Origin of the sequence: Streptomyces sp. NPDC000151 (genome assembly GCF_040301705.1) — a bacterium.
Lineage (GTDB): Bacteria > Actinomycetota > Actinomycetes > Streptomycetales > Streptomycetaceae > Streptomyces.
Genome location: NZ_JBEPFC010000016.1, coordinates 1 through 56,824 on the forward strand (window position 1 = coordinate 1; position 56,824 = coordinate 56,824).

A 56,824-nucleotide genomic window follows, 5' to 3' on the forward strand; every position below is an offset into this window, starting at 1 on the left:
GTCCGACGACGCGGGCCGCCGCGCCGCCGGCATGGCCGTCCGCCGCGCCGTCCTGAGCGACGCCCACGTGGACCGCGCCGAGGCCAGGAAGACCGCCTTCACCTCCCGCTTCCAGGACTTCATCACCCGCTACGCCTGGGGCGAGATCTGGACCGGCGACACTCTGGACCGCCGCACCCGCAGCTGCATCACACTGACCGCGCTGGTCGCCCACGGCCACCACGCCGAACTGGCCATGCACGTAAAGGCCGCGGTACGCAACGGCCTCACCCCCGACGAGATCGGCGAGGTCCTCCTCCAGAGCGCCGTCTACTGCGGCGTCCCGGCCGCCAACGCCGCCTTCGGCATCGCCCAGGAGGCGCTCGCCGAACTGGAGTGACCCGCGCGGCGGGAGGGGTGATGTCCCCGGTCCGGAATGATCTGTTGCGCGTTTCACGTTGTTGCCATGCGTGCATCACACCGGTGCGGCAGAGTGGTCGCCGCACCGGTCGATCATCGACGAGCGCTGGGGGCAGCAGGCATGACGGACATCGGCAGACGGCGGCTGTTGGCGGCCGGCGGCGGCATCGCGCTCACCGGCGCACTGGCGGCATGCGGCTCCAATACCGGCCGGGGCGGCGGGAGTTCGGGACCGGCGCTGAGCCAGTGGTACCACCAGTACGGCGAGGCCGGCACCGAGCAGGCCGTGCAGCGGTACGCCGCCGCGTACGACAGGGCGAAGGTCACCGTCCAGTGGCGCCCCGGCGACTACGACCGGCAGACCGCCGCCGCCCTGCTGACCGACTCGGGCCCTGACGTCTTCGAGGTCAACGGGCCGACGCTGGACCAGATCCGCGGCGGCCAGGTCGCCGATCTGACGTCCGCGGTCGAGCCCGTCAAGGACGACTTCAACCAGGCGGTCCTCGCGCCGAAGATCTGGCAGGACAAGATCTGGTCGATCCCCCAGGTCATCGACATGCAGCTGCTCTTCTACCGCAAGAGCATGCTGGTGCAGGCCGGGGTGAAACCGCCCCGCACCCTCGACGAACTGGTCGACGCGGCACGGGAGTTGACTGCCAAGGGCAGGAAGGACAAGGTCAAGGGGCTGTTCCTGGGGAACGACGGGGGCGCGGGCGCGCTCGGCGGCACCCCGCTGCACGCCGCCGGGCTCTCCATCGTCACCGACGACGGCAAGGTCGGCTTCGACGACCCGGCAGCCGCCCGCACGCTCGGGAAGCTCCACGAGCTGTACGCGGACAAGTCCCTGCTGCTCGGCGCGCCCGCCGACTGGTCCGACCCGGCCGCGTTCACGCAGGGGCTGACCGCGATGCAGTGGTCGGGGCTGTGGGCACTGCCGCAGGTGAAGAAGGCGCTGGGGAGCGACTTCGGGGTGCTGCCGTTCCCGAAGGACGGCTCCGGCGGCAAGGACGCCGTGCCGGTCGGCGCGTACGGCTCGGCGGTCAGCGCGCGCAGCAAGCACAAGAAGGAGGCGGTGGCCTTCGCGAAGTGGCTGTGGATCGACCGCACGGACTACCAGCGCGACTTCGCGCTCTCCTACGGCTTCCACATCCCGGCCCGGATCTCCCTGGCGAAGAAGGCGAAGGAGCTGCGCTCGGGCGCGGCCGCCGACGCCGTCACGTACGCCACCGACCTCGGGTACGCCGAGCCGCTGCTGTGGACCACCGCCGCCAAGACCGCCTACCAGGACGCGGTGAGCCGCATCATCAAGGACGGCGCGAACCCGGAGTCGGAGCTGAAGTCGGTCGTGCGGAAGACCCAGGCGGAACTCCAGCGGGTCAAGAAGAAGTGATCCGCAGGCTGCTGGGGCCCCAGAACCGCAATCTGTGGTTCTGGGTGTTCGTCGGTCCGTTCGCGGTCGGGCTGGCCCTGTTCACGTACGTACCGCTGCTGTGGAGTGTCTGGCTCAGCTTCTTCGACGCGCACAACACCGTGACGCCGACGAAGTTCGTCGGGCTGGACAACTATGTGTCGATGCTGGGCGACGACGCGTTCCTCCGCAGCCTGGGCACGTTCCTGCTGTTCTCGGTGTTCATCGTGCCGGCGACGTATGCGCTCTCGCTCGGGCTGGCGCTGATGGTCAACAGGGTGCGGGTGGCGCAGGCGTTCTTCCGGTCGGTCTTCTTCCTGCCCACCGCGTGCAGTTACGTGGTCGCCTCGCTGGTGTGGAAGCTGTCGGTGTTCAACGGCGTGCGGTTCGGGCTGGCCAACACGGTGCTGGGGTGGTTCGGCGCGGACCAGACGGCGTGGCTGTCGACGACGCATCCGCCCTGGTACTGGCTGGTGATCGTGACCGTACGGCTGTGGCTGCAGGCCGGCTTCTACATGATCCTCTTCCTGGCCGGGCTGCAGCGGATCTCGCCGCGGCTGTACGAGGCGGCCGCGGTGGACGGCGCGAAGCCCGGCTGGCAGACCTTCCGGCACATCACCTTCCCGCAGCTGCGGGCCACCTCCGTGGCGGTGGTGCTGCTGCTCGTCATCAACGCCTTCCAGGCGTTCGACGAGTTCTACAACCTGCTCTCCGACGCCCGCGGCTATCCGCCCTACGCCCGGCCGCCGCTGGTCTACCTGTACTACATCGCGCTCGGCCGGGAGCAGAATCTCGGGCTCGGCAGCGCGGGCGCGGTGATCCTCGCGCTGATCATCGCGGTGGCGACCATCGTCCAGGCCCGCTGGTTCGGGCTGGGCCGCAAGGAGGACTGACCGGTGGACCAGGCACTCATCCGGGCGGGCCGGGCCCTGCGGCTGGTCCTGCTGATCGTCCTCGCGCTGCTCTTCCTGATCCCGTTCTACCTGCTGCTGCGCAACGGGCTGGCGACCGAGGCGGACATCACCGCGCCGGACTGGACGTTCTTCCCGCGCTCGCTGCGGTGGGGCAACCTGGCCGAGCTGTTCGCGGACCCGAATCTGCCGATGGCGCGGGCGCTGCTGAACTCCACGGTGATCGCGGTGGCCACGACGCTGGGCACGCTGCTGCTGGCCTCGCTGGCCGGTTACGGCCTGGCCCGCATCCCGTACCGGCACGCGAACGCGGTCTTCTACGTGATCCTCGGCACGCTCATGGTCCCGGCCGCGGTCACCTTCGTACCCAGCTTCGTACTGGTCTCCTCCCTCGGCTGGATCTCGACCCTGCGCGGGCTGATCATCCCCACCCTTTTCTCCGCTTTCGCGTGCTTCATCTTCCGGCAGTACTTCCTCGGCTTCCCGCGGGAGCTGGAGGACGCGGCGCGGGTGGACGGGCTGGGGTACTGGCGGACGTACTGGCGGGTGGTGGTGCCGAACTCCCGGCCGGTGTTCGCGGCGGTCGGCACGATCGTCTTCATCGGCGCGTGGAACGCCTTCCTGTGGCCGCTGGTGATCGGCCAGGACCGCGAGGCGTGGACGGTGCAGGTGGCGCTGTCGACGTTCACCACCGCGCAGAACGTCAATCTGCACGAGCTGTTCATCGCGGCCGCGGTCTCCATCGCGCCGCTGATCCTGGTCTTCTTCCTGCTGCAGCGGTACATCGTCGCCGGGGTGGAGCGGACAGGCATCGACGATTGATGTACGGTGCCAACATGATGGCGCGACCGACCTCCCGTGAGCAGGAGCCGCAGTTCTGCGGCCCCCGCGGTGAGTGCGCGCCCCGCGGTCTCAGCTTCCTGAGCCGCCGTGGCCGAGTGGGTTCGCCCCCGGCCGCCTGTTCCTCGCGCCGCTGAGCCTGCCCGCTCCCGGCGCCTTCTCCCTCCCCCCCCTTTTCCGTTTTCCCCTTTTTGCGGGCTTCCGCACGTTCCGCAGCCTTTGGTCTCTCCAGGAGGATCAGATGACGGCCATCGCCGTACCCACCGCCCCTGCCCTGCGCGACCACCGCATCCCCGCCGACGGCCTCTACGAAGGCGTACGCGTCCTGAACCGGCTCCCCGAGGGCTGGGAGACCCAGCCGTACGAGCGCTTCGAGGTCGTGCCGCAGGGCCGCACCATCGGCGCCGAGATCCGCGGCGTCGACCTGTCCCGGCCGCTGGACGACGCGCTGCGCGCCGAGCTGAACCGGGCGCTGCTGGAGTGGAAGGTGCTCTTCTTCCGCGGCGCGCACCTGACCTCCGCCGCGCAGGCCGACTTCGCCCGCAACTGGGGCGCGCTGGAGACCAATCCGCTGCTGGCGCGCGGGGACAGCGAGGAGGTGGTGCGGTTCGACAAGAAGGACCCCACGGCGCCCACCTTCGAGAACGTCTGGCACACGGACGTGACCTTCCGGGAGCGGCCGGCGCTGGGCGCGGTGCTCCAGCTGCGCGAGGTGCCGCCGTTCGGCGGGGACACGATGTGGGCCGACATGGCGGCCGCGTACGACAACCTGCCGCAGGAGGTGAAGGACCGTATCGACGGCGCCCGCGCCGTGCACGACTTCATCCCCGGCTTCTCTCGCTTCTACCCGGCCGAGCGACTCGTCCCGCTCCAGGAGCAGTTCCCGCCGGTCGAGCACCCGGTGGTGCGCCGCCACCCGGAGACCGGCCGCAAGATGCTGTTCGTCAACACCTCCTTCACCACCCGCATCGTGGGCTGGGACCGCGCGGAGAGCGACCGGATGCTGCGGCTGCTGTTCCAGCAGGCCCATGTGCCGGAGTACCAGGTGCGGTTCCGCTGGCAGGCGGGCGACGTGGCGTTCTGGGACAACCGGGCGACGCAGCACTACGCGGTGGCCGACTACGCCCCGCACGGGCGGGTCGCCGAGCGGGTCGCGATCGCGGGCGACCGCCCGGAGTAGCCCGTCAGGTCGTACCCGGCGGCGCCCGCGTCCTCCGCGGCGCCGCCGCCCCGTATGAGGGCCGCGCCCAGCGGAGTGAGGGTGTGCAGGACCGCGTTGCCCTGGCGCAGCGTGACCAGCAGCCCGGCCTCCCGCAGCACGGTCGCGTGCTGGCTCGCGGAGGCGAGCGACACCTCGGCGCGCCGGGCCAGTTCGCTGGTGGTGCAGCCGCCGCCGATGCCCCGCAGGATCGCGGAGCGGGTGCGGCCGACGAGCTTGCCGAGCGAACGGCCGGGCGCCGCGGGGGCCGTGGGCCGCGGTGCCTGGTGCTCGACGGGGTAGACCAGGACGGGCGTGAGCTCCGGGTCGTACAGGGTGACCGGGGTGCGGCGGCAGAAGAACGACGGGACCAGCAGCAGCCCGCGCCCGTCCAGGCGCAGGTCGCGGTCGACCGGGTAGTCGGCCTCCAGGACGGGCGGCCGCCAGCGCATCATGGGCGGCAGCGAGCCGAGCAGCCGGTCGGCGCCGCCGTCCAGCAGGGCCCGGCCGCGGGTCGCCCGGTCCGCCTCGATACGGGCCTGGAGGTGCGGCCAGTACGGTGCGATGGCCGCGTCGTGGTAGTGCCGCAGGACGCCGGCCAGCCGGTGCAGCGGCCGGGTGTCGCCCTGGGCGAGGTCGCGCAGCCACGGCTGGGGCGGGCGGCCCTCGGTCAGCCGGGTGAGGTCCCGGTGCAATCGCGGGGCCGGAGTCGCCTTCAGCGCGGCGAGTGCGTCATCGATTCCCAGCAGTCCCTCGGGGGGCGTCAGGAAATCGGGAAAATATCCCTTGGTAGGGATGAGCGGGGCGAGATAACGTGTTTCACCATTCAACCGGGAGCGGGTTTCCGTACGCCATTCGTTCAGCGTCGTACCACCCTGCCGGTCGCGAAGTCGGTGGAAACTTAAAACGGTCTCCCAGAGCACATCAGGGCGTGCGGCGATCCGCACGCGGGCCAGATCCGGTCCACTGAAATGGACGCGCAGCACCGAAACCCCACCATCGCCATTCGTTGTCGGCCCCCGAGCCCCGAGTATGCACTCGGCCACGTGGGGTCACCACGCCCTTTTGGCCAGTCTTGAAAAGGGTCGCGTCGGGAGCGAACTCCCGGAATGCTGTTGCTCAATTCGGTGGCGATACGGATGGCACGGATTGCTCGGACCCGTGGGGGGTGACGAGTCATCACCGGCCGTCCCGCTACCCACCGAAGGCCGCCGCCCGGGCCGAGCTGGCGGCGGCAGCTCCCGAGGGGGGAGTCCGGAAAAGGCGAGGGCGGCACCTCCGCACAGGTGCCGCCCTCGTTTCGCGGAACCGGAGCCACCTACCAGGGTGAGGGTCGGGTACACCAGCTGATGGCTCCGGTCGTACTGCAGGCCGCCGGAGCGGCCGTTGGGACGCCTGTCTGCCGGCGCCCGACGCCGACAGACAGGCGGGTTCGCGGGGTCAGCGGCTGTCGCTGCCCTTGGACTCCGCCGCCGCGCGGCCCGCCTCCAGGCGCGCCACGGGGATGCGGAACGGCGAGCAGGACACGTAGTCCAGGCCCACCTCGTGGAAGAAGTGCACCGACTCCGGGTCGCCGCCGTGCTCGCCGCACACGCCGAGCTTGAGGTCGGGGCGGGTGGCCCGCCCGGCCTCCGCGGCGTTCCGTACGAGCGAGCCCACGCCGTCCTTGTCGATCGTCTCGAACGGGCTGACGCCGAAGATGCCCTTCTCCAGGTACGCGGTGAAGAAGCTGGCCTCCACGTCGTCCCGGGAGAAGCCCCACACGGTCTGCGTGAGGTCGTTCGTACCGAAGGAGAAGAAGTCGGCGGACTCGGCGATCTGCCCGGCCGTGAGGGCGGCACGGGGCAGCTCGATCATCGTGCCGAGGGTGAGCCCCAGATCCACACCGTGGGCGCGCTCGACCTCGGCGATGACCTGCTCGGCCTCCTCGCGGACGATCTCCAGCTCCTGGACGGTGCCGACCAGCGGGATCATGATCTCCGCACGCGGGTCGCCCTTGGCGGCCCGGCGCGCGGCCGCGGCCTCCGCGATCGCCCGTACCTGCATGGCGAACAGGCCGGGGATGACCAGGCCGAGGCGGACGCCGCGCAGGCCCAGCATCGGGTTCTGCTCGTGCAGCCGGTGCACGGCCTGGAGCAGGCGCAGATCGTTCTCGTTGGAGTCCTTGCGGGACTCGGCGAGCGCGACGCGCACCGACAGCTCGGTGATGTCAGGCAGGAACTCGTGCAGCGGCGGGTCCAGCAGCCGCACCGTCACCGGCAGCCCGTCCATCGACTCGAAGAGCTCGACGAAGTCGCCCTTCTGGAGCGGCAGCAGCTCCGAGAGCGCGGCCTCGCGCTCCTCACCGGTGTCGGCGAGGATCAGCCGCTCGACCATCTCGCGCCGCTCACCGAGGAACATGTGCTCGGTGCGGCACAGGCCGATGCCCTGCGCGCCGAACCGGCGGGCGCGCGCCGCGTCCTCGGCGTTGTCGGCGTTGGCGCGTACCCGCAGCCGGCGCACCCGGTCCGCGTACGCCATGACCCGGTGCACGGCCTTGACCAGCTCGTCGGCGTCGTCGGCGCCCGCGTGCATGCGGCCCTCGAAGTACTCGACGACCGGGGACGGGACGACCGGCACCTCACCGAGGTAGACCTTGCCGGTCGAGCCGTCGATGGAGACGACGTCGCCCTCCTCGATGACCACGCCGCCGGGCGCGGTCAGGCAGCGCCGCTTGGTGTCGACCTCCAGCTCCTCGGCGCCGCAGACACAGGTCTTGCCCATGCCGCGGGCGACGACGGCGGCGTGCGAGGTCTTGCCGCCGCGCGAGGTGAGGATGCCCTCGGCGGAGATCATGCCGTTGAGGTCGTCGGGGTTGGTCTCGCGGCGGATCAGGATGACCTTCTCGCCCGAACGCGACCACTTCACGGCGGTGTACGAGTCGAAGACGGCCTTGCCGACGGCCGCGCCCGGCGAGGCGGCGATGCCGCGGCCCAGCAGCTCGGCCCTCCCACCCTTTGGACGCAGCGCCTTCTCGTCGAAGCGGGGGAACATCAGCTGCGCGAGCTGCGCGCCGTTGACCCGCTGCAGCGCCTCGGCCTCGTCGATCAGGCCCTGGTCGACGAGCTGCGTGGCGATGCGGAAGGCCGCGCCCGCGGTGCGCTTGCCGACGCGGGTCTGCAGCATCCACAGCTTGCCGCGCTCGATGGTGAACTCGATGTCGCACAGGTCCTTGTAGTGCGTCTCGAGCGTCTCCATGATCTGCATCAGCTGGTCGTACGACGTCTTGTCGATCGACTCCAGGTCCGCGAGCGGGACCGTGTTGCGGATGCCGGCCACGACGTCCTCGCCCTGCGCGTTCTGCAGGTAGTCGCCGTACACGCCCTGGTGGCCGCTGGCCGGGTCGCGGGTGAAGGCGACGCCGGTACCGGAGTCCGGGCCGAGGTTGCCGAAGACCATCGAGCAGACGTTGACCGCCGTGCCGAGGTCGCCGGGGATGCGCTCCTGGCGCCGGTACAGCTTCGCCCGGTCGGTGTTCCACGAGTCGAAGACCGCGCGCACCGCGAGGTCCATCTGCTCGCGCGGGTCCTGCGGGAAGTCCCGCTTCGTCTCGGTGGAGACGATCTCCTTGAACTGCCCGACCAGTTTCTTCATGTCGGCCGCGTCCAGCTCGACGTCAACCTTCACGCCCTTGGCCTTCTTGGCGTCCTCCAGCGCCTCTTCGAAGAGGTCGCCGTCCACGCCGAGCACGGTCTTGCCGAACATCTGGATGAGGCGGCGGTACGAGTCCCACGCGAAGCGCTCGGAACCGGCCTGCTGCGCGAGGCCGTTCACCGACTCGTCCGAGAGCCCGATGTTCAGCACGGTGTCCATCATGCCGGGCATGGAGAACTTCGCACCGGAACGCACCGATACGAGCAGCGGGTTGTCCGCCTGCCCGAGCTTCTTGCCCATCTGGCGCTCAAGGGCGTCCAGATGCGCGGAGACCTCGGCACGCAGTGCCGCCGGTTCCTCGCCGCTCTCCAGGTACTCCTTGCACGCCTCGGTCGTGATGGTGAAACCGGGCGGGACGGGAAGTCCCAGATTGGTCATCTCGGCGAGGTTCGCACCTTTCCCGCCGAGCAGATCCTTCAGGTCCTTGTTGCCCTCGGTGAAGTCGTAGACGAACTTCACCGCGTCGGCGGACGGGGATACGTGGGGATCTTGTGTTTCCGACACGGGACTGACTCCTCGCGGACGGGCTGCCCTGACGGCCAGGAACATACCCAGATCGAAGGCGCATGGGTACGTCCACTCGGTCGACATACGCCCGTAACCCGGCGTCAGCCAACAGATCGAAAGTTGCCGGTCCTGGCTGTATGCATACACCTTCTGAAGGCATGACTCCGGAAGGTATCGATGATCATGGCTGATTCTGTACGGAGCGCGACGGTTGCCTTGATCATCTGAACTCAATCACGATGGCACCCAGTGCCAGCTTTGGAGACATAGAAACCTGATGAATCGCTCATCTGAGCGCGACCCTTATCAAGGGTGGCGAGAATCACGCGCTCCGAGGCCCGCCGATCCCACCATCCGGACCCGTCCGCGGACACGAAACGCCGCTGTCATCCCGCCGCCGCCACCCGCTCCAGGAAGGCGTCCACGAGCGCGTACGCCCGCTCCCGCGCCTCGGGAAGCGCCGCCCGCACCTCCTTGACCAGCGCGTCGGGGTCGGCCCCGAGCGCCTCCGCGATGCCCTCGTCGTCCCCGTCGAACCAGGCCCGCAGCACCTCGGGCGTCAGCTCCGGATGGAACTGCACGCCCAGCGACCGCCCGCAGGCGAACGCCTGCGACGCGACCTCATTGCGCGCGAGCTCGCGGAGCGGCAGACCGGCCTGCGGGGTGACCTCCGGGAGCAGCCACCGGTCGCCGTGGAACTGGAACCACGGCCCCGGCCCCACCAGTCCCGGCTCGTCCGCCTCGACCTCCGTCCAGCCGAGCTCGAAGCGCGGGGCGCGCTCAATTGAGCCCCCGAGCGAGGCGGCCAGCAGCTGCCCGCCGAAGCAGATGCCGAGCACGGGTATGCCCAGCCGCTGCGCGTCCCGCAGCAGGTCGAGCTCCGCCCGTATCCACTCGTTCATGCGGTTCACCGACCAGGGCGCGCCGAGCGACAGGATCAGGTCATATTCGGCGGCCGCCGGGAATCGGGGCTCGACGTCCGGAGTCGCGTACCGCTCGGCGGGGACCACGAGCAGCTCGTCGAGCACGTATCCGCGCTGCGCCAGCCGGTCGCCGACGTGGCCGGCGGCGGAGAGGTGGTCGTGGGCGATGACCAGGGCGCGCTGCGTCATGGGGACCTCGTTCGATGCGTTCGGTGCGTACGGGCATATCGTTTGGGATCAAATTTACTGGCGCCCACGAGTGCGCCGCACCCCTTGAGCCGCCCGGCCCTCCGACTTATCGTTTGACCTCAAACAACAATGCTCCGGAGGCCGCCGTATGACATCCCCCCGCATGCTGCTCGTGCTCAGCGAGAACTGGACCATGACCGGCGGCCGCTGTGACCTCGAAGCGCTCGTCCGCTGGGCCCGCGAGGCGGAGGACGCCGGCTTCGACTCCGTCATGCTCAGCGAGCACCTCGTCCTCGGCCCCGACTCGGGCGCGCTCGGCGTGATGCCCAACCCCCGCGAGTACGCGCTCCCCGGGAACCAGGACCCACGCACCCCCTGGCCCAACTCCCTCGTCCTGCTGAGCGCGATCGCGGCCGTGACCGAACGCCTGCGGCTGGTCGCCGGCGCGATCCTCGCCCCGCTCCGCCACCCCCTCGTCCTCGCCAAGGAGCTGGCCACCCTGGACCTGCTCAGCAAGGGCCGGCTGGTCGTCCTGCCGACGGTGAGCTGGAGCCGCGACGAGTACGCGGCGCTGGACGTCCCCTTCGCCCGGCGCGGCAAGCTGCTCGACGAGCACCTGGCCGCCTGGGATCAGTTGTGGCAGCCCTCCCCCGCGTCCTTCGAAGGCGATCACTACCGCTTCGAGGACGTCTACCTGGAGCCCAAGCCGTACCGGCCCGGCGGCCCGGAACTGTGGTTCGGCGGCGGCTCACTGCACGGCCCGCTGCTGCGCCGCCTGGTCCGGTACGGCCACGGCTTCAACCCGCTGGGCCGGCCGGCCCCCGAGGAGCTGGAGAAGCTGCGGGCGGCGATGGCGGAGGCCGGCCGCTCGATGGACGAGCTGGAGATGATCGGCGGTACGCGGGCGGTCTTCCCCGGCCCGGACGCGGTGGCCGACCTGGGCCGCGCGCTGGAGAGCGTGCCGGAGCAGATGGCGCAGGGCTTCGGTACGTTCTGCATCAAACCGTCGCAGTTCACCGACGACCCGCAGGACGTCGGCCGCTTCTGCCGCGAGGTGATGCGGCGGGTGGAGCGGCTGACGTCCTGAGGTCAGGCGATACGGGGGCACCTGCGCGGCACGTGGTGTGGCGCAGGTGCGGTGTGTGGTGTGGCGCAGGTGCGGTGTGCGGATCCGGAAACGGCTCTCAGTGGCCGCGAGCGATCCACTCCTCCAGGTGCGGTGCCTCGTCCCCGATGGTGGTGCCGTCACCGTGGCCGGTGAACACCTTCGTCTGCGGCGGCAGGCCGAGCAGCCGTTCCTTGATGGACTCGACGATGGTCGGGAAGTGCGAGAACGACCGCCCGGTCGCGCCGGGCCCGCCCGCGAACAGGGTGTCCCCGGTGAACACGGCCTCCAGCGCAGGCGCGTACAGGCACACCGCGCCGGGCGCGTGCCCCGGCGTGTGCAGCACGGTCAGCTCCGTACCGGCCACCGTGAAGACCTGCCCGTCCCCCAGCTCACCGTCCGGCAGCCGCTCGGGGTGCGTCAGCTTCCACAGCGGCCAGTCGTCCGGGTGCAGCAGGACCGGCGCTGCGGCCCGGTCCGCGAGTTCCGGCGCGGCGTCGATGTGGTCGTTGTGCGCGTGCGTGGAAATGATCGCCAGCAGCCGACGGTCCCCGACGGCTTGCAGGATGGCCTCGGCGTCGTGCGCAGCATCGATGACGACTGCTTCGTTGTCATCACCGATGATCCATACGTTGTTGTCGACGTCCCACGTCCCGCCATCAAGGGAGAACGTCCCGGAGGTGACGAGCTGCTCGATGCGTGCCGCCATCACAGCACCACCACCGAACGGAGAACGTCGCCCTCATGCATCCGCGCGAACGCCTTCTCCACATCCTCGATCCCGATCGTCTCCGTCACAAACGCACCCAGGTCAATCCGCCCCTGCTGATGCAAGTCGACCAGCATCGGGAAGTCACGGGAGGGCAGACAGTCCCCGTACCAGGACGACTTCAACGCCCCACCCCGCCCGAACACATCCAGCAACGGCAACTCCAACGTCATCTCCGGCGTCGGCACCCCCACCAACACGACAGTCCCGGCCAGGTCACGGGCGTAGAACGCCTGCTTGTACGTCTCCGGACGCCCCACCGCCTCGATGACCACATCCGCGCCGAAGCCGCCGGTCAGCTCACGGATCGCCTCCACCGGGTCCACGGTCTTGGAATTCACCGTGTGCGTGGCACCGATCGTCTTGGCGGTCGCCAGCTTCCGGTCGTCGATATCCACCGCAATGATCTTCGCAGCACCCGCCAACCGAGCACCCGCAATCGCCGCATCACCCACGCCACCACAGCCGATCACCGCAACCGAGTCACCCCGGCCCACATTGCCGGTGTTGATCGCCGCACCGATCCCGGCCATCACGCCACAGCCCAGCAACCCGGCCACGGCGGGCGAGACGCTGGGGTCGACCTTGGTGCACTGCCCCGCCGCCACCAGCGTCTTCTCCGCGAACGCGCCAATGCCCAGCGCCGGCGACAGCTCCGTACCATCCGTCAGCGTCATCTTCTGCCGCGCATTGTGCGTATCGAAGCAGTACTGCGGACGCCCTCGCAGACACGCCCGACACTGCCCGCACACCGCACGCCAATTCAGAATGACGAAGTCGCCCGGGACGACGTCCGTGACGCCCTCACCCACCGACTCCACGACACCGGCGGCCTCGTGTCCCAGCAGGAACGGGAACTCATCATTGATCCCGCCCTGCTTGTAATGCAGGTCCGTATGGCACACACCGCACGCCTGGATCTGCACGACCGCCTCACCCGGACCGGGGTCCGGGATCACGATCGTCTCCACCCGTACCGGCTCGTTCTTCCCCGGTGCGATGACTCCGCGTACTTCCTGCGCCATGGGAGCAGCCTTTCGCCATGTCAGTTCGTGGGACGGGACTCCTGTCCTGCCCGCCCCCGGGTCCACCCTCGCGCTCGCGCGGGTACCGCGTCCAACATCCAGTTCTGATCACATTCATCGCTGGTCGTGCTCAATGGACGCCAGCAGTGCCTGGGCCGCGGGCGAGAGCCGGCCGCTGCGGGGCACGGCGATGCCGACGTTCCACACGGTGTCGGCGGCGAGCGGTACCGCGGCGAGCCCGCGCGCCTGATCCTTGTGCGTGACCGGGCGGGGCACCACCGCGACGCCCATCCCCCGCGCGACCAGGTCGAGGAGCGTGTACACGTCGTTGACCTCCATCGCCACCGTGCGGCGCGTGCCCGCGGCGGCGAACAGCGCGTCGGCGGCCCGCCGGGCGCCCCAGTCGCGGTGCAGGTCGACGAAGACCTCGCCGGCGAGCGCCTGCGGGGGCAGCGGTTCGCCGCCGTACGCCGCGAGCGGCTCGCCGCTGAAGACGAGCGGGTGGTCCGGGCGGCACAGCAGCATCATCGGCTCGGTCGCCACGGGGCGGATGCGCACGCCCTCCTCGTGCCCGTCGTACACGACGAACGCCAGGTCCAGGGCGCCGCGGCGGACCTCCCCGAGCAGGTGCGCCGAGCCGGACTGGACCATGTGGACCTCGATGCCGGGGTGGCGGCCGCGCAGGTCGGCCAGGAGCGAGACCGGGTCGACGATGCCCATGCACTGCTCGGTGCCGACGGCGAGGGTGCCGGTGAACAGGCCGCGTACGGCCGCGACCGCCTCCCGCGCCGCGGCGGCGCCGGCCAGCGTGCGGCGCGCCTCCACGAGGAAGGCCCGGCCTGCGGCGGTGAGCTGGACGCGGCGGGTGGTGCGGGCGAAGAGATCGGCGCCGAGTTCGCGTTCCAGCGCTCGTACGGAGGCGGACAGGCCGGACTGGGCGATGTGCAGCCGTTCAGCGGCGCGCGTGAAGTGCTGCTCCTCGGAGACGGCGACGAAGTGTTCCAGGTGCCTGAGTTCCACGATTAAGCACTGTAGATGCTGGGACCGGGGAGCGATACGGGTCGCGCTCGCCGCAGCGTACGGCACTGCGCGCGGGACCAAAATCCCCCCGCCGCCCTCTTGCGCCGCCCCCACTTCCGCACTTTAAGTTTGACCCCAAACGACCAGCCGCCGTACCCACCGTCCGTCCTTAAGGGGCTGCAGTGCCCGAACCCGCCGACTTCCCCACCGACCTCGTCCGCCCAACTGATCTCTCCCTCCCCACCGACCTCCCCACCGACCTCCCCGCCGACCTCGTCCTGCTCAACGGCCAGGTGCTCACCCTCGACGCCGCGTTCCGTACGGCCGAGGCGGTCGCCGTGCGCGGCGGTCGCATCGCCGCCACCGGGACCACCGCCGAACTGCGCCCGCTCATCGGCCCGCGTACCGAGGTCGTCGACCTCGCCGGCGGCACCGTCCTGCCCGGCATCAACGACTCGCACCTCCACGGCTGCGCGTTCGGCGCCACCCGCCCGCCGCTCGCCGTCGACGTCTCGACCCCCGCCGTGTCCTCGATCGCGGACATCCGCGCGGCCGTACGCGCCCAGGCGGACCGGCAGCCGCCCGGGACCTGGATCTTCGGCAACGGCTGGGACATCGGCTACCTCGCCGAGTGCCGCAGGGACGGCGCCCGCACGCCCACCCGCTGGGACCTGGACGAGGTCTCCCCCGACCACCCGGTCCTGCTGTACGAGTTCTCCGGGCACACCGCCTGGCTCAACTCCCGCGCCCTGGAGGCGGCGGGTATCACCGAGGACACCGCCGTACCGCCGGGCGGTGTCGTCGAGCGGCGCGCCGACGGCGCCCTCACCGGCATCCTCCGCGAGAGCGCCCAGGAACTGGTCAACACCGTCATCCCGCCCATGACCGAGGCCGCGCGCGAGGCCGCGATCCGGGCCGCGATCGACGTCTGCCACGCCGAAGGCATCACCAGCTTCACCGAGCCGGGGCTCGGGCCCGGCGGCAAGAGCCTCTTCCTCGGCTCCGCCGACACCGCCACGCTGAAGGTGTACGCGCGGATGGCGCGCGAGGGCCAACTCCGGGCACGCGTCAACGTCCTGCTCCTGCCCCTCGAAATGGGCGGCGCGGCGGCCGACCTCCCCGACCGCCTGGCTGCCCTCGAGGGGCTCTGCGATGGCGCCGACCCGCGGCTCCTCTCCGTCCTCGGCGTCAAGCTCTTCGCCGACGGGGTACCGCCCAGCCGTACGGCCTGGATGTCCGAGGAGTACGCGAACGGCGGCGGCCGCGGCAGCCTCTGCCTGCACGGCCACACCGACACCCAGCGCGTCGAGGAACTCACGGCCATCGTCCGCCAGGCCCACGTCAGAGGCCACCAACTCGGCGTCCACATCACCGGCGACGCCGGCATCGACGCGGTCGTGGAGGCCTTCGTGGCCGCCCAACTCGCCCACCCGCGCCCGGACGCCCGCCACTACATCATCCACGGCGACTTCGCCTCGCCCCGCGCGCTGGCCACCTTGGCGAAGCACGGCTGGGGCGCGAACATGAACCCCGGCGTCAAGGACGCCATCGCCGACCTGATGGACGACGTCGTCGGCCCGGAACGCTCGGCGTACCAGTGGCCCGTACGCAGCGCCGTCGACGCCGGCATCCCCGTCACCGCCAGCTCCGACGCCCCCATCACCTACCCCAATTGGCGCGCCGGCGTCTCCTCCATGCTCCTCCGCCGCTCCAAGGCCACCGGCCGCCCCAGCGGCCCCGACCAGTGCGTCGACCTCCGCACGGCCCTGCGCGCGTACACCACCCACGCCGCCCGCCAGGACTTCGCCGAGTCCTGGAAAGGCACCCTGGAACCCGGCAAAGCCGCCGACCTCTGCGTCCTGTCCGGCGACCTCCTCCACACACCCCCGGAAGACATCCCGTCCCTCCCGGTCACCATGACCGTCTTCAACGGCGAGGTGGTCCACGCCACCCACTGACCGAAGCGCAGGCGCCCATCACTCCGGCGTGAACTCATAACGCAGCTCGTACAGATGCCCGGCTTTGACCATGACGGTGACCTCGATGGGCAGGCCACTGTCGGTGTACACGGTGCGCAGCGTACGGAGGACCGGCAGACTGCCGGGGAGCTGCAGGAGCGTGTACTGCTCTTGCGTCGGCACCCGTGCGGAGACGCTGTCCACGCTGAGGCGTGGCGGATGTCCCTCGTGGGCGAGGAGAGCAGGCGTACCGCCCTTGATCTTGCGGCGCTCCATGAGGGCCGTGCCCCGCGCGAGCGCGAGCGGGTAGTACGAGGCGACCAGTTCCACGGGCTCTTCATCCACCGTGAGTACTTGCCGGCGCAGCAGCGCTCGGTCATCCGCGGCGATGTTGAGGGCGGCGCGTACGTCGGCCGGCGGCACGGCCTCCGAGACGTCGAGCAGCTCGCTCCGCGCCCGTATTCCCGGCTTCGGCGCATCGGCCACCCAGGGGTACGGCTCTCCAGGGGCCGCCGGTGCCATGTAAGCGGCAGGCCGTACCGTGTGCTGCCGATGCGTACGGACGGAGACAGCGGCACCGGCCCGGCCGACGACCAGGCCCTCATCCTTCAGCAGACCGACGGCCTTCTGCACGGTGGCGTTCGACGCGCTGAACCGTTCCTTGAGTTGCGCCGTGGACGGCAGTGATGACCCCGGCGCCAGGTCGCCGCTCATGATCTCGTCACGCAGGTCGGCGGCGATGCGTTCGTGAAGCGACCGTCGGTCGCAGTCGTCGGGCAGTGGCTTGGGCACGGTCATCCGATCCCGATCTCGTAGCGCAGCCGGGCGCTCCGCGCCCGCATGACCATCACGTCGGCCTGGATGGGGCGGTCGGTACTGTCCACTGTGAGGCGGACCAGTTGCAGTACCGGCTCGTCCGGTGGGAGCTGCAGGGCCTCGCGCTCCGCCCGGTCCGGCATCCGGGCGAGCACGTCCTCACGGACCCGGGCGCCGACGTGACCGAGGTCGGCGAGCAACCGCACCGCGCCGCCGCGGATCTTCGCGGTACCGGCGAGCCCAGTCCCACGGGCGATCTCCGCCGGGTAGTACGTGTCCGTCAACTCACATGGCTGGTCGTCGAGAAGCATCACGCGACGGCGCACGACAACCGGTTCGCCGACGGCCACGCCGAGCAGTTCCGCCACCTCCGCCGGCGCGGGAACTTCACCGGCGTGGACGACCCGCTGCGTCCCCCGCCCCCCTTTGGCCGCGGCCTCCCACGCCCCGCCGCGCCCCCATCCCCGTAGGGCTTTACAGATGTTGTTTGATCCCAAACAATATTCTTGCTCTTGCCGGATCTCGCCACCACCAGAGAAGGAGGCCGCGATGGGGCCCACGCTCGACAGCAGTTACGAGGACTGGGTGCATGTCGCCGGGCGGCTTGTGCCGGTGGGGCGGCATCGGATCGGGGGGCGGGAGGAGGACGGGGGCGGGGCGGTGTTCGGGGTGGTCGCGCCTCGGGACGGCTCGGTGATCGCCACCGTCGCCGATGGCGGGGAGAAGGAGGTCGATCTTGCGGTGGCGGCGGCCCGCCGGGCGTTCGACTCCGGGCCCTGGCCGCGGCTCGCCCCCGCCGACCGGGGGCGTGTCCTGCTGCGGATTGCCGATCTCGTCGAAGAGCACCGCTCCGAGGTCGCGGCGCTGATCTCGTTGGAGAACGGCAAGCCGATCGCAGAGTCGTACGGGATCGAACTGCGGGCCGTCGCCGGGACTTTCCGGTGGTACGGGCAGCTCGCCGACAAGCTGCATGATGAAGTGCCGCATACCGATCCCGGTGCGCTCGCGCTCGTCACGCGGGAGCCGGCCGGTGTGGTCGGTGCGGTCGTGCCCTGGAACTTTCCGCTCACGCTCGCCGCCTGGAAGATCGCCCCGGCGCTGGCCGCCGGCTGCACCGTCGTGCTCAAGCCCTCCGAGCTGACCCCGCTCTCCGCCCTGTACCTCGGCAGGCTCGTCGACGAGGCCATGGAGGAGGCCGGGCTGCCGGGCGGCGTGCTGAACGTCGTCGCGGGCGACGGGCCGACCGCCGGCCGCGCCCTCGGCCTGCACCCGGACGTCGACGTGCTCGCCTTCACCGGCTCCACCGCCGTCGGCCGCCACTACCTGCGCTACGCCGCCGACTCCAACCTCAAGCGGGTCTGGCTGGAGCTGGGCGGCAAGTCCCCCAACATCGTGCTGCCCGACGCCCCGGACCTGGACGCCGCCGCGGCCACCGCCGCCTGGGGCATCTTCTTCAACCAGGGCGAGATGTGCACCGCGCCGTCCCGGCTGCTCGTGCACTCCTCGGTCGCGGAGCGGGTGACGGACGCGGTGGTCGCGCGTGCCGAAGCGCTGCGGGTCGGTGATCCGTTGGATCCGGCGACCGAGATGGGCGCGCTGGCGGGCACGGCCCGGCTGGACGCCGTACGCGGGCACATCGACGCGGCCCGCGCGGCCGGCGCCCGGCTCCGTACCGGTGGCGCGCCGCTCGATCCGGCGCCCGTGCCCGGCGGTACGTACCTCCGGCCCACCGTCTTCGACCGGGTCACCCCGGACATGGCCGTGGCCCGCGAGGAGGTCTTCGGGCCGGTGCTCTCCGTGCTGACCTTCGACAGCGTCGAGGAGGCGGTGGCGCTGGCCAATGACACCGAGTACGGGCTGGCGGCGGGGCTGTGGACCGGCGATCTCAGCACCGCGCACACCGTCTCGCGCGCCCTGCGCGCCGGCACGGTCTGGGTCAACTGCTACGAGGAGGGCGACCTGACCGTGCCTTTCGGCGGCTACAAGCAGTCCGGCAACGGCCGCGACAAGTCAGCGCATGCGCTGGAGAAGTACACCGAGCTCAAGACCACTTGGATTCAGTTGTGAGCACCCGAGCGCGAGACCACTTGGATTCATTGGATTCGGTTGTGAGTATCCGCACGCACGCCGGCGTACGTCCCCGCGTACGGCCCCGCGTACGGCCGCTGATCGCTCTGCCCCAGCGGTTCTCCGCATCGACGTCCGCGCTGCGGTATGAGGCGGTGGTGACCGCGCGGGCGCTCGCCGATGCCGTGCTGCGGGCCGGTGGTGAGCCGTTCATGATGCATCCGTACGCGCCCGAGGGGCGGGTGGACGAGGCGGAGGTCGCCGGCCGGCTGGCGCGTTGTGACGGGGTGCTGCTGCCGGGTGGCGGGGACCTGACGCCGCGGCTGTACGCGGCGGCGGAGGCGGCCGTGCACGAGAGCGTGTACGACGTGGACGAGGAGCAGGACGCGTTCGACCTGGCCGTCGCCCGGTACGCGCTGGGGGCCGGGCTGCCCACGCTCGCCGTCTGCCGCGGGCTGCAGGCCGTGAACGTCGCGCTGGGCGGCACGCTGCGGCAGGACATGGGAGGCCCGGACCGGGAACACCGGCACGTCGTGCATCCCGTACGGCTGACGAGCGGGTCGGCCGTGGCCCGCGCGGCCGGTACGGAGCGGGTCGACGCGTCCTGCTTCCACCACCAGTGCGTGGACCGGCTCGGGGACGGGCTCGCGGTGACCGGCCGGGCCGCCGACGGGACGGTCGAGGCGCTGGAACTGCCGGACGGGAAGGGGTGGTTCGCCGCCGTGCAGTGGCACCCGGAGGACACCGCGGCGAAGGACCCGGCGCAGCAGGGGCTGTTCGACGCGCTGGTGGCGGCCGCCTCGTAGCGCGTTGCCCCCGTTACCCGCGCGCCCGCCGTCCGCTCCGCCGCGGGCGCGGTTCCGCGCCGTTCAGGAGATCCAGGCGGCGCTGTTCGCCGTCCGTCTCGACCCGGACGACGATCCGGCGCAGCAGGTCGGCCAGTTGGCGGGCCTCGGCGTCGCTGAGGTCGTCGGTGACGAACGCTTCCTCGGCGTTGAACTGCGGGAAGATCTCCGCCATCAGCTCCTCGCCCGCCGGGGTGAGGGAGAGCAGCGCGAGCCGGCCGTCGGTCGGGTGCCCGCTGCGCTCCATGAGGCCGCGCCCCTGGAGCGTGCGGGCGACGCCGGTGAGCGTGCCCTTGGAGATGCCGGCCTCCTCGGCGACCCGCCGGGTCTCCATCTCGCCCCAGATCCACACCACCCACAGCACCACGAACGAGGTCCAGGTCAGCTCGGCGCCGCGCAGCACCGAGTTCTCGAAGTGCTGCCGGACCGCGGCGGCGGCCCGGTAGATGTTGCCCACCGCGGCCATCTGCGCGTGCCGGATGGGCGTCTCACCGAGCTTGGCCTGTACCGCCTTCTCCGTGTCCCCGATGGAACGGTGGCCGGTCACCACGGCTTCTCCCGCATCTCCCCACACCTTCCTGCGAACCCGCCCGGACCCTTGCCGGGTGTCGTTTGTGGTCGTACGATCTGCCGCACCGCGATCCGTACGGGCTCAAACGATATCGCGGCCTCCCCAACATCGCCTGCCCAGCACCGCCTGCCCAGCTCGGCCTCCCCCGCCGCTCGCCCGTACGCCCGCGCCGCGCGCTCGTGCCCCATCATCCCCGCCCCAGGAGCCTGGCATGGCCATCGACCCACGCGCTCCCGCCGCCCGCCCGTCGGGCGCGGCACCGCCCGCGACCCCGTCGCCCCGCATCGGCGTCCCCGGCATCGTCTTCTTCATCATCGCCGCCTCGGCGCCGCTCACCGTCGCGGCCGGCGGCATCCCGCAGTCCCTCGGCGTCACCGGCGTCCTCGGCATCCCGCTGCTCTACCTGCTGATCGCGGTCCTGCTGGCGGTCTTCAGCGCGGGCTACGCGGCGATGAGCCGGCACATCACCGGCGCCGGCGCCTTTTACGCCTACGCGGCGCACGGCATCGGCCGCACCGCGGGCGTCGCCGCCGCCTTCGTCGCGCTGGTCTCCTACAACGCGATGCAGGTCGGCATCGCCGGGCTCTTCGGCGCCACCACCGCCGACTTCCTGAAGGCCCGCACCGGTCTGGACGTGCCGTGGTGGGCCCTCGTACTGGCCGCTACGGCGCTGGTCGGAGCGCTGGGCTACCGGCGGATCGACGTGGGCGCCAAGGTCCTCGCCGTGCTCATCGTCATCGAGTCCGGGACCGTGCTGGTCTTCGACATCGCGCAGTTCGGGCACGCCCCGCAGGGCGTCTCGCTGACCCCGCTCACCTGGCACGCGGCCACCGACGGCGCGCTCGGCGTCGCCCTGTGCTGCATCTTCGCCGCCTTCATGGGATTTGAATCGGCGGCGCTGTACGGCGAGGAGTGCAAGGACCCGCGACGCACGATCGGCCGCGCGACCTACACCGCCGTCGCGCTCATCGGCGTCTTCTACGCCGGCACGGCCTGGGCGATGATCAGCGGCGCCGGGGACGGGCACGCGGTGCGCTACGCCGCCGCGCACGGCCCCGAGATGATGTTCGCGCTGGGCGCGGACAGCCTCGGCCCGCTCTTCTCCGACCTGGCCCAACTCTTCCTGATCACCTCCCTGATCGCCGCACTGCTCTCCTTCCACAACGCGGTGGCACGTTACGTACGTTCCCTCGGCCGCGAAGGCGTGCTGCCGCGCGGGCTGGGCGCGCTGCACCCCCGGTACGGCTCCCCGGCGCGCGGCTCGCTCGCGCAGACCGCGGTGACGGTGGCCGTGACCGCGCTCTTCGCGCTGGCAGGCCGCGACCCGGTGGACGACGTCTTCACCTGGCTCACCAACCTCGGGGCGCTGGGCGTCATCCTGCTGCTGCTCGTCACGTCGGTGGCGGTGATCTGTTACTTCGCGCGCCGTGGCGGCAGCCGTACGGACGAGGGGCGGGGCGGCAGCCGTACGGACGAGGGCGCGTGGCAGCGGCTGATCGCCCCCGGGCTCTCGGCCGTGGCCCTCGCCGTGATCTTCTACCTCGCGCTCACCAACTTCCAGGTCCAGCTCGGCGTCGGCCCCGGCAATCCGCTCCGCTGGATCCTGCCCTGCCTGGTCCTCGTGGCCGCCGTGCTGGGCGCCGCCTGGGCCCGTTACCTGCGCGCGGCGCGCCCCGCCGCGTACGCCGCGATCGGCACCTGCGCCACGGACGACACGCCCTGATCACCGCCCCGCATCCCCCTTCGAGGAGCTGCCATGCCCGACAAGCCCCGGAAGCCCGTCTCCCGCCGCCACCTGCTCGCCGCCACCGGCGCCGCCACGCTCGCCGGCGGGACCGCCGCCGCCCTGGGAGCCGCCCCCGCCGCGTCCGCCGCGCCTCGCGTCCGCCCGCTCGACGGCCCCCGCCTCGTCCTGCTCGGTACCGCGGCGGGCCCGCCCCCGGAGGCGACGCGGCGCGGCATCGCCAGCGCGCTGGTCGTGGACGGTCGAACGTACGTGATCGACTGCGGACGGTCGGCCGTGACGCAGTACGGCCTGGCCGGCCTGAAGCTCGCCGACCTCGAGTCGATCTTCCTGACCCATCTGCACGCCGACCACATCGCCGACTACTACAACTTCTTCCTGCTCGGCGCGCAGCTCTCCAACGACGAGGACGACCTGATCACCAAGCCGGTGGACGTGTACGGGCCGGGCCCGGCCGGTGCGCTGCCGCCCGCCTTCGACAACGACGACCCGCCGGTCGTCGCGCCGCACCACCCCACCCCGGGCCTGAAGCGGCTCACCGAGAAGCAGATCGAGGCGTTCGCGTACAGCACCAACATCTTCATCCGGGACTCCGACATCGCGGATGTCCGGGACATCATCCGTACCCATGAGATCGAGCTGCCGGAGGGCACGGGCGCCCACCCGCTGGGCCCGACCGCGCCGCCCATGGAGCCGTTCGAGGTGAGGGACGACGGGACGGTCCGGGTGACCGCGATCCTGGTGGACCACGGGCCGGTCTTCCCGTCGTACGCCTTCCGGTTCGACACGGAGCACGGGTCGGTGGTCTTCTCCGGCGACACGGTCAGGCACGACAACGTCGTACGGCTCGCCCGGGGCGCCGACCTCCTCGTGCACGAGGTGATGGACGCGGACTTCTACCGCGCCGCCGGACTGCCGCCCGCCTACCTGGATCACATGTTGCAGTCGCACACGGACGTCACGGAGGTCGGCCCGATCGCCGAGGCCGCGGGCGTCGACACCCTCGCCCTGAGCCACATCTGCCCGTCCGACCCGAAGGACGTCTCCTCGGCGGAGTGGCGCCGCCGCGCGGGCAAGGGCTTCTCGGGCCGGGTCATCGCGGGCGAGGACCTCCAGCAGATCCCGCTGCGGAGGCGATGACCGGACCGCGGAGGCCGGGGCGCGGTCAGCCGCCCGACGTGTCCAGCTCCGCGTCCGCGCTCACGCCCGCGCAGTCGTACGGGTCGTCCAGCCAGCCGTCCGGGAGGACGACCTTGTTGCGGCCCGAGGTGCGGCCGCGCGGGCCGTCGGCGCCGGCCGGCCACGGCTGGTCGAGGTCCAGCTCGGCGAGGTGGTCGGCGAGTTCGGCGAGGGAGGAGGAGACGGCGAGCTTGCGGCGCATCTCCGAGCCGACCGCGAAGCCCTTCGTGTACCAGGCGACGTGCTTGCGGAAGTCGATCACGCCGCGCGCCTCGTCGCCCAGCCACTCGCCGAGCAGGGTGGCGTGCCGGACCATGACCTCGGCGACCTCCTTCATGGTCGGCCGCGCGTAGTCCTCCTCGCGGCCCTCGAAGGCGGCGACCAGGTCGCCGAAGAGCCAGGGGCGGCCGAGGCAGCCGCGGCCGACGACCACGCCGTCGCAGCCGGTCTCGCGCATCATCCGGAGCGCGTCCTCGGCGGACCAGATGTCGCCGTTGCCGAGCACCGGGATGTCGCTGACGGCGCCGACGTGCTCCTTCAGGCGCGCGATGGCCTCCCAGTCGGCGGTGCCGCCGTAGTGCTGGGCGGCGGTGCGGCCGTGCAGCGCGACGGCGGTGACGCCCTCCTCGACCGCGATCCGCCCGGCGTCGAGGTAGGTGATGTGGTCGTCGTCGATGCCCTTGCGCATCTTGATCGTGACGGGCAGCGAGCCGGCGTTGCCGACCGCCTCGCGCAGGATCGAACGCAGCAGGTGGCGCTTGTACGGGAGGGCCGAGCCGCCGCCCTTGCGGGTCACCTTCGGGACCGGGCAGCCGAAGTTCAGGTCGATGTGGTCGGCCAGGTCCTCGTCCGCGATCATGCGGACGGCCTTGCCGACGGTGTCCGGGTCGACCCCGTACAGCTGGATCGAGCGCGGCTTCTCGGTCGCGTCGAAGTGGATCAGCTGCATGGTCTTCTCGTTGCGCTCGACCAGCGCCCGCGTGGTGATCATCTCGCTGACGAAGAGACCCTTGCCGCCCGAGAACTCCCGGCACAGGGTCCGGAAGGGCGCGTTGGTGATCCCGGCCATCGGCGCGAGGACCACCGGGGGCTGCACACTGTGCGGGCCGATCTGCAGCGAGGACATCTGAAGCGGGTTCCTTCGACGGGGTACATGGGACGGGTGCGGCCTCCCATTGTCCCGCACGCGACGGGGCACCTGTACAGGGACCGGGCGGCCGCCCGCCACAGACCCCCACACAGATAATCGTTGTAACGTTCAATCATGCCCGAGCTCACCCACCGGCGACGGATGCTGGTGCTGGCGATCTGCTGCATGAGCCTGCTGATCGTCAGCCTGGACAACACCGTCCTCAACGTCGCCCTGCCGTCCCTCCGCCGCGACCTGGACGCCTCCGTGTCCGGTATGCAGTGGACCATCGACGCCTACACCCTGGTCCTGGCGTCGCTGCTGATGCTGGCCGGCTCCACGGCGGACCGGCTCGGCCGCCGCCGGGTCTTCCAGACCGGCCTGATCGTCTTCACCCTCGGCTCGCTGCTGTGCAGCCTCGCGCCGAGCCTGCCGTGGCTGGTGGCGTTCCGGATGGTCCAGGCGGTGGGCGGCTCGATGCTCAACCCCGTCGCCATGTCGATCATCACCAACACCTTCACCGAGCCGCGCGAACGGGCCCGCGCGATCGGCGTGTGGGGCGGTGTGGTCGGCCTGAGCATGGCCGCGGGTCCGGTGGTCGGCGGGCTGCTCGTGGAGGCCGTCGACTGGCGGGCGATCTTCTGGATCAACGTACCCATCGGGCTGCTCGCGCTCTTCCTGACCATCCGCTACGTCCCGCACTCCCGCGCGCCCCACCCGCGCCGCGTGGACCCCGTGGGCCAGGTCCTGGTCGTCCTGCTGCTCGGCTCGCTGACGTACGCGATCATCGAGGCGCCCGAGGCGGGCTGGAGCTCGCCGCTGATCACGGGCTGCGTCGCGCTGGCCGTACTGTCCCTCGCCGGGCTGATCGGCTACGAGCGACGGCGCACCGAGCCGCTGATCGAGCTGCGCTTCTTCCGCAGCGCGCCCTTCAGCGGCGCCACGGTCATCGCCGTGAGCGCGTTCGCCGCGCTCGGCGGCTTCCTCTTCGTCAACACGCTCTACCTCCAGGACATCCGCGGCCTCTCGGCGCTCGGAGCGGGCCTGTACATGCTGCCGATGGCGGTGATGACGCTGATCTTCGCGCCGCTGTCCGGGCGGCTGGTCGGCGCCCGCGGGCCACGGCTGCCGCTGCTGCTGGCCGGTACGGGCATGTCGATCAGCGGCGTCCTCTTCGCCGGCTTCGAGGCGGAGACCAGTACACCGCTGCTCTTCACCGGTTACGTGCTCTTCGGCATCGGCTTCGGGCTGGTCAACGCGCCGATCACCAACACTGCCGTGTCCGGGATGCCGCGCGCGCAGGCCGGGGTCGCCGCCGCGGTGGCCTCCACCAGCCGCCAGGTGGGCCAGTCGCTGGGTGTGGCCGTGATCGGCGCGGTGCTGGCGAGCGGCGCCGGGGCTGCCGCCTCCGACGACCGGTTCGCCGCCGCCGGCCGCCCGGCCTGGTGGATCATCACCGGCTGCGGCCTGGCCGTCCTCCTCGTCGGCGCCCTCACCAGCGGCCGCTGGGCCCGCGAAACGGCCCGCCGCGCGGCCCACCAGCTGGAGGAAGTCCCGGCGGACGGCCGAGCGGCCGGGAGCCGCCAGGAGCCCAGCCACCGGGAGCCCTAACTCGCGACGGCCTCCGCTGTCCCCGCGGCTTCCGCCGCCACCGCCAGCTCCCGCAGCCGTTCCAGCCGCTGCCGCGACGCCTCGTCCTGCGGGGAGTACACCGTCACCCGGATGCCCTCGCGCGCGCCGACGTACAGCGGGGTGTTGGCCACCCGCACCAGCCCGACCTCCGGGTTGTCGAAGGTCTTGGTCTTCGCCCTGGCACACAGCACCTCGTGCCGGTCCCAGAGCTCCCGGAACTCCGGCGAGGCCCGCTGCAGCCGCTTGAGCAGCGCCTTCCAGGCGGGCTCCGCGACGTGCTCGGCCATCGCGGCCCGGAAGCGGGCCGTCATCTGCCCCAGCGTCTTCTCCAGGTCGGGCACGGCGGCCCGCCACTCCGGGTGTGTGAAGGTCAGCCACAGGCAGTTGCGGTCCTGCGGCTCCAGCGCGTCGAGGTCGGTCAGCAGCCGCCCGTACGTGCGGTTGTACGCGAGGATGTCGTACCGCCGGTTCTGTACGCAGGCCGGGAACGGCTCCAGCTGCGCCAGCACCTGCCGCAGCTCCGGCGAGACCACCGCGCACTCGCCGCCGGGCGCCGGGTCGACCGCGTCGGCGAGCGCGAAGAGGTGCGCGCGCTCGCTGGCGTCGAAGAGCAGCGCCCGCGCGACCGCGTCCAGTACCTGCGCCGAGACGTGGATGTCCCGGGCCTGTTCGAGCCAGGTGTACCAAGTGACCCCGACCGCAGCGAGCTGGGCGACCTCCTCGCGGCGCAGCCCGGGGGTGCGCCGGCGGGCGCCGCGCGGCAGACCGACCCGCTCCGGCGGGATGCGTTCGCGGCGGCTGCGCAGGAACGCGGCCAGCTCGTGCCGGCGGACCCGGGCGGCGTCGCGGGCGGGCGCGGGGAGTTCCGTGACGGTCATGCTTCCAGGGTGGCGCACCGCCGAGCCGGTTGCCAGGTAGTGCCGGTACCAGGATGAGCACACTCTGGTACCCGGCTGGGCGCTGCCGGATCGTCGGAGTGTGAGCACCACGACGACACCTCAGACGACTCCCACGACGACGCCGGAGACGCCGGCTCCGGAAGGCCGCGGCGCCGGACCTTCAGCGGCCGCCCCCGCCGCCCCGGCCGCCCGCCTGACCGCACTCGGCCTGGCCACCCTCCTCCTGGGCGCCGCGCTGCCCATGACCGACTTCTTCATCGTGAACGTCGCCCTGCCGTCCATCGAGCGCGACCTGCGGGCCGGGCCCGCCGTCCTGGAGATGGTCGCGGCGGCCTACGCCATGGCGTACGCCGTGCTGCTCGTCCTCGGCGGCCGGCTCGGCGACACCTACGGCCGGCGGCGGCTGTTCCTGTGGGGCGCGGCCGCCTTCGGCGTGACCTCGCTGGCCTGCGGCCTGGCGCCGGACGCCTGGTCGCTGGTGGCGGCGCGGGCCGCGCAGGGCGCCGCGTCCGCGGTGATGCTGCCGCAGGTGCTGGCCACCATCCACGCCACGACGTCCGGCGCGCGGCGCGGCCGGGCGCTCGGCCTGTACGGCGCGACGGGCGGTGTCGCCGGGGTGGCCGGGCAGCTGCTCGGCGGGCTGCTGGTCTCCGCCGACCTGCTGGGCACCGGCTGGCGCGCGATCTTCCTGGTGAACGTGCCGGTGGTGGCGGCCATCCTGCTGCTGGGCCGGTTCTCGGTACCGGACAGCCGGGCGGCGCGGCCGTCCCGCGGCGACCGGGCCGGCACCGTCCTCTTCGCGCTCGCCCTGGTCGCGCTGCTGCTGCCGCTGACCGAGGGCCGGGCGGCCGGCGGTCCGCTGTGGTCCTGGCTACTGCTGGCCGCCGCACCCCTGCTGGCCTGGGCGTTCTACGTGGTCGAGCGGCGGGCCGAGCGCACCGGCGGCGCCCCGCTGCTGCCGCCCTCCCTGCTGCGCGAGCCGGGCGTCCGGCGCGGCCTGGCCGTCGCCGTGCCGCTCTTCGCGGGCTTCGGCGGCTTCATGTTCGTGGTGGCGGTCGCACTCCAGCAGGGGCTGCGGCTGTCGCCGCTGGTGGCGGGGGCCGCGGTGGTCCCGATGAGCGTGGCCTTCCTGGCCGGTTCGCTGTACGGGCCGCGGCTCGTCCCCCGCCTCGGCAGCCGGGTCCTGACGGCCGGCGCGCTGATCCACGCCGTGGGGCTGGCCCTGCTCGCCGGCACCGTCCTGGCCGGCTGGCCGCACCTGAGCCCGCTGACGCTCGCCCCCGGCATGGCCGTGATCGGCGCCGGCCAGGGCTTCCAGCTCCCGACGTACTTCCGGGTGATGCTGGCCTCCGTACCGCCGGAGCGGGCGGGCGCGGGCAGCGGCCTCTCGGTCACCGCCCAGCAGACCTGCCTGGCCCTCGGGGTCGCGACGATCGGCTCGGTGTACCTGGGCCTGGTCCCGTCGGCCGGCGTCCGGAACGCCCTGCTCATCGCCTTCGCCGTCCAGTTCGCGGGCCTGCTGGCGATGGCGGCCCTCTCCCGCCGCCTGCCGCGGTCCCTGAACTGACCCCGTCCCGCGCCCCGGAACGCCCCACCATGACGGCTGACGACTCGCAGATAACAGTTAACAAGTAACAGATATTGAATTCTGTCAGCTGTCATGGCACGGTGAAGGACATGCAGACTCGCACCCTTGGCACCACCGGCCCGCACACCTCCGCCCTCGGCCTCGGCTGCATGGGCATGTCCGCGCTCTACGGGGACACCGACCGCGCCGAGTCCCTCGCCACGATCCACGCCGCGCTGGACGCCGGCGTCACGCTCCTGGACACCGGCGACTTCTACGGCATGGGCCACAACGAACTGCTCATCAACGAAGCGCTCCGCACCGCTCCGGCGGCCGCCCGCGAAAAGGCCCTGACCAGCGTGAAGTTCGGCGCCCTGCGGACGGTCGAGGGCGCGTTCAACGGCTACGACGGACGGCCGGAGGCGGTGAAGAACTTCGCCGCTTACTCCCTCCAGCGGCTCGGCCTCGACCACATCGACGTCTACCGCATCGCCCGCCTCGACCCCGACGTACCGATCGAGGAGACCGTCGGCGCGATCGCCGAGCTGGTCGAGGCCGGGCACGTGCGCCACATCGGCCTGTCCGAGGTGGGCGCGGAGACGCTGCGCCGGGCCGCCGCCACGGCCCCGATCTCCGACCTCCAGATCGAGTACTCGCTCATCTCGCGCGGCATCGAGGCGAACGTCCTGCCCACCGCGCGCGAGCTGGGCATCGGGATCACCGCGTACGGGGTCCTCTCCCGCGGCCTGATCAGCGGGCACTTCTCCCGCGACCGGGAGCTGGCCGCGAACGACTTCCGCAGCTTCAGCCCGCGCTTCCAGGGCGCCAACCTCGACCACAACCTCGGCCTGGTCGACGCGCTGCGGAAGATCGCCGAGCAGCAGGGCGTCTCGGTCGCCCAGACCGCGATCGCCTGGGTGCTGGCCCAGGGCGAGGACATCGTCCCGCTGATCGGCGCCCGCACCCGCGAGCGGCTGACCGAGGCGCTCGGCGCCCTGGACGTCACGCTGGCCCCCGCCGACCTGGCGGCGATCGAGCAGGCGGTGCCGGCCGGCGCGGCCGCGGGCGACCGCTACCCCGCGGCTGCCATGGCCGACCTGGACAGCGAGCGCTGACCCCGCTCGGCGGCGGGCGGGGCGTCGGATACGGTCCGTAGCACGGCGCCCCACCCGCCGCTCCCGATCACGGAAGGCCCGAACTCCCCATGCCGTCTGAGCCGCTGACCCGCGAACGCATCCTCGAGGCCACCGAGGAGGTACTCCGCCGGCACGGCCAGGCCAAGGCCACGGTGGTGGACGTGGCGCGGGCACTGGGCGTCAGCCACGGCAGCGTCTACCGCCACTTCCCGACCAAGGCGGCGCTGCGCGAGGCGGTCACGGGGCGCTGGCTGGAGCGTACGACCGGGGTGCTCGCGGACATCGCGGCGGACACCGAAGGCCCCGCCGCCGACCGGCTGACGCGGTGGCTCGACACCCTCTTCGCGGCGAAGCGGCGCAAGGCGGGCGACGATCCCGAGCTCTTCGGCACCTACATGGTGCTGACGTCCGAGACGGCGAAGGTCGTGGACGCGCACGTCGCCGAGCTGGTGGGGCAGCTCACGCGGATCGTCGCGGACGGCATCGCGCAGGGCGCCTTCGCGCCCACCGATCCGGAACCGACGGCCCGCGCGGTCTTCGACGCCACGACCCGCTTCCACAACCCCGCCCACGCGGCGGAGTGGTCCGCCCCCGAGATCGAGCGGGAGTACAGGGCCGTCCTCACCCTGGTACTGGACGGCCTCCGCGCCCCGTAAGGGGCGCGGGGAACTGCGCGAGCAACCAGAACGGCGCCGCACCCGGCCACCGACCGCCACCACACAGACGCGAACCGGCCGGCCCCCGCAGCAAGCAGGGACCGGCCGGTAAAACCGCTGCGTCAGCAGCCCAGCAGACGCCCACCCAGGTACGACTGGATCTGGTCCAGCGACACCCGCTCCTGCTTCATCGTGTCGCGCTCGCGCACGGTCACGGCGTTGTCGTCGAGGGTGTCGAAGTCGACCGTGACGCAGAACGGCGTGCCGATCTCGTCCTGGCGGCGGTAGCGGCGGCCGATCGCGCCCGCGTCGTCGAACTCGATGTTCCAGTTCTTGCGCAGGTCCGCCGCGAGGCCCTTGGCCTTCGGGGACAGCTGCGGGTTCCGGGACAGCGGCAGGACGGCGACCTTGACCGGCGACAGGCGCGGGTCGAGGCGCATGACCGTGCGCTTCTCCATCTTGCCCTTGGCGTTGGGCGCCTCGTCCTCGATGTACGCGTCGAGCATGAAGGCGAGCATCGCCCGGCCGACACCGGCCGCGGGCTCGATGACGTACGGAGTCCAGCGCTCGCCGGCCTCCTGGTCGAAGTACGACAGGTCCTGGCCGGACGCCTTGGAGTGCGAGGAGAGGTCGTAGTCCGTGCGGTTCGCGACACCCTCCAGCTCGCCCCACTCCGAGCCGCCGAACTGGAAGCGGTACTCGATGTCAGCGGTGCGCTTGGAGTAGTGGGAGAGCTTCTCCTTGGGGTGGTCGTACCACCGGATGTTCTCCTCGCGGATACCGAGGTCGCGGTACCAGTTCCAGCGCTGCTCCATCCAGTACTCGTGCCACTGCTCGTCCTCGCCCGGCTTGACGAAGAACTCCATCTCCATCTGCTCGAACTCGCGGGTGCGGAAGATGAAGTTGCCCGGCGTGATCTCGTTCCGGAACGACTTGCCCATCTGGGCGATGCCGAACGGGGGCTTCTTGCGCGAGGTCTGCTGGACCTGGGCGAAGTTGGTGAAGATGCCCTGGGCGGTCTCGGGGCGGAGGTACGCGACCGAGCCGGAGTCCTGGGTCGGGCCGAGGTGCGTGGAGAGCAGGCCGGAGAACTGCTTGGGCTCCGTGAAGCCGCCCTTGTTGCCGCAGTGCGGGCAGTTGATGTCGGCCATGCCGTTGGCGGGCAGGTGGCCGTGCTTGGCCTCGTACGCCTCTTCCAGGTGGTCCGCGCGGAACCGCTTGTGGCACGAGGTGCACTCGGTCAGCGGGTCCGTGAAGGTGGCGACGTGACCGGAGGCCACCCAGACCTCCGAGGCCAGGATGACCGACGAGTCGAGACCGACCACGTCGTCGCGCGAGGTGACCATGTTGCGCCACCACTGACGCTTGATGTTCTCCTTGAGCTCCACACCGAGGGGACCGTAGTCCCAGGCGGCGCGCTGGCCGCCGTAGATCTCACTGCACGGGTATACGAAGCCACGGCGCTTGCTCAGGCTGACGATGGTGTCGATCTTGTCGGCGGCCACGGTGCTCTCTTCATTGCGACGACGAACGATGGATAGGAGCGGCGCCCTGGCGCCCCGAGCGGGTGGTGGTCGGGAGACGGTCGGGCGAATGGTTCAGGGTACCGGCGGCCGTACCCCCCGGATCAAATCGGTTCCCGCCCCTGTCCCCCTCTCACCTGGTTTGTTGACAATCGTTTCCAGCTTTGTTGAAAATGAGTGTCATGAACGTACGCCGTCGGATATCCACCGCGGCCCTCGCCGGCTCCGCCGTCCTGGGCCTTCTCGCCGTCTCCGCCTGCTCCACCTCCGGTGCGACGGGCAAGGAGGACGGCAAGCTCGCCGTGACGGCGTCCTTCTACCCGATGCAGTTCCTCGCCGAGAAGATCGGCGGCAGCCACGTCTCGGTGACCGGCCTCACCGCCCCCGGCACCGAGCCGCACGACCTGGAGCTCAGCCCGAAGCAGACCGCCCAGCTCGGCGAGTCCGACGCCATCGTCTACCTCAAGGGCGTCCAGCCGGCCGTGGACGAGGCCGTCAAGCAGTCCGGCGTGCAGCACACCGCCGACGCCGCCTCCTTCACCACTCTCGAACAGCACGGCAGCGAGGTCGGCGGCCACGACCACGGGCACGAGGAGCACGCCGAGGGCGGTCACGACCACGGTGACGAGTCCGGGCTCGACCCGCACATCTGGCTGGACCCCGTGAAGTACGCCGAGGCCGCCAAGGGCGTCGGGAAGACCCTCGCCGCGGCCGACCCGAAGCACAAGGCCGACTACGAGAAGAACACCGACGCGCTGGTGAAGCAGCTGGACAAGCTGAACCAGGAGTACAAGGACGGGCTGAAGAACCGTAAGTCGGACACCTTCATCACCACCCACGCCGCCTTCGGCTACCTCGCCGAGCGCTACGGCCTCACCGAGGAGGCCATCAGCGGCCTGGACCCGGAGGCCACCGACGTCAGCGGCAGCCGCGTGAAGGACCTCCAGGCGCTGGCGAAGAAGCACGACGTGCACACCGTCTTCTTCGAGACGCTGACCAGCCCCGACATGGCCAAGACGCTGGCCAAGGACGTGCACGCCAAGACGGACGTGCTCGACCCCATCGAGGGCATCACCAAGAAGTCCCGCGGCGACGACTACCTCTCCGTCATGGAGTCCAACCTCAAGGCGCTGCAGAAGGCACTGGGCGCCAAGTGACCGAAGGAGCTGCCATGAGCAGTACGGACGAGGCCGCGGCTGTCGTGTCATTGCGCGGCGCGAGCGCGGCGCTGGGCGCCCGCCCCGTGCTGCGCGGCGTCGACCTGACCGTGCGGCGCGGCGAGGTCGTCGCGCTGCTCGGCGCGAACGGCTCCGGCAAGTCCACGGCCGTCCGCGCGGTGGTCGGCCAGGTTCCGCTCAGCTCCGGCGAGCTGGAGCTGTTCGGCACGCCCGCGCGCCGCTTCAAGGACTGGGCGCGCATCGGGTACGTACCGCAGCGCACCACCGCGGCCGGCGGGGTGCCCGCCACGGTCCGCGAGGTCGTGGCGGCGGGCCGGCTGGCCCGTACGAAGCTGAAGTGGCCGGGCAGGGCCGACCGCGCGGCCGTCATGACCGCGCTGGAACAGGTCCGCATGGCCGACCGCGCGAAGGACTCGGTCGGCGCGCTCTCCGGCGGCCAGCACCAGCGGGTCCTGATAGCCCGCGCGCTGGTCGCCGAGCCCGAACTGCTGATCATGGACGAGCCGATGGCCGGCGTGGACCTCGCCAGCCAGGAGGTGCTGGCGGCGACGCTGCGCGCCCAGGTCGAGGCCGGCGCCACGGTCCTCCTGGTCCTGCATGAGCTGGGCCCGCTGGAGCCGCTCATCGACCGTGCGGTGGTGCTGCGGGACGGCTGCGTCGTCCACGACGGGCCGCCCCCGGAGGCGGTCGGCCAGCACGCGCTGCCCGGCCACGACCACGTACACCCGCACGCGGACGCGGCCCACGAGCCCGTCCGGACAGGACTGCTGACCTGAGATGGACATCCTCACCTACGCCTTCATGCAGCGGGCGCTGATCGCCGCCGCCCTGGTCGGCATCACCGCGCCCGCCGTCGGCATCTATCTCGTGCAGCGCCGCCAGGCGATCATGGGCGACGGCATCGGGCACGTCGCGCTGACCGGTGTCGCGCTCGGCGTCCTGCTCAACACCTCGCCGGTGTGGATGGCCGTACTGGTCGCCACCGTCGGCGCGGTGATCATGGAGCTGGTCCGGTCGTACGGCAAGACCCGCGGCGACATCGCGCTCGCCATGCTCTTCTACGGCGGCATGGCCGGCGGCGTACTGATCATCAACCTCGCGCCCGGCGGCTCCACCGCCAACCTCACCAGCTACCTCTTCGGCTCCATCACCAGCGTTTCCCCCGAGGACGTCACGGTCACCGCGATCCTGGCCGCCTTCGTGCTGGTGATCACGCTCGGGCTGCGCCGCCAGCTCTTCGCGATCTGCCAGGACGAGGAGTTCGCCCGCGTCACCGGCCTGCCCGTCCGCGTACTGAACCTGCTGCTCGCGGTCACCGCCGCCGTCACGGTCACGGTCGCCATGCGCGCCGTCGGCCTGCTGCTGGTCAGCGCGCTGCTCGTGGTGCCGGTCGCGGCCGCCCAGCAGGCCACCCGCGGCTTCGCCGCGACCCTCGCGATCTCGGTGGCGATCGGCGTGATCGTCACGCTCTCCGGTACGGCCGTGTCGTTCTACGTGGACGTGCCGCCGGGTGCGAGCATCGTGCTGCTGGCCATCGCGGTCTTCGCCGTCTTCTCGCTGATCGCCGCTCCGCTGGCGAAAAAACGCGCGCGAGCCGCCGTACGGGACGAGCAGGGGTGCACCCTGGAGGTGCCGGGAGCACGCCCCCCCGCCGACGACGTCGGCGTGCGGGTGTAAGCGTCCCAGCCGGGTTCCGGTCATCACCTGGCACAATGGCCGGACGTTCCGCAGGGGGATGTTCTACGCCTAGGGAGGCAACGGTGGCGACGAGCGCGGGATCTCCGGTGCGCGGCCGGTCGACGCGGCAGCGGGCCGCCGTGGCCGCGGCGCTCGACGAGGTCGACGAGTTCCGCAGCGCGCAGGACCTGCACGACATGCTCAAGCACCGGGGCGACTCGGTGGGGCTCACCACGGTCTACCGCACGCTCCAGTCGCTGGCCGACGCCGGCGAGGTGGACGTGCTGCGCACCAGCGAGGGCGAGGCCGTCTACCGCCGGTGCAGCACCGAGGACCACCATCACCACCTGGTCTGCCGCACCTGCGGCAAGGCCGTGGAGGTCGAGGGTCCGGCGGTGGAGAAGTGGGCCGATCAGATCGCCGCGGAGCACGGGTTCCGTGACGTCGCGCACACGATCGAGATCTTCGGCACGTGCGGGGACTGCGTGAAGGCCGCGCAGGCGTCCTAGGACGCCGGAGAAACGACGAAGGGCCCGGTCCGGCCGCGCAGGCGGCTGCCGGGCCCTTCTGTGTCCGCTCAGGACTGCTGGGCGGGCGTCTCCGGGACCTCGTTCGGCTGGGCACCGCCGAAGCGCCGGTCGCGCTTGGCGTACGACATGCACGCGTCCCACAGGTTCCGCCGGTCGAAGTCCGGCCACAGCACGTCCTGGAAGACCATCTCGGCGTACGCGCTCTGCCAGATCAGGTAGTTCGACGTGCGCTGCTCACCGGAGGGCCGCAGGAACATGTCCACGTCCGGCATGTCCGGGTAGTACAGGTACTTCGCGAAGGTCTTCTCGTTCACCTTCGACGGGTCCAGGCGGCCCGCCTTCACGTCCTCGGCCAGCGCCTGCGCCGCGTCCGCGATCTCCGCGCGGCCGCCGTAGTTCATGCAGAAGTACAGCGTCAGCTTGTCGTTGTCCTGCGTCTGCTCCTGCGCGACCTGGAGCTCCTTGGCCACGGAACGCCACAGCTTGGGCATCCGGCCCACCCAGCGGACCCGGATGCCGAGCGCGTCGAGCTGGTCGCGGGTCTTGCGGATGAAGTCGCGGTTGAAGTTCATCAGGAAGCGCACCTCGTCCGGCGACCGCTTCCAATTCTCGGTGGAGAAGGCGTACAGCGAGATGGCCTGCACGCCCATCTCGATCGCGCCCTGCAGCACGTCCAGCACCTGCTCGGCGCCGACCTTGTGCCCCTCGGTGCGCGGCAGCCCGCGCTCCTTCGCCCAGCGCCCGTTGCCGTCCATCACGATGGCCACGTGCTCGGGGACCAGCTCACCGGGGATCTTCGGCGGCCGCGCACCGGACGGGTGCGGCTCCGGCGCCTGGTACTCCCGCCGCGAACGGCCCAGAATCCCACGTCGTGCCATGCGTGCCACGTCTCCTAGCTCTTGGTTCAGCTCTTGGGTGGTTACTTCTCTACGTAGCGGAGCGAGCGCAGTCCTCGCTCCAGGTGCCACTGCAGATACGCCGCGACCAGCCCGCTGCCCTCCCGGACGTGCCGGGCCTCGGCCGCGTCGGCCGTCTGCCAGTCCCCCGTCAGCAACGCGCTGAGCAGCGCGATCGACTCCGAGGAGGGTACGACGCTTCCGGGCACGCGGCACTCCCCGCATATCACTCCGCCCGCGCCGACCGAGAAGAACCGGTTGGGACCGGGCATTCCGCACCGGGCGCAGTCGTCAAAACTCGGTGCGTAGCCGTTCACCGCGAGCGAGCGCAGCAGAAAGGCGTCCAGGACGAGATGCGCGGCGTGCTCCCCGGAGGCGAGCGTCCGCAGCCCGCCCACGAGGAGGAGGTACTGCTGCACCGCCGGCTCGCCCTCGTGGTCGGTGAACCGCTCCGCCGTCTCCAGCATCGCGGTCCCCGCGGTGTACCGGTCGTAGTCGCGGACGATGCCGCCACCGTACGCGGCGATCGTCTCGCTCTGTGTGCACAGCGGCAGTCCGCGCCCGATCAGCTCGCCGCCGCGCGCGAAGAACTGCACGTCCACGTGCGAGAACGGCTCCAGCCGCGCGCCGAACTTCGACTTCGTGCGCCGGACGCCGCGGGCCACGGCCCGTACCCGGCCGTGTCCGCGGGTCAGCAGCGTGATGATCCGGTCCGCCTCACCCAGCTTCTGGGTGCGCAGCACGACACCGTCATCACGGAACAGACTCATGAAGCCATTGTCCCGTACGGCCGTGCCGCACGGGGACGGTCCCCCGTTGCTCCCCCGTTGTCCCTGTCGGCCGCGCTCAGCCCACCTCGCCGCGGCTGCGGGCGTTCACGTACGCCGTGGCCGCGCTCAGCCGCTCACTCGCCGTCGCGATCCGCACGGCCTCGGGCGCGCAGTCCCACTCCCGCCCGCCGCCCACCGGCCGCAGCTGCAGATACGGCCCCTCGCTCCCCATCACCATTCCGACTCTGCCCGTCCGCGTGTCCACGACGTACGAACCCACCGCGGCGCTCATCGTTCCTCGCTCGCTTCCTTCGCCTCGAATTCGGCACTGGTCCGCGGCCTTTCGCGGGCACTGCTTTCCGCGCCGACCGCACGCCCCACCTTCCCGGCACGGAGTTTTCCGCCGGGAGATTTTCGCTGTTCACATCCTTGACGCACGCCTGCCGACCTAAAATCGACAGCGGCGTACGCGCGTCAAGTGCGGCGCGAGGCAAGGGAGTTGGGCCGGCGACCGAACCGAAAACGAGCGGCACTTTCGCCCGCGCGTACGAGGATTTGCTGCGCGGTGCGCGGCATTTCGCTGCGCGGCGGCCCTAAGAAGGCGTGCGCGCGGCGGCGGCGAGGAGCCGGTCCGTGTCCTGCGCGTCGAGCGACAGCGCCGTGCCCACCGTCGTGAGGACCTCGCGCTCGGGACCCGTGTAGGGGCCGTCCGCCAGCGCGATGCGCGCGCCCTGCAGCAGCAGCGATTCGCGCCCGGCCGGCGCGAGGTGGGGCGCGAGCGGCTCCAGCGCTTCGTGGAGCTCTATCGCGAGCGCCGTGCCGCACGGGTCGAGGCCGTCCCGCCCGTCGTGGTACGTGCCCGGGAGCCGGCCCGTGTCCGCGGCGAGCGCGGCCAGCAGGGAGAGCAGCTGCTCCTCCGTGCACTCGGTGAAGCCGGCGGCCCGTACCGCCGCGACCGCCTGCTCGCGGACCGTGCGGGAGGCCGTGCCGCCCGCGGCCAGCAGGGCGAGCGTCACCGTGTGCACGGCGTCGCGGAGCATCGCCGAGAAGCGGGTCGTGGTCGGGTGGTCCAGGGCGTCCAGGCCGAAGTGGCCCGTACAGGAGGAACATTCCAGGACGGGGCCCGCCGTGCCGCGCGGGAGGACCGGGAGGCCGAGCACGGTCAGCCGGCGCCTGCCCGTACGACGGCGGTAGTTACGGTCGCCACCGCACTCGGGGCAGAAGAACTCGCCGTCGGCGAGAGTGCGCCATGACGTGCGCACGCCCACCATGCCCAGCTTGTGCATCACGTCCAGACCTCCGTAACTCCCCCTGCGCCTCAAGGGCGCGGGAGGTGCCCCCATCGGCAACGCTGCCGCGCTGACGTGATGTTAGCCACATCCGAGACGCCGCGTCAGCATGTCGTACCGGACAAGACGGAAGGCCCCGCCCCTCTTTTTGACGAGGGGCGGGGCCTTGCGCGGGCGTCAGGCGGGGGCGGCGAACCGGCCCGTGGGTACGTTCCCGTACCCGGCCAGCGGGTTTACCACCCACCTCCGTCCGGGTGTCAGCGGCTCGCGCGGTTGACGGCGGAGACGACGGCCTTGATCGAGGCGCGGACGATGTTCGCGTCGATGCCGACGCCCCACAGGACCTTGTCGCCGATGGCACATTCGATGTACGCGGCGGCCTGCGCCCCGGCGCCCTCGCTCATCGTGTGCTCGACGTAGTCCAGCAGCCGGACGTCGACGTCGATGGCGTGCAGCGCGTCGAAGAAGGCGGCCAGCGGGCCGTTGCCGGTGCCCGTCAGGACCGTGTCCTGGCCGTCGACGACGGCCTCGACGGTCAGCGCGTCCGTGCCCTCGCTCGTCGTGGAGGTCTGCGCGGAGCGCAGCGAGATGCGGCCCCACGCGTTCTCGGGGGTGGGCAGGTACTCGTCCTGGAAGGTGGACCAGATGTCCGCCGGGGTGACCTCGCCGCCCTCGGAGTCGGTCTTCTCCTGGATGGTCCGGGAGAACTCGATCTGCATGCGGCGCGGCAGGTCCAGCTTGTGGTCGTTCTTCAGGACGTAGGAGATGCCGCCCTTGCCGGACTGGGAGTTGACCCGGATCACGGCCTCGTAGGAGCGGCCGACGTCCTTGGGGTCGATGGGCAGGTACGGCACCGCCCACTCGATCTCCTCCGCGCTCTTGCCCGCGGCGGCCGCGTCGGCCTCCCGCGCGTCGAAGCCCTTCTTGATGGCGTCCTGGTGGGAGCCGGAGAAGGCGGTGTAGACCAGATCGCCCGCGTAGGGGTGGCGCGGGTGGATCTCCATCTGGTTGCAGTACTCGCTGGTGCGACGGATCTCGTCGATCTGCGAGAAGTCGATCATCGGGTCGACACCCTGCGAGAACAGGTTCATGCCCAGGGTGACCAGGTCGACGTTGCCGGTGCGCTCGCCCTGCCCGAACAGGCAGCCCTCGACGCGGTCGGCGCCGGCCATGACCGCCAGCTCGGCGGCGGCGACGGCGGTGCCGCGGTCGTTGTGCGGGTGGACGGACAGGCAGACGTACTCGCGGCGCGACAGCTTGCGCGACATCCACTCGAAGCGGTCCGCGTGCGTGCTCGGCGTGGAGCGCTCGACCGTGGCGGGCAGGTTCAGGATGATCTCGCGGCCCTCCTCGGGCTGCCAGACGTCCATGACCGCCTCGCAGACCTCCAGGGCGAAGTCCAGCTCGGTGTCGGTGAAGATCTCGGGGCTGTACTGGTAGCCGAAGATCGTCTCGTCGCCCAGGATCTTCTCGGCGTACTCCATGACCAGCCGCGTGCCGTCCACGGCGATCTGCTTGACCTGCTCCTTGGAGCCGCGGAAGACGACCCGGCGGAAGGTGGGCGCCGTGGCGTTGTACAGGTGCACCGTCGCCCGGTGCGCGCCGCGCAGCGACTCGATGGTGCGCTCGATCAGCTCTTCGCGGGCCTGGGTCAGGACGGAGATCGTCACGTCCTCGGGGATCGCGCCCTCTTCGATGATCGAGCGTACGAAGTTGAAGTCGGTCTCACCGGAGGAGGGGAAGCCGACCTCGATCTCCTTGTAGCCCATCTTGACCAGCAGGTCGAACATCTCGCGCTTGCGGGCGGGCGACATGGGGTCGATCAGCGCCTGATTGCCGTCGCGCAGGTCGGTCGAGAGCCAGCGAGGGGCCTTGGTGATGCGCTGGTCCGGCCACGTGCGGTCGGGGATGTACACCGCTTCGTAACGGCCGTACTTGTGGACCGGCATCCCGGACGGCTTCTGCTGGACGGAAGCGGCGGTGATGGGGGTCGGGCGGCCGATGGCGTTCTCGGACTGCTCAGACTTCGACATGATGCGTAGGGCTCCTCGTATGTCCGGTTGGGACGACCGACGGGGCGCTGTCACGGCAACACCGAACTCCGCGGGGAGGGGGTCGGCCTACGACTACAGGCCCTCGCCGCGGCAGCTAAGGAGAAGCAGCCCGAAACGCATGATGCTCTGCACCCTAGCGGAGACCCGTGGCACTCGGATGTCCCGTATCAGTATGCGGGACCGAAGTTCCGTTGTGACCGTTTCGCGACCAAGCACACATTCGCGGGAATCTCGGTAGCGGGTCGTGACAGAGCCTGCACGCGGTGCCACGCTCGCCCCATGGACGCCACTTCCTCGAACCAGAGTCATGCTGTCGGCCAGGTCTTCTGCGGGATTGTCCCGCCGCACCTCCTCGACCATCTCTCCCGTGCCGAGAACTCCACGATCTCCGGCCGCGCGCGCCGCACCCTCGAGCACGACGCCCTGCAGCGCACCCGCCGCCGCATCTCCACCGTCCGCGGCTTCACCGCGCCCGCCGAAGCCCGGGCGGGCAGCGAGAAGCCGCAGCGCACGATCTATGACGCGGAACACACCGAAACCCTGCCCGGCACCAAGGTCCGCGGCGAGGCCGACCCGGCGGGCCAGGACGCCTCGGTCAACCGTGCCTTCGCCGGCCTCGGCGCCACGTTCGAGCTGTACTTCAAGGTCTACGCCCGGCACTCCATCGACGGCATGGGCCTCCCGCTGGACGCCACGGTCCACTACGGCAGGGAGTACGACAACGCCTTCTGGGACGGCGAGCGGATGGTCTTCGGGGACGGCGACGGCGAGCTGTTCCTGGACTTCACCACCGCCCTGGACGTCATCGGGCACGAACTGACCCACGGCGTCACCCAGTACACCGCCAACCTGGAGTACCTCGGCCAGTCCGGCGCGCTGAACGAGTCCGTCTCGGACGTCTTCGGCTCGCTGATCAAGCAGTACTCCCTCAAGCAGAGCGCCGAGCAGGCGGACTGGCTGATCGGCGACGGGCTGCTCGGCCCGGAGGTCGACAAGGGGACCGCGCTGCGCTCGATGAAGGCGCCCGGCACGGCGTACGACGACGACGTGCTCGGCAAGGACCCGCAGCCCGCCACGATGGACGGGTATGTGCAGACCTCGCAGGACAACGGCGGGGTGCACATCAACTCCGGCATCCCCAACCACGCCTTCTACCTCGCGGCGGTCGCCCTGGGCGGCAACGCGTGGGAGCGGGCCGGGCAGGTCTGGTACGACGTGCTGACGGGCGGCGAGCTCGCCAAGGACGCCCAGTTCGCGGACTTCGCCAGGCTGACGATCGACGCGGCCAAGGCCCGCTACGGCGACCAGGGCGAGGAGCACCAGGCGCTGCTGAAGGCGTGGTCCCAGGTGGGCGTCACCAACAACCAGGGTCATTGACCGGCGGCGGTCATTGACCGCCGGCGTGCAGAGGAGAAGGCTGCCGCCATGCGGATTCAGGTGAGGCGCACCGGCGGTTTCGCCGGCATCGAGAAGCACGCCGAGATCGACACCGCTGACCGGGCCGATACGGCCCAGTGGGACGACCTGGTCGAGCGGGCGCTGGCCGACGGGCGGAGCACCCCGCCCGTCGGGGTGCCGGACGGTTTCACGTACCAGATCACCGTCGACGGCCGGACGGTGTACTGCGCGGATCCCCGGCTGACCGACCACCAGCGCAAGCTGATCACCCGGGTGCTCAAAGAAGGCGCATAGCGCGTGCCAAGGGTGCGGGTGGGCGGCTCCGCCCGCGCCCTTGACACGTTACTGACGGGTCAAGAAGATCCGGCCATGACGTCGCCGCTGACAACGTTGCCCGCCGGCCCGCTCCCTCCCCTCCCCCGCTTCCCCGCGGACTTCCTGTGGGGTGTGTCGACCTCGGCGCAGCAGATCGAGGGCGCGGTGGACGAGGACGGGCGCGGCCGCTCGTCCTGGGACGCGTTCGAGGCGGTACCGGGCAGCATCAAGGACGGCGCCACCTCGGCGCGCGCCACCGGCCACTACCACCGCTATCGCGAGGACGTCGCCCTGCTCGCCCGCCTCGGCGCCCGTGCGTACCGCTTCTCGGTCTCCTGGCCCCGTGTGCTCCCCACCGGCACCGGCCCGGTCAACGCCGCGGGGCTGGACTTCTACGACCGGCTGGTCGACGAGCTGCTGGCGGCGGGCGTGCAGCCGCTCCCCACGCTCTACCACTGGGACACCCCGCTGCCGCTGGAGGAGGCGGGCGGCTGGCTCGTACGGGACACGGCGTACGCCTTCGCCGCGTACGCGGACGCCGTCGCGGCCCGCCTCGGGGACCGCGTACCGCGCTGGATCACCCTCAACGAGCCCGCCGAGGTCACCCTCCTCGGCTACGGCCTGGGCGTGCACGCGCCCGGCCGGAAGCTGCTCTTCGAGGCACTGCCCGCCGCCCACCACCAGCTCCTCGGCCACGGCCTCGCCCTCCAGGCGCTGCGGGCCCGCGGCGCGACGAGTGTCGGCATCGCCAACTCCCACGGGCCGACCTGGGCGGCTTCCGGGAGCGAGGCCGACCGGGAGGCCGCCGACCTGTACGACCTGCTGCTCAACCGCCTCTTCGCGGACCCGCTGCTGCTCGGCCGTTACCCGGACGAGGAGCTGGCCGCGCTGCTGCCGGGCCCGGTGGCGGAGGATCTGAAGGTGATCTCCCAGCCGCTGGACTGGTACGGCGTCAACTACTACCAGCCGACGAAGGTGGGCGCCCCGGACCCGGCGGCGGCCGGCGGCACCGACTTCGCGGGCGTGGAGATCCCGCCGGAGCTGCCCTTCGCGCCGCGGGAGATCGAGGGCAGGCCGCGTACGGCCTTCGGGTGGCCGGTCGTCCCCGAAGCCCTCACCGAGCTCCTCACCGCCTTCCGCGACCGCTACGGCGCCGCGCTGCCGCCCGTCGTCATCACGGAGAACGGCTGCTCGTACGACGGGATCGAGGACCCGGAGCGGATCGCGTTCCTCGACGCGCATCTGCGGGCGCTGCACGCCGCCATGACCGCCGGCGTCGACGTCCGGGGCTACTTCGTCTGGTCGCTGCTGGACAACTTCGAGTGGGCCGAGGGCTATGCCCAGCGCTTCGGCCTGGTCCACGTGGACTACGCGACGCTGGCCCGTACCCCGAAGGCGTCCTTCCACTGGCTGCGGGACGCGCTACGGGCGCAGCGGTGACGCCGGGCAGAGCGGCGCCTTCGCGCGCGGAGGACGCGCTGGCCGAGCCCGTCGTGCCGGTCGGGCGCGGCTGGACGGCGGCGCTGGTGCTCGCCAGCGGGGCGGTCTGGGTCGGCTGGTTCGGGCCGCTGCAGATCCTGCTGGCCCTGCAGGCCGCCGAGCTGGCCCCGGCCGGCACCTCGAAGGAGACCGTACTGGCCTGGGTGACCGGCTGCGGGGCGGCCGTCGCGCTGGTCGCCACGCCGCTCTTCGGCGCGGCCTCGGACCGTACGGCCTCCCGCTTCGGCCGCCGTACGCCGTGGATCGCGGGCGGCGTACCGGCCGGCGCCGCCGCGCTCGCGCTGCTGGCCACGGCGGACGGCGTGCCGTCCCTGCTGCTGGGCTGGTGCCTGGTCCAGCTGGCGCTGAGCGCCGCGTACGCCGCGCTCACGGCCGCGGTGCCGGACCGGGTGCCGCGGCGGCAGCGCGGCGCGGTCGGCGGCTGGCTGGGCGCGGCCCAGATCCTGGGCGTACTGGCGGGCACGGGCCTGGCGACCGCGGCCGGCGGCATCGCGGCGGGCTATCTGGCCTGCGCCGCCTTCACGGTCCTCGCCACGCTCCCGTACGTCCTGCTCCACCTCGACCTGGTGCTGCCCGCCGACCGGCGCCCGCCGTTCGACCGGCGCGCCTTCCTGACCGCCTTCTGGATCAGCCCGCGCCGCCACCCGGACCTGGCCTGGGCCTGGCTGACCCGCTTCCTGGTCAACCTCGGCAACTCGATCGCGCTGCTGTACCTGCTGTACTACCTGCGGGACGCGCTGCACCACCCGGACCCCGCGACCGGGGTGCTGATCCTCACCGCGGTCAACGGGGCGCTGCTGCTGGCGACGGTCGTCACCGCCGGCTTCTGGTCGGACCGCACGGGCCGCCGCAAGCCGTTCGTCCTGTGGGCGGGCGTCCTGATGGCGGCGGCCACCGCGGTGCTCGCCTGCTGGCAGACCTGGCCCGGGGCGCTGGTCGCGGCCGGCACGCTGGGCATCGGCTTCGGCGTCTTCATGTCCGTCGACTTCGCGCTGATGACGGACGTCCTCCCGGCCGCGGCGCACCGCGGCAAGGACCTCGGCGTCATCAACATCGCCAACTCCCTGCCGCAGGTCGCGGCGCCCGCCCTGGCGGCCCCGGTGGTCCGCCACCTGGGCGGCTACCCGGCCCTGTACCTCCTGGCCGCGGCCATCGCCCTCGTGGGCGCGCTCTTCGTACGCCGCATCCGAGGGGTGGACTAGCGGCATCCGCGAGGGACCAGGGGGACGGCTAGAAGCCCAGCTTGCGCAGCTGCTTGGGGTCGCGCTGCCAGTCCTTGGCGACCTTGACGTGCAGGTCGAGGTAGACGGGGGTGCCGAGCAACGCCTCGATGTGCTTGCGGGACTTCATCCCGACCTCCTTCAGGCGCTTGCCCTTGGGGCCGATGATGATGCCCTTCTGGCTGGGCCGCTCGATGTAGACGATCGCGTGCACGTCCAGCAGCGGCTTGTCGGCGGGCCGGTCCTCGCGCGGCAGCATCTCCTCCACCACGACCGCGATGGAGTGCGGCAGCTCGTCGCGCACGCCCTCCAGCGCCGCCTCGCGGATCAGCTCGGCGACCATGACCTGCTCGGGCTCGTCGGTGAGGTCGCCCTCCGGGTACAGCGGCGGGCTCTCGGGCAGCATCGGCACGAGCAGATCGGCCAGCAGCCCCACCTGGCTGTCGCCCACCGCCGACACCGGGATGATCTCGGCCCACTCGATGCCGAGCTCCTGCCCCAGCCTGTCGATGGCGATCAGCTGCTCGGCGAGCGCCTTGGAGTCGACCAGGTCGCTCTTGGTCACGATGGCGACCTTCGGGGTCTTCTTGACCTGGGCCAGCTCACCGGCGATGAAACGGTCCCCCGGGCCGAGCTTCTGGTCGGCGGGCAGGCAGAAGCCGATCACGTCGACCTCGGCCCAGGTGGTCCGCACGACGTCGTTCAGCCGCTCGCCCAGCAGCGTGCGCGGCTTGTGCAGACCGGGGGTGTCGACGAGGACGAGCTGCGCGTCCGGGCGGTGCACGATGCCGCGCACGGTGTGCCGGGTGGTCTGCGGCCGGTTCGAGGTGATGGCCACCTTGGTACCGACGAGAGCGTTCGTCAGGGTGGACTTGCCCGCGTTCGGGCGGCCGACGAAGCACGCGAAGCCGGCGCGGTGCGGGGCGGAGGAGTCTGTACGAACGCTCATGGCGCCCATTCTCCCCGATCGCGGGCACGACACCGACCACCGGCCCGGCCGGACCGGTGGGTCAGCGGTATTGCGGCGGCGCTGTGGTGCTCAGCCGGCCTTGACGGTCTCCCGGAGGGCGCCGTCGGGACCGGCGACCAGTACGGGGGTCTCGGCACCGCCCAGGTCGCGGACGGCCGCGCGGTCCGCGTCGGCCGCGGTGTCCGCCTCGGTGACCACCGCGGCGGCCTCCAGGGACTGCGCGCCGCTGGCGACGGCCATCGCCACGGCGGTCTGCAGGGCGCTCAGCTTGAGAGAGTCGAGGGTCACGGTGCCCGCGACGTACGTCCGTCCGGTCTCGTCCCGTACGGCGGCGCCTTCGACGACACCATTACGGGCACGCGCCGAACGGGCGAGCGTGATGATCTTGCGGTCTTCCGGGTCCAGCGGTGCGGCTTCGCTCATACGGCCGGAGCCTATCCGCTGCGCTTGGCCGGGGGCGACGAGGGGGCTTGCGTACCTCCGCGGGTGCGGGTGACGGGGGCGTCGTTGGTTCAGCCGGCCACCGAGTACATGCCGCCGCGGCGGCCCTCGGGGGAGGCGAGGCGGCGGAGCTTCGCCTCTGTCTCGCCGTCGGCCTGGGCGTTGTGCATCACCACGGTCAGGTCCTGCCGGGACGGCACCCGCAGCTGCGTGGACTCGAACCGCAGCGTGCCCACCATCGGGTGCTCCATCTCCTTGGGCAGCTGGCCGCCCACCGTGACGTCCTGCCGCGCCCACAGCCGCGCGAACTCCTCGCTCGCCGCGGACACCTCCCGTACGACCTCGGCGAAGCCCTCGTCGCCGGGCCGTTCGGAACAGGCCGCGCGGTACTGGGCGACGACCTGCGGCGCGTTCCGCTCCCAGCTCTTCGCGCGGACCCGGTAGACCGGGTCGGTGAAGTAGGCGATCATGCAGTTCGACGAGACGCCCGGCTGCCCGTGCCCCATCACCAGCCGCGACGCCTCGTTGTACGCGACGGTGTTCCAGTACGGGTCCATGATGTGCGCCGGGAACGGCAGCCAGGCGTCGATCATCCGCTGCAGACCGTCGCAGATCGGGTCCCCGTCGTACTCGGAGCGCAGCAGCGGAGGGTTCAGACCGGCCAGCACATACAGATGGCGGCGCTCGGCGTCGCGCAGCCGGAGCACGCGCGCCACCGCGTCCAGTACCTGCGGCGAGACGCTGATGTCCCGGCCCTGCTCCAGCCACTGGTACCAGGAGGCCCCGACCCCGGCGAGCACCGCGACCTCCTCGCGGCGCAGCCCCGGCGTACGCCGCCGCCCGCCGTCGGGCAGCCCCGCCTCGGCCGGGCTGACCCGCGCCCGACGCGCCATCAGAAACTCCCGCAATTCCTCACGGCGTCCTGCCGTCCGTGCTGCCATCGCTCCCCCTCGTGCTGCCTGGTGCTCGGAACACCACGATAAGTTGCCGCTCCCCACCGGTTATTCCGATCCACGAGGCTCGCCTCATGCCAACCGAGACGATCGCCCCGCCCGCCCCCGTACGGGAATCCGCCCCGACCGCGTCCGACGCCGTACGGGAATCCGCTCCGACCCCCACCGCGACCCGGATGACGGGCCGGGCCAAGCTCATCCTCCTCGTCCTGTGCGCAGCCCAGTTCCTCGTCGCCCTGGACTTCTCGATCCTGAACGTGGCGCTGCCCGTACTGGGCGCGGACCTCGGCATGGGCCAGGCAAACCTGCAGTGGGCGGTCACCGCCTTCGCCCTCCCGTCCGGCGGCTTCCTCCTCCTGTCCGGCCGGATCGCCGACCTCTACGGACGGCGCCGGCTCTTCCTCACCGGCCTCGCGCTCTTCGCCGCGGCCTCCGTCCTCGCCACCCTCGCCTGGTCACCCGCGGCGTTCCTCGCGGGCCGCGCGCTCCAGGGCATCGGCGCGGCCGTCATCGTCCCGGCCGGCATGTCCCTGCTCACCACCACCTTCGCCGAGGGCCCGCAGCGCGAGCGTGCCCTGGGCGTCAGCGGCACGCTGCTGTCCATGGGCTTCACCGTCGGCATGGTGCTCGGCGGCGTCCTCACCGACTCCCTCGGCTGGCGCTCGACGATGGGCCTGCTGGCCGTGGCGGGCCTGGCCATCCTGGCCCTGGCCCCCGCGCTCCTGACGGAGAGCCGCCGCCCGGACCGCCCCCGTATCGACGTCCCCGGCGCGCTCACCGTCACCGGCGGCCTCCTGTCCCTGATCTACGCCCTCTCCACCGCGGCGGCCGACGGCTTCGCCCACGCCGATGTCCTCGGCACCCTCGCCCTGGGCGCCGTACTGCTCATCGCCTTCGTCCTCGTCGAGTCCCGCTCCCCCGAGCCGCTCGTGTCGCTGCCCATGCTCCGCCGCCCGACCGTGGCCTTCGGCAACCTCGCAGGGCTCGCCACCGTCTCGATGATGACCACCGTCGTCTTCCTCCTGACGCTGTACCTCCAGCAGGTGCTGCACCTCTCGCCCTTCCGCACCGGCCTGGTCTTCGGCGTCCAGGGCGTCGTCTCCGCGCTGGCCGGCATCGTGGCTCCCCGCCTGATCGCCCGCCTCGGCGCCCGCCGCACCCTCCTGGCCGGCCTCCTCATCCAGGCCGCACTGACCGCCTCGCTCCTCGGCCTGGGTACGGGCTCCGGCTCCGCCTGGCTCGCCATGGCAGGCGTCACCCTCGCCTCCCTCGGCCACCTCTGGGTGATCGTCTCCTACGGCGTCACCGCGACGTCCGGCCTTCCCGACCACGAACAGGGCCTGGCCACGGGGCTGGTCACCAGCGCCCAGCAGATCGGCATGACCATCGGCATCCCCCTGCTCAGCGCCCTGGCCTCGTCCCACGTGTCCGCGCTCCGCGCGGGTGGCGCCGGCTTCGCCGAGGCAACTCTCGGCGGCGTCCGCCTGGGCCTGGCCACGGACGCGGCGATCCTGCTCGCCGTAGCCGCCCTGGTGGCCTTCGGCCTGCGCCGCCGGACGGTCTGACGCCACGGCCCCCGCTCAGCGCCCGCGTCCATGCCCCGAGCAGCGGACCGCCCGCCCGCCTACGCTGGAAAGCGGAAGACGGAGGCGGTCCGCATGGGCATGTACACAGAACGCGTACTCCCGCACATCATCAACCTCGCCTGCGGGGTGAAACCCGCCCAGCCCCTGCGCCGCGAGGTCTGCAAGAACCTCCGCGGCGACATCGTCGAGATCGGCTTCGGCACGGGCCACAACGTGCCCTTCTACCCTCCGGCCGTCACCACCGTCGCCGCCGTGGAACCCTCCGACCTGGGCTGGGAACTCGCCACCACCCGCATCCGCGCATCCCGTACGCCCGTCCACCGAGCCGGCCTGGACGGCCAGTCCCTCCCCTTCGAGGACAACCGCTTCGACGCCGCGCTCTCCACCTGGACGCTGTGCACCATCCCCGACGCCGAGGCCGCCCTCCGCGAGGTCCGGCGGGTCCTCAAGCCGGGCGGCACCCTGCACTTCCTCGAACACGGCCTGGCCCCGGACACGGACGAGTCCGTACGCCAATGGCAGCGCCGCCTGGAACCCCTCAACAAACGCCTCTTCGGCGGCTGCCACCTCACCCGGCCGATAGCCGACATGCTGAAGTCAGCAGGCTTCACGATCACAGCTGTCGAGACGTTCTACGAGAAGGGCGCCCCCAAGCCCATGGGCGCCGACTCCCTCGGCACAGCCGTAGCCCGCTAGCCGTAGCCCACTAGCCGTCGGTGCTCCCGGCGCCCCCGGCGCCCACGCCGACCGGCTCCACCAGCACCGTAACGATCTTGTTCCGCCGCCCCGCGGGCGACTCCGCCGTGAGCCGCAGCGCCTTGAGGGACGGATCCACGGCGTCCTCGGAGAGGTCGACCTCCGCCTGCGCCCCCGCGATCGGTACCCGCCCCAGCCGCTTGGCCAGCAGCCCGCCGACCGTCTCCACGTCCTCGTCGTCCAGCTCCAGGCCATACAGCTCGCCGAGGTCGCCGATGTCGAGGCGGGCCGTGACCCGATAGCGGCCGTCGCCCAGCTCCTGCACGGGCGGCAGCTCGCGGTCGTACTCGTCGGTGATCTCCCCGACGATCTCCTCCAGGATGTCCTCGATGGTGACGATCCCGGCCGTACCGCCGTATTCATCGATCACCACGGCCACGTGATTGCGGTCCCGCTGCATCTCCCGCAGCAGATCACCCGCGTTCTTCGTGTCCGGCACGAACGCCGCGGGCCGCATCGCCGTCGACACCAGCTCCGTCTCCGCGTCCCGGCTGATGTGCACCTTCCGGGCGAGGTCCTTCACGTACACCACGCCCACCACGTCGTCCTCGCTCTCGCCCGTCACGGGGATGCGCGAGAACCCGGAGCGCAGCGCGAGCGTGAGCGCCTGGCGGATGGTCTTGAAGCGCTCGACCGAGACCAGGTCGGTCCGCGGCACCATCACCTCGCGCACGAGCGTGTCACCGAGCTGGAAGACCGAGTGCACCATGCGGCGCTCCTCGTCCTCGATCAGCGACTCCTGCTCCGCGAGGTCGACCATCGCGCGCAGCTCGGCCTCGGAGGCGAAGGGGCCCTTGCGGAAGCCCTTGCCGGGCGTGAGCGCGTTGCCCAGCAGGATCAGCAGCTGCGGTACGGGGCCCATGATGCGGGCCAGCGGCAGCAGGACGTACGCGGCGGCCGTCGCCGTGTTCAGCGGATGCTGCCGACCGATCGTGCGCGGGGAAACCCCCACCGCGACGTACGACACGAGCACCATCACCGCGATGGCGACGGTCAACGCCTCCCACGTCTCCGCGAACCGCTGCACGCACCCATAGGTGACGACGACCGCGGCGGCCATCTCGCAGCCGACCCGCACCAGCAGCGCGACGTTGAGATACCGCGTCGGATCCGCGGCGACGGCCGCGAGCTTCGCGCTGCCGCGCCGCCCCGACCGTACGGCCTCCTCGGCGCGGAAGCTGGTCGTGCGGGCGAGGCCCGTCTCCGCGCAGGCGGCGAGCCAGGCGACCACGACGAGGAGGACCGCCACGGCGATCAGCTGGACGGACACCGCGTCACCGGGTGGTGGGTGCCGGGGACGGACCCTCGATGCCGCGCTCGGCCCGCCAGCCGTCGACGATCGCGGCCTGCAGCCCGAACATCTCGGCCTTCTCGTCCGGCTCCTCGTGGTCGTACCCGAGGAGGTGGAGGACGCCGTGGACGGTGAGCAGCTGCAGCTCCTCGTCCATGGAGTGCCCGGTCGGCGCCTCCTCGCCCTGCTTCTTGGCGACCTCGGGGCAGAGCACGATGTCGCCGAGCAGCCCCTGCGGGGGCTCCTCCTCGTCCTTGGCCGGCGGCCGCAGCTCGTCCATCGGGAAGGACATCACGTCGGTCGGCCCTGGAAGGTCCATCCACTGGATGTGGAGCTGCTCCATGGCGTCGGCGTCGACGACGATGACCGAGAGCTCGGACAGCGGGTGGATGCGCATCCGGGCGAGTGCGTAGCGGGCGACATCCAGGACCGCCTGCTCGTCGATGTCCGTACCGGACTCGTTGTTGACGTCGATTGCCATCGTGTGACTGCTCAAGACTTCCTGTTGCGGCTGCGGCTGTCGTTCTGACCGGAGCGACCGTCGTTCTGGCCGTTGCGGCTGTCGTACTGCTCGTACGCGTCGACAATACGGCCGACCAGCTTGTGCCGGACGACATCGGTGCTGGTGAGGCGCGAGAAGTGGACGTCCTCGACGCCCTCCAGGATCTCCTGCACCTGCCGCAGACCGCTCTTCGTGCCGCCGGGCAGGTCGATCTGCGTCACGTCACCCGTGATCACGATCTTCGAGTCGAAGCCGAGGCGGGTGAGGAACATCTTCATCTGCTCGGGGCTGGTGTTCTGCGCTTCGTCCAGGATGATGAACGCGTCGTTCAGCGTGCGACCGCGCATGTACGCCAGCGGCGCGACCTCGATCGTGCCCGCGGCCATCAGCCGGGGAATCGAATCCGGGTCGAGCATGTCGTGCAGCGCGTCGTAGAGCGGGCGCAGATACGGGTCGATCTTCTCGTAGAGCGTGCCGGGCAGGAAGCCCAGGCGCTCGCCCGCCTCGACCGCGGGCCGGGTCAGGATGATGCGGTTGACCTGCTTGGACTGCAGGGCCTGCACCGCCTTGGCCATGGCGAGGTAGGTCTTGCCCGTACCGGCGGGGCCGATGCCGAAGACGACCGTGTGCTGGTCGATGGCGTCGACGTACCGCTTCTGGTTCAGCGTCTTGGGACGGATCGTGCGGCCCCGGTTGGAGAGGATGTTCTGCGTGAGCACCTCTGCGGGGGTCTCGCTCGTCCCGCTCTCGCCGTCTTCCGCCGAGCGCAGCATGGCGATCGAACGTTCCACTGCGTCCTCCGTCATCGGCTGTCCGGTGCGGAGCACCAGCATCATCTCGTCGAACAGGCGCTGGATCAGCGCGACGTCCTCGGCATCTCCGACGGCGCTGACCTCATTGCCACGGACGTGGATGTCGGCCGCCGGGAAGGCGTTCTCGATCACGCGCAGCAATGAGTCCCCGGATCCCAGGACCGTGACCATGGGGTGCTTGGAGGGGACGGTGAACTGGGCGCGCGCCTGCTGATTGGTGGGTGTCTGCGTCATGGGCCGGCTCTGTGGCCTGCTGATCCCCATTTCTACGTAGCGATGCCTGCGGCTCTCCTGAGCACGTCCAGGGTACGACGCGCCACCGACATCGACGGAGAACTTTTCGAGGAGGGGTGCTGGAGGGGCCGACGGGAGCCAGAGGGGGGCCTACGCGGGGCCGGGGCGGGCGTCGGCTCGGGCTCGAGGTGGGCGTCGGCTCGGGCTCGCCTACGGGGCGAATCGAACGCGGGTGGCCCCCTTGCTCAGGGGTTACCCAAAGGGGCCAGGGGTTACCCAAAAGGGCCGGGAAGCATCTGTCGTCACAGATTGGCGGGCATCCGTCGTCACGGGTCGGCGGGCATCCGTCGTCGCCCCTGCGCGGAGGCGTGGAACCGCTAGCCGGAGCGGCGGAAGCCGATCGTGGGGAGGGCGCGGGCCAGGGGCCACTGGCGGTACGCGGCCGGCAGTACGCCCTCCAGGAACGCGTACCGCTCCCGCAGCGGGAGCCCGCCGCCGGGTGCCGCGAGCCCGTCCACGGACTCCGTGTGGTGATCCCGTACCTGCTGCCACCACGCGGCGATCTCCGACCAGCCGGGCGCGGACAGCGAGCCGCCGAACTCCTGCACCGACAGCGCCGCCGTCAGGCCCGCGAACGCCAGCCGGTCGGCCAGCGGCCAGCCCGCGAGCGTGCCCGTGACGAAGCCCGCCACGAAGACGTCGCCCGCGCCCGTGGGGTCCAGCGCCTCCACCGCGATCGCCGGCACCTCGGCGCTCTCGCCGGTACGCGCGTCCACCGCGCAGGCGCCCCGCGAACCCATGGTGACCACCGCGACCGGCACCAGGTCGGCGAGCTTACGGGCGGCGGCCTGCGGCGAGTCCGTACGCGTGTACCGCATCGCCTCCTCGGCGTTCGGCAGGAACGCCTCGCAGTGTTCGAGGTCGGCGAGGTCGGCCGGGTCCCAGCGCCCGGTGTCGTCCCAGCCCACGTCCGCGAAGATCCGGGCGCCGCGGTCCGCCGCGCAGCCCAGCCAGCCCTCCCGTCGCCCCGGCACGAGCGACGCGACGCAGGCGCGCGAGGCGGGCGGGCACCCCGGCGCGTGCGCCCCGTCGAAGGCGGACTCCGGCGGCGGCGCCTCGTGCCCGTGCGACACCATCGTGCGCTCGCCCTCGTACGCCATGGAGACCGTCACCGGCGAGTGCCACCCGGGCACCTTCCGCGACATCGACAAATCGATGCCCTCGCCCCGGCGCAGCGCGTCCCAGCAGTACTCGCCGTACATGTCGTCCCCGAAGGCCGCCGCCAGCGAGGTGTGCAGCCCGAGGCGGGCCAGCGCGGTCGCCATGTTCGCGACCCCGCCGGGGCTCGATCCCATCCCGCGCGCCCAGGACTCGGTGCCGCGGACCGGCGCCGAGTCCAGCCCGGTGAAGATGATGTCGAGGAAGACCGTGCCGGTGAGGTAGACGTCCGTGGCCGGGTCCTGCGGCCCGCGTACGGCGGCGAGCGGATCGAGCACCGCCGGCGTGGGACTCATGGGAGCGAACTGTTCTCCGCTGTGAGCGCTCACCTTGCCTGCCCCTTTCGTCCGTGCACGTCACGCCAGTGTGCCGGATCAGGGGTGGCGATGGCTGCGAGCGGGGCGGCTTCCGGCACACGTTCGTACAACCTTCGCGCGGCTTGCGGCGCTCCTTCGTGCGGCTTGTGACGCACCTTCGTGCGGTACGTTCCGGCCCATGAGGCTCACGATTCTCGGTGGTGGCGGCTTCCGGGTGCCGCTGGTCCACCGCGCGTTGCTCGACGACCCCTCGCACGCCGTGACGGAGGTGACGCTGTACGACACCGATCCGGTCCGGCTGCGGGTCATCGCGGCCGTACTGGAGCGGCAGGCGGCGGGCCGGGAGCGGCCGGTGCGGGTGCGGCTCGCGACGGACCTCGACGACGCCCTGCGCGGCGCGGACTTCGTCTTCTCCGCGATCCGGGTCGGCGGCACCGCGGGGCGCGTCGCCGACGAGCGCGTCCCGCTCGCCGAGGGCGTGCTCGGCCAGGAGACGGTGGGCGCGGGCGGCGTGCTCTACGGGCTGCGCACCATCCCCGTGGCGCTGCACATCGCCGAGCGGGCCGCGGCGCTGGCCCCGGACGCCTGGGTCATCAACTTCACGAATCCCGCCGGGATGGTCACCGAGGCGATGGCGGAGGTGCTGGGCGAGCGGGTGATCGGCATCTGTGACTCGCCGGTGGGCCTGGTGCGCCGGGCCGCGCGGGCGGCGGGCGCCGATCCGGACACGGTGACGTACGACTACGTGGGGCTGAACCACCTCGGGTGGCTACGGTCGCTGCGCTCCGGGGGCCGCGACCTGCTCCCCGGGCTGCTCGCCGACCCCGAAGCGCTCGCGTCCTTCGAGGAGGGCCGGCTCTTCGGCGCGGACTGGCTGCGCGCGCTGGGCGCACTCCCCAACGAGTACCTGCATTACTACTACTTCCGCCGCGAGACGCTCGCCTCCGTACGGGAGGCGGACGAGACCCGCGGTGCCTTCCTCGACCGGCAGCAGGGCGGCTTCTTCGAGGCGGCGGCCGAGCGCCCGGAGGACGCGTACGCGCTGTGGGAGCGCACGCGTCTGGAGCGCGAGGAGACGTACATGGCGGAGAGCCGGGAGGCCAGCGGCGGCTGGCAGCGCGACAGCTGCGACCTGGAGGGCGGCGGGTACGACCGGGTGGCGCTGGCCCTGATGCACGCGATCGCGGGCGACCGGCGGGCCCGGCTGATCCTGAACGTGCGCAACGGTACGACCGTGCCGGCGCTCGCCCCCGAAGCGATCATCGAGACGGTGTGCGAGGTGGGCGCGGACGGCGCCCGGCCGCTGCCGTGCGCCCCGCTCCGCAACGACCAACTGGGGCTGATGCTCCAGCTGAAGGCGGTGGAACGGGCGACGGTGGAGGCCGCCGTCTTCAAGGAGCGCGACGCGGCCCTACGGGCGCTCGCGCTGCACCCTCTGGTGGACTCACCGGCGGTGGCCGCCCGCATCCTGGAGCGGGTCAGCGGCTGACGGACTCCGCCAGGGCGGCGAGGCGGCGCTGTACGTCGTCGCGGGCGCCGCTCCTGCCGGGTACTCGGGTCCGCAGGTTCGCCAGCTCCACGCCCAGCTTCCGCACCTCCTCGCTGTTGCTGACCTGGTGCCAGCAGTGGTGGGCGCGGTCGACGGCGGCCGTGACCTCGGGGTGCGTCTCGCTCTGCCCGCCGGCCAGCCGGACGTGCGCGGACCGCATCCACAGCCCGCTCGCCCGCACCGGCTCGTCGGCCTGCCGGGCCAGCTCCGCCTGTACCTCGATCCAGTGCACCGCCTCGGGCGACACCGGCCCGTGGCTCCGGAGGGCCGCCTGCTCCCAGGCCGCGGCCATCGCGGCGGCCTCCCCGTGCCGCCCGGCCGCGGCAGCGGCGAACACGGCATGGTGCGGATCGACGGCAGGCGCCGCACCGGGCACCGGGGGTATGGCGGCCACCACGGGAATCGGCGGCCGCGTGGGCCGCGCGGGCACCGGAGCGGGCGCGGGCGCGGGAGCCGGGGCGAACTCGGGCGTGGGAGCCGGAGTGAACTCGGGCGTGGGAGCCGGGGCGGGAGCGGGCGCCGAAGCCGGCGTGAGATCCGGGGCAGGCGCGGGCGCCGAAGCCGGCACAGGCGCCGGGGCAGGCGCGGGTGCAGGCTCGGGCGCGGCAGCCGGTGCAGCCACAGGCGCAGGACCCTGCTCAGGAACCGGACTCGGCTCAGGAACCGGACTCGGCACGGGCGCCGCACTCGGTGCCTGCACCGGACTCGGCGCCTGCAGGGGACTCGGTGCCTGCACCGGACTCGGTACCTGTATGGGTCTCGGTGCCGGCGTCTGCACCCCCGCCCCCGCACCCTCCGGCGCCAGCCACAACGTCACCGCACCGTTCAGCCCGGCCTCCCGTGCCGCCCACCCGTGCAGCTCCTCCATACCGGGCCGCACCGCGCCCGTCCCCGCCCGCAGCGCCCGCGCGAGGGCATGTGTGTACGCCGGCGCGGGCTGGTGCCGCTTGTCGCTCCGCTGCACCGTGCCGTACAGCAGGAACGGTCCGCCCAGCGACAGCTTCCCCGTGCCCAGGTCGTGCCAGACCTCCGGCGCCGCCGCCAGGTCGGCCAGTACCGTCGTACTGCCCGGCGGACGGTGCTGCAGTTCCGCGGCGAGCCAGTGCCACGGCAGCGCGGTGTACCGGACCGTGCGGGGCACGGTCCGGGCCAGCGCCAGATGCGGCCTGCCCTGCCGCGCGTCGACCTGGAGGTGCCCCGCGACGTAGACCAGCAACGGCCCCTCGACGGCGGCCGCGGTACGGATGTGGGTCAGCACCGTGTTCGGGTCGTCGGGGTTCGCCAGCTGCACGGCGCTGGCGTACGGAGCGCCTACGAGCCGCGCCGGCGGGACGGCCGCCAGCTGCGGCAGCGCGGCGGTCGCCGGCAGCGGCCGGCGGACCGGCGGATCGGCGGCGATCAGCAAGGCGTAGCCGTGAGCGGTCGGTGCGGTGCTGATTGCCATACGGAGCACGGTAACCGGCCCCCCTCCCGGTACGCATGGGATAGCGGCGCAAAGGTTCGAAAACCGGTAGCAAGCGACGCCGGCGCGGCCCTCGTTCAGTGGCCGCGCGCGATCCATTCCTCCAGGTGCGGTGCCTCGTCCCCGATGGTCGTCGGGTCACCGTGCCCGGTGAGCACCTTCGTCTGCGGCGGCAGGGTCAGCAGCCGCTTCCGGAT

General features: G+C 71.6%; 52 protein-coding genes (1 of these 52 cut by a window edge). 26 read left to right on the forward strand and 26 right to left on the reverse strand.

Annotated elements, in window-relative coordinates:
• From pcaC to ABT381_RS07715, 5 genes are all read left to right on the forward strand, one after another.
• Positions 1–379, forward strand: a 379-nt coding sequence (gene pcaC, locus ABT381_RS07695; protein WP_351589271.1) for a 4-carboxymuconolactone decarboxylase, incomplete at its 5' end; no start/stop codon positions are given.
• Positions 380–520: 141 nt separating this feature from the next.
• Positions 521–1,789: an ABC transporter substrate-binding protein gene (locus ABT381_RS07700; RefSeq protein ID WP_351589476.1), complete on the forward strand. Its 1,269-nt coding sequence runs from the start codon at positions 521–523 to the stop codon at positions 1,787–1,789.
• Positions 1,786–2,700 carry a carbohydrate ABC transporter permease gene (locus tag ABT381_RS07705; protein ID WP_351589274.1) on the forward strand — a complete coding sequence of 305 codons (915 nt, stop codon included), beginning with the start codon at positions 1,786–1,788 and terminating at the stop codon, positions 2,698–2,700. Before ABT381_RS07700 ends, ABT381_RS07705 begins: the two co-directional genes overlap by 4 nt.
• A gap of 3 nt (positions 2,701–2,703) precedes the next feature.
• On the forward strand, positions 2,704–3,540 hold the full coding sequence (locus tag ABT381_RS07710) for a carbohydrate ABC transporter permease (protein ID WP_351589277.1): 837 nt from the start codon (positions 2,704–2,706) through the stop codon (positions 3,538–3,540).
• A gap of 259 nt (positions 3,541–3,799) precedes the next feature.
• The gene (locus tag ABT381_RS07715) at positions 3,800–4,738 is read left to right on the forward strand and encodes a TauD/TfdA dioxygenase family protein (RefSeq protein WP_351589280.1); all 939 of its coding nucleotides are present in this window, start codon (positions 3,800–3,802) and stop codon (positions 4,736–4,738) included.
• Here ABT381_RS07715 and ABT381_RS07720 read toward each other — a convergent pair.
• The 3 genes from ABT381_RS07720 to ABT381_RS07730 form a co-directional block, all read right to left on the reverse strand.
• On the reverse strand, positions 4,678–5,742 hold the full coding sequence (locus ABT381_RS07720) for an ArsR/SmtB family transcription factor (RefSeq protein ID WP_351589283.1): 1,065 nt from the start codon (positions 5,740–5,742) through the stop codon (positions 4,678–4,680). The two genes, ABT381_RS07715 and ABT381_RS07720, sit on opposite strands and share 61 nt — an antisense overlap.
• A 454-nt stretch (positions 5,743–6,196) precedes the next feature.
• Complete coding sequence (gene ppdK / locus ABT381_RS07725) at positions 6,197–8,998, reverse strand: pyruvate, phosphate dikinase (protein WP_351589286.1); 2,802 nt, start codon at positions 8,996–8,998, stop codon at positions 6,197–6,199.
• A 344-nt stretch (positions 8,999–9,342) separates the two neighbouring features.
• Positions 9,343–10,068 (reverse strand): type 1 glutamine amidotransferase, encoded by a 726-nt coding sequence (locus tag ABT381_RS07730; RefSeq protein ID WP_351589289.1) that lies wholly within the window; start codon positions 10,066–10,068, stop codon positions 9,343–9,345.
• Between the two features lie 148 nt (positions 10,069–10,216).
• On the opposite strand from ABT381_RS07730, the gene ABT381_RS07735 reads away from it, so the two are divergent.
• On the forward strand, positions 10,217–11,155 hold the full coding sequence (locus tag ABT381_RS07735; RefSeq protein ID WP_351589292.1) for a TIGR03619 family F420-dependent LLM class oxidoreductase: 939 nt from the start codon (positions 10,217–10,219) through the stop codon (positions 11,153–11,155).
• A 97-nt stretch (positions 11,156–11,252) separates the two neighbouring features.
• Here ABT381_RS07735 and ABT381_RS07740 read toward each other — a convergent pair whose 3' ends face one another.
• The 3 genes from ABT381_RS07740 to ABT381_RS07750 form a co-directional block, all read right to left on the reverse strand.
• A complete protein-coding gene (locus tag ABT381_RS07740; protein ID WP_351589295.1) occupies positions 11,253–11,882 on the reverse strand; it encodes an MBL fold metallo-hydrolase in 630 nt (209 codons plus the stop codon).
• Entirely contained in the window at positions 11,882–12,967 is a 1,086-nt protein-coding gene (locus ABT381_RS07745; protein ID WP_351589298.1) for an S-(hydroxymethyl)mycothiol dehydrogenase, read from the reverse strand. The genes ABT381_RS07740 and ABT381_RS07745 overlap by 1 nt, the downstream gene beginning before the upstream one ends.
• Positions 12,968–13,081: 114 nt before the next feature.
• Positions 13,082–13,987, reverse strand: coding sequence for a LysR family transcriptional regulator (locus tag ABT381_RS07750; protein WP_351589301.1), 906 nt, complete (start codon positions 13,985–13,987; stop codon positions 13,082–13,084).
• A 182-nt stretch (positions 13,988–14,169) separates the two neighbouring features.
• On the opposite strand from ABT381_RS07750, the gene ABT381_RS07755 reads away from it, so the two are divergent.
• Positions 14,170–15,945 carry an amidohydrolase gene (locus tag ABT381_RS07755; RefSeq protein WP_351589304.1) on the forward strand — a complete coding sequence of 592 codons (1,776 nt, stop codon included), beginning with the start codon at positions 14,170–14,172 and terminating at the stop codon, positions 15,943–15,945.
• An 18-nt stretch (positions 15,946–15,963) separates the two neighbouring features.
• On the opposite strand, the gene ABT381_RS07760 is transcribed toward ABT381_RS07755, so the two are convergent.
• Both ABT381_RS07760 and ABT381_RS07765 read right to left on the reverse strand, forming a co-directional pair.
• Positions 15,964–16,743 (reverse strand): GntR family transcriptional regulator, encoded by a 780-nt coding sequence (locus ABT381_RS07760; protein ID WP_351589307.1) that lies wholly within the window; start codon positions 16,741–16,743, stop codon positions 15,964–15,966.
• Positions 16,740–17,258 carry a GntR family transcriptional regulator gene (locus ABT381_RS07765; RefSeq protein ID WP_351589479.1) on the reverse strand — a complete coding sequence of 173 codons (519 nt, stop codon included), beginning with the start codon at positions 17,256–17,258 and terminating at the stop codon, positions 16,740–16,742. The genes ABT381_RS07760 and ABT381_RS07765 overlap by 4 nt, the downstream gene beginning before the upstream one ends.
• Before the next feature lie 52 nt (positions 17,259–17,310).
• Here ABT381_RS07765 and ABT381_RS07770 point away from each other — a divergent pair, with 52 nt between their 5' ends.
• Both ABT381_RS07770 and ABT381_RS07775 read left to right on the forward strand, forming a co-directional pair.
• Complete coding sequence (locus ABT381_RS07770; protein ID WP_351589309.1) at positions 17,311–18,828, forward strand: aldehyde dehydrogenase; 1,518 nt, start codon at positions 17,311–17,313, stop codon at positions 18,826–18,828.
• Between the two features lie 41 nt (positions 18,829–18,869).
• Entirely contained in the window at positions 18,870–19,634 is a 765-nt protein-coding gene (locus ABT381_RS07775) for a gamma-glutamyl-gamma-aminobutyrate hydrolase family protein (protein ID WP_351589311.1), read from the forward strand.
• A 13-nt stretch (positions 19,635–19,647) separates the two neighbouring features.
• Here ABT381_RS07775 and ABT381_RS07780 read toward each other — a convergent pair whose 3' ends face one another.
• Positions 19,648–20,220: a MarR family winged helix-turn-helix transcriptional regulator gene (locus tag ABT381_RS07780; RefSeq protein ID WP_351589314.1), complete on the reverse strand. Its 573-nt coding sequence runs from the start codon at positions 20,218–20,220 to the stop codon at positions 19,648–19,650.
• Positions 20,221–20,455: 235 nt separating this feature from the next.
• On the opposite strand from ABT381_RS07780, the gene ABT381_RS07785 reads away from it, so the two are divergent.
• Both ABT381_RS07785 and ABT381_RS07790 read left to right on the forward strand, forming a co-directional pair.
• Complete coding sequence (locus ABT381_RS07785; protein WP_351589317.1) at positions 20,456–21,967, forward strand: APC family permease; 1,512 nt, start codon at positions 20,456–20,458, stop codon at positions 21,965–21,967.
• 33 nt (positions 21,968–22,000) lie between these two features.
• Positions 22,001–23,128: an MBL fold metallo-hydrolase gene (locus ABT381_RS07790; RefSeq protein ID WP_351589320.1), complete on the forward strand. Its 1,128-nt coding sequence runs from the start codon at positions 22,001–22,003 to the stop codon at positions 23,126–23,128.
• A 25-nt stretch (positions 23,129–23,153) separates the two neighbouring features.
• Here the strand turns inward: ABT381_RS07790 and dusB are convergent, their stop codons facing one another.
• Positions 23,154–24,293: a tRNA dihydrouridine synthase DusB gene (gene dusB / locus ABT381_RS07795; protein ID WP_351589323.1), complete on the reverse strand. Its 1,140-nt coding sequence runs from the start codon at positions 24,291–24,293 to the stop codon at positions 23,154–23,156.
• A gap of 138 nt (positions 24,294–24,431) precedes the next feature.
• On the opposite strand from dusB, the gene ABT381_RS07800 reads away from it, so the two are divergent.
• Entirely contained in the window at positions 24,432–25,907 is a 1,476-nt protein-coding gene (locus tag ABT381_RS07800; RefSeq protein ID WP_351589326.1) for an MFS transporter, read from the forward strand.
• Here ABT381_RS07800 and ABT381_RS07805 read toward each other — a convergent pair.
• Positions 25,904–26,806 carry a helix-turn-helix transcriptional regulator gene (locus tag ABT381_RS07805; RefSeq protein WP_351589329.1) on the reverse strand — a complete coding sequence of 301 codons (903 nt, stop codon included), beginning with the start codon at positions 26,804–26,806 and terminating at the stop codon, positions 25,904–25,906. The genes ABT381_RS07800 and ABT381_RS07805 overlap by 4 nt on opposite strands.
• A gap of 100 nt (positions 26,807–26,906) precedes the next feature.
• Between ABT381_RS07805 and ABT381_RS07810 the strand changes: the two genes are divergently transcribed.
• The 3 genes from ABT381_RS07810 (at position 26,907) to ABT381_RS07820 (ending at position 30,186) form a co-directional block, all read left to right on the forward strand.
• Positions 26,907–28,394 carry an MFS transporter gene (locus ABT381_RS07810; protein ID WP_467754668.1) on the forward strand — a complete coding sequence of 496 codons (1,488 nt, stop codon included), beginning with the start codon at positions 26,907–26,909 and terminating at the stop codon, positions 28,392–28,394.
• 110 nt (positions 28,395–28,504) lie between these two features.
• Positions 28,505–29,509, forward strand: a complete 1,005-nt coding sequence (locus tag ABT381_RS07815; RefSeq protein WP_351589332.1) for an aldo/keto reductase — start codon at positions 28,505–28,507, stop codon at positions 29,507–29,509.
• Positions 29,510–29,598: 89 nt separating this feature from the next.
• Positions 29,599–30,186, forward strand: a complete 588-nt coding sequence (locus ABT381_RS07820; RefSeq protein WP_351589335.1) for a TetR family transcriptional regulator — start codon at positions 29,599–29,601, stop codon at positions 30,184–30,186.
• Positions 30,187–30,308: 122 nt separating this feature from the next.
• On the opposite strand, the gene ABT381_RS07825 is transcribed toward ABT381_RS07820, so the two are convergent.
• A complete protein-coding gene (locus ABT381_RS07825; RefSeq protein WP_351589338.1) occupies positions 30,309–31,691 on the reverse strand; it encodes a glycine--tRNA ligase in 1,383 nt (460 codons plus the stop codon).
• Positions 31,692–31,891: 200 nt separating this feature from the next.
• Between ABT381_RS07825 and ABT381_RS07830 the strand changes: the two genes are divergently transcribed.
• The 4 genes from ABT381_RS07830 (at position 31,892) to ABT381_RS07845 (ending at position 35,073) form a co-directional block, all read left to right on the forward strand.
• Positions 31,892–32,866, forward strand: coding sequence for a metal ABC transporter substrate-binding protein (locus ABT381_RS07830; protein WP_351589341.1), 975 nt, complete (start codon positions 31,892–31,894; stop codon positions 32,864–32,866).
• Between the two features lie 14 nt (positions 32,867–32,880).
• Positions 32,881–33,663, forward strand: coding sequence for a metal ABC transporter ATP-binding protein (locus tag ABT381_RS07835; protein WP_351589343.1), 783 nt, complete (start codon positions 32,881–32,883; stop codon positions 33,661–33,663).
• 1 nt (position 33,664) lies between these two features.
• The gene (locus ABT381_RS07840) at positions 33,665–34,564 is read left to right on the forward strand and encodes a metal ABC transporter permease (RefSeq protein WP_351589345.1); all 900 of its coding nucleotides are present in this window, start codon (positions 33,665–33,667) and stop codon (positions 34,562–34,564) included.
• Between the two features lie 83 nt (positions 34,565–34,647).
• Positions 34,648–35,073, forward strand: a complete 426-nt coding sequence (locus ABT381_RS07845) for a Fur family transcriptional regulator (RefSeq protein ID WP_351589348.1) — start codon at positions 34,648–34,650, stop codon at positions 35,071–35,073.
• A 68-nt stretch (positions 35,074–35,141) separates the two neighbouring features.
• Here ABT381_RS07845 and ABT381_RS07850 read toward each other — a convergent pair whose 3' ends face one another.
• From ABT381_RS07850 to leuA, 5 genes are all read right to left on the reverse strand, one after another.
• Complete coding sequence (locus tag ABT381_RS07850; RefSeq protein ID WP_351589351.1) at positions 35,142–35,972, reverse strand: isoprenyl transferase; 831 nt, start codon at positions 35,970–35,972, stop codon at positions 35,142–35,144.
• A 41-nt stretch (positions 35,973–36,013) separates the two neighbouring features.
• Positions 36,014–36,760, reverse strand: a complete 747-nt coding sequence (recO, locus tag ABT381_RS07855) for a DNA repair protein RecO (RefSeq protein WP_351589354.1) — start codon at positions 36,758–36,760, stop codon at positions 36,014–36,016.
• Between the two features lie 76 nt (positions 36,761–36,836).
• On the reverse strand, positions 36,837–37,052 hold the full coding sequence (locus ABT381_RS07860) for a hypothetical protein (protein WP_351589357.1): 216 nt from the start codon (positions 37,050–37,052) through the stop codon (positions 36,837–36,839).
• 301 nt (positions 37,053–37,353) lie between these two features.
• Entirely contained in the window at positions 37,354–38,046 is a 693-nt protein-coding gene (locus ABT381_RS07865; RefSeq protein ID WP_351589485.1) for a TerB family tellurite resistance protein, read from the reverse strand.
• 260 nt (positions 38,047–38,306) lie between these two features.
• Entirely contained in the window at positions 38,307–40,082 is a 1,776-nt protein-coding gene (gene leuA, locus ABT381_RS07870; RefSeq protein WP_351589359.1) for a 2-isopropylmalate synthase, read from the reverse strand.
• A gap of 300 nt (positions 40,083–40,382) precedes the next feature.
• Between leuA and ABT381_RS07875 the strand changes: the two genes are divergently transcribed.
• The 4 genes from ABT381_RS07875 to ABT381_RS07890 all read left to right on the forward strand — a co-directional run bounded on the left by ABT381_RS07875 (position 40,383) and on the right by ABT381_RS07890 (position 44,518).
• Entirely contained in the window at positions 40,383–41,480 is a 1,098-nt protein-coding gene (locus tag ABT381_RS07875) for a M4 family metallopeptidase (protein WP_351589361.1), read from the forward strand.
• A 48-nt stretch (positions 41,481–41,528) separates the two neighbouring features.
• A complete protein-coding gene (locus ABT381_RS07880; RefSeq protein WP_351589364.1) occupies positions 41,529–41,795 on the forward strand; it encodes a protealysin inhibitor emfourin in 267 nt (88 codons plus the stop codon).
• 75 nt (positions 41,796–41,870) lie between these two features.
• Positions 41,871–43,256, forward strand: coding sequence for a GH1 family beta-glucosidase (locus ABT381_RS07885; protein ID WP_351589367.1), 1,386 nt, complete (start codon positions 41,871–41,873; stop codon positions 43,254–43,256).
• Positions 43,253–44,518, forward strand: coding sequence for an MFS transporter (locus tag ABT381_RS07890; protein ID WP_351589370.1), 1,266 nt, complete (start codon positions 43,253–43,255; stop codon positions 44,516–44,518). Before ABT381_RS07885 ends, ABT381_RS07890 begins: the two co-directional genes overlap by 4 nt.
• Before the next feature lie 28 nt (positions 44,519–44,546).
• Here the strand turns inward: ABT381_RS07890 and era are convergent, their stop codons facing one another.
• The 3 genes from era to ABT381_RS07905 all read right to left on the reverse strand — a co-directional run bounded on the left by era (position 44,547) and on the right by ABT381_RS07905 (position 46,840).
• On the reverse strand, positions 44,547–45,485 hold the full coding sequence (gene era, locus ABT381_RS07895; RefSeq protein WP_351589373.1) for a GTPase Era: 939 nt from the start codon (positions 45,483–45,485) through the stop codon (positions 44,547–44,549).
• A gap of 90 nt (positions 45,486–45,575) precedes the next feature.
• Positions 45,576–45,929, reverse strand: a complete 354-nt coding sequence (locus tag ABT381_RS07900; protein WP_351589376.1) for a cytidine deaminase-like protein — start codon at positions 45,927–45,929, stop codon at positions 45,576–45,578.
• Positions 45,930–46,018: 89 nt separating this feature from the next.
• Positions 46,019–46,840 carry a helix-turn-helix transcriptional regulator gene (locus ABT381_RS07905; protein ID WP_351589378.1) on the reverse strand — a complete coding sequence of 274 codons (822 nt, stop codon included), beginning with the start codon at positions 46,838–46,840 and terminating at the stop codon, positions 46,019–46,021.
• A 134-nt stretch (positions 46,841–46,974) separates the two neighbouring features.
• Between ABT381_RS07905 and ABT381_RS07910 the strand changes: the two genes are divergently transcribed.
• Positions 46,975–48,465, forward strand: coding sequence for an MFS transporter (locus tag ABT381_RS07910; RefSeq protein WP_467754669.1), 1,491 nt, complete (start codon positions 46,975–46,977; stop codon positions 48,463–48,465).
• 93 nt (positions 48,466–48,558) lie between these two features.
• Positions 48,559–49,182 carry a class I SAM-dependent methyltransferase gene (locus tag ABT381_RS07915; RefSeq protein WP_351589381.1) on the forward strand — a complete coding sequence of 208 codons (624 nt, stop codon included), beginning with the start codon at positions 48,559–48,561 and terminating at the stop codon, positions 49,180–49,182.
• Between the two features lie 10 nt (positions 49,183–49,192).
• On the opposite strand, the gene ABT381_RS07920 is transcribed toward ABT381_RS07915, so the two are convergent.
• From ABT381_RS07920 to ABT381_RS07935, 4 genes are all read right to left on the reverse strand, one after another.
• Positions 49,193–50,512 (reverse strand): hemolysin family protein, encoded by a 1,320-nt coding sequence (locus ABT381_RS07920; protein ID WP_351589384.1) that lies wholly within the window; start codon positions 50,510–50,512, stop codon positions 49,193–49,195.
• A 4-nt stretch (positions 50,513–50,516) separates the two neighbouring features.
• On the reverse strand, positions 50,517–51,014 hold the full coding sequence (ybeY, locus tag ABT381_RS07925; protein ID WP_351589387.1) for an rRNA maturation RNase YbeY: 498 nt from the start codon (positions 51,012–51,014) through the stop codon (positions 50,517–50,519).
• Positions 51,015–51,025: 11 nt separating this feature from the next.
• Positions 51,026–52,081, reverse strand: coding sequence for a PhoH family protein (locus ABT381_RS07930; RefSeq protein WP_351589390.1), 1,056 nt, complete (start codon positions 52,079–52,081; stop codon positions 51,026–51,028).
• A gap of 377 nt (positions 52,082–52,458) precedes the next feature.
• Entirely contained in the window at positions 52,459–53,595 is a 1,137-nt protein-coding gene (locus ABT381_RS07935; RefSeq protein ID WP_351589393.1) for a carbohydrate kinase family protein, read from the reverse strand.
• A gap of 199 nt (positions 53,596–53,794) precedes the next feature.
• On the opposite strand from ABT381_RS07935, the gene ABT381_RS07940 reads away from it, so the two are divergent.
• Complete coding sequence (locus tag ABT381_RS07940) at positions 53,795–55,105, forward strand: 6-phospho-beta-glucosidase (protein WP_351589396.1); 1,311 nt, start codon at positions 53,795–53,797, stop codon at positions 55,103–55,105.
• On the opposite strand, the gene ABT381_RS07945 is transcribed toward ABT381_RS07940, so the two are convergent.
• Together ABT381_RS07945 and ABT381_RS07950 are read right to left on the reverse strand one after the other, a co-directional pair.
• Positions 55,095–56,609 (reverse strand): hypothetical protein, encoded by a 1,515-nt coding sequence (locus ABT381_RS07945; protein WP_351589399.1) that lies wholly within the window; start codon positions 56,607–56,609, stop codon positions 55,095–55,097. The genes ABT381_RS07940 and ABT381_RS07945 overlap by 11 nt on opposite strands.
• A 95-nt stretch (positions 56,610–56,704) precedes the next feature.
• Positions 56,705–56,824 carry the end of an MBL fold metallo-hydrolase gene (locus ABT381_RS07950; protein ID WP_351589402.1) on the reverse strand. 510 nt of this gene lie beyond the right edge of the window, so only the last 120 of its 630 coding nucleotides appear in the window; its start codon lies beyond the right edge, outside the window — the gene reads right to left on this strand; the stop codon is at positions 56,705–56,707.

Coding starts and splice junctions, on each gene's coding strand:
- ABT381_RS07700 (WP_351589476.1), top strand. CDS start 521: ATGACGGACATCGGCAGACGGCGGCTGTTGGCGGCCGGCGGCGGCATC.
- ABT381_RS07715 (WP_351589280.1), top strand. CDS start 3,800: ATGACGGCCATCGCCGTACCCACCGCCCCTGCCCTGCGCGACCACCGC.
- ppdK (WP_351589286.1), bottom strand. CDS start 8,998: ATGTTCCTGGCCGTCAGGGCAGCCCGTCCGCGAGGAGTCAGTCCCGTG.
- ABT381_RS07730 (WP_351589289.1), bottom strand. CDS start 10,068: ATGACGCAGCGCGCCCTGGTCATCGCCCACGACCACCTCTCCGCCGCC.
- ABT381_RS07735 (WP_351589292.1), top strand. CDS start 10,217: ATGACATCCCCCCGCATGCTGCTCGTGCTCAGCGAGAACTGGACCATG.
- ABT381_RS07740 (WP_351589295.1), bottom strand. CDS start 11,882: ATGGCGGCACGCATCGAGCAGCTCGTCACCTCCGGGACGTTCTCCCTT.
- ABT381_RS07745 (WP_351589298.1), bottom strand. CDS start 12,967: ATGGCGCAGGAAGTACGCGGAGTCATCGCACCGGGGAAGAACGAGCCG.
- ABT381_RS07760 (WP_351589307.1), bottom strand. CDS start 16,743: ATGACCGTGCCCAAGCCACTGCCCGACGACTGCGACCGACGGTCGCTT.
- ABT381_RS07770 (WP_351589309.1), top strand. CDS start 17,311: ATGGGGCCCACGCTCGACAGCAGTTACGAGGACTGGGTGCATGTCGCC.
- ABT381_RS07785 (WP_351589317.1), top strand. CDS start 20,456: ATGGCCATCGACCCACGCGCTCCCGCCGCCCGCCCGTCGGGCGCGGCA.
- ABT381_RS07790 (WP_351589320.1), top strand. CDS start 22,001: ATGCCCGACAAGCCCCGGAAGCCCGTCTCCCGCCGCCACCTGCTCGCC.
- dusB (WP_351589323.1), bottom strand. CDS start 24,293: ATGTCCTCGCTGCAGATCGGCCCGCACAGTGTGCAGCCCCCGGTGGTC.
- ABT381_RS07800 (WP_351589326.1), top strand. CDS start 24,432: ATGCCCGAGCTCACCCACCGGCGACGGATGCTGGTGCTGGCGATCTGC.
- ABT381_RS07805 (WP_351589329.1), bottom strand. CDS start 26,806: ATGACCGTCACGGAACTCCCCGCGCCCGCCCGCGACGCCGCCCGGGTC.
- ABT381_RS07815 (WP_351589332.1), top strand. CDS start 28,505: ATGCAGACTCGCACCCTTGGCACCACCGGCCCGCACACCTCCGCCCTC.
- ABT381_RS07820 (WP_351589335.1), top strand. CDS start 29,599: ATGCCGTCTGAGCCGCTGACCCGCGAACGCATCCTCGAGGCCACCGAG.
- ABT381_RS07830 (WP_351589341.1), top strand. CDS start 31,892: ATGAACGTACGCCGTCGGATATCCACCGCGGCCCTCGCCGGCTCCGCC.
- ABT381_RS07835 (WP_351589343.1), top strand. CDS start 32,881: ATGAGCAGTACGGACGAGGCCGCGGCTGTCGTGTCATTGCGCGGCGCG.
- ABT381_RS07840 (WP_351589345.1), top strand. CDS start 33,665: ATGGACATCCTCACCTACGCCTTCATGCAGCGGGCGCTGATCGCCGCC.
- ABT381_RS07850 (WP_351589351.1), bottom strand. CDS start 35,972: ATGGCACGACGTGGGATTCTGGGCCGTTCGCGGCGGGAGTACCAGGCG.
- recO (WP_351589354.1), bottom strand. CDS start 36,760: ATGAGTCTGTTCCGTGATGACGGTGTCGTGCTGCGCACCCAGAAGCTG.
- ABT381_RS07860 (WP_351589357.1), bottom strand. CDS start 37,052: ATGAGCGCCGCGGTGGGTTCGTACGTCGTGGACACGCGGACGGGCAGA.
- ABT381_RS07865 (WP_351589485.1), bottom strand. CDS start 38,046: ATGCACAAGCTGGGCATGGTGGGCGTGCGCACGTCATGGCGCACTCTC.
- leuA (WP_351589359.1), bottom strand. CDS start 40,082: ATGTCGAAGTCTGAGCAGTCCGAGAACGCCATCGGCCGCCCGACCCCC.
- ABT381_RS07875 (WP_351589361.1), top strand. CDS start 40,383: ATGGACGCCACTTCCTCGAACCAGAGTCATGCTGTCGGCCAGGTCTTC.
- ABT381_RS07880 (WP_351589364.1), top strand. CDS start 41,529: ATGCGGATTCAGGTGAGGCGCACCGGCGGTTTCGCCGGCATCGAGAAG.
- ABT381_RS07885 (WP_351589367.1), top strand. CDS start 41,871: ATGACGTCGCCGCTGACAACGTTGCCCGCCGGCCCGCTCCCTCCCCTC.
- era (WP_351589373.1), bottom strand. CDS start 45,485: ATGAGCGTTCGTACAGACTCCTCCGCCCCGCACCGCGCCGGCTTCGCG.
- ABT381_RS07900 (WP_351589376.1), bottom strand. CDS start 45,929: ATGAGCGAAGCCGCACCGCTGGACCCGGAAGACCGCAAGATCATCACG.
- ABT381_RS07905 (WP_351589378.1), bottom strand. CDS start 46,840: ATGGCGCGTCGGGCGCGGGTCAGCCCGGCCGAGGCGGGGCTGCCCGAC.
- ABT381_RS07910 (WP_467754669.1), top strand. CDS start 46,975: ATGCCAACCGAGACGATCGCCCCGCCCGCCCCCGTACGGGAATCCGCC.
- ABT381_RS07915 (WP_351589381.1), top strand. CDS start 48,559: ATGGGCATGTACACAGAACGCGTACTCCCGCACATCATCAACCTCGCC.
- ybeY (WP_351589387.1), bottom strand. CDS start 51,014: ATGGCAATCGACGTCAACAACGAGTCCGGTACGGACATCGACGAGCAG.
- ABT381_RS07930 (WP_351589390.1), bottom strand. CDS start 52,081: ATGACGCAGACACCCACCAATCAGCAGGCGCGCGCCCAGTTCACCGTC.
- ABT381_RS07935 (WP_351589393.1), bottom strand. CDS start 53,595: ATGAGTCCCACGCCGGCGGTGCTCGATCCGCTCGCCGCCGTACGCGGG.
- ABT381_RS07940 (WP_351589396.1), top strand. CDS start 53,795: ATGAGGCTCACGATTCTCGGTGGTGGCGGCTTCCGGGTGCCGCTGGTC.
- ABT381_RS07945 (WP_351589399.1), bottom strand. CDS start 56,609: ATGGCAATCAGCACCGCACCGACCGCTCACGGCTACGCCTTGCTGATC.